This is a genomic window from Variovorax sp. GW822-FHT04A09 (assembly GCF_058801005.1).
The window spans coordinates 1-57671 of record NZ_JBXAMV010000005.1 but is presented as its reverse complement, the minus strand read 5'-3'; the positions used below and the strand labels follow the sequence as shown (position 1 = coordinate 57671).

46 protein-coding genes, 3 tRNA genes and 1 pseudogene (1 of these 50 running past the window's edge) are annotated in these 57671 nt (G+C 69.6%); 38 read left to right on the top strand and 12 right to left on the bottom strand.

The features are described from left to right. The 3 genes from AC1RLW_RS23690 to AC1RLW_RS23680 all read right to left on the bottom strand — a co-directional run. On the bottom strand, positions 1-489 hold the 5' portion of the coding sequence (locus AC1RLW_RS23690) for a hybrid sensor histidine kinase/response regulator (RefSeq protein ID WP_493195388.1). The gene continues 1500 nt to the left of window position 1, outside the view; 489 of the gene's 1989 nt are visible here — the first part of the coding sequence; its start codon is at positions 487-489; its stop codon lies beyond the left edge, outside the window. Next, complete coding sequence (locus AC1RLW_RS23685; protein ID WP_493195387.1) at positions 486-1499, bottom strand: ABC transporter substrate binding protein; 1014 nt, start codon at positions 1497-1499, stop codon at positions 486-488. Before AC1RLW_RS23685 ends, AC1RLW_RS23690 begins: the two co-directional genes overlap by 4 nt. Positions 1500-1725: 226 nt before the next feature. After that, the gene (locus AC1RLW_RS23680) at positions 1726-3633 is read right to left on the bottom strand and encodes an ATP-binding response regulator (RefSeq protein WP_493195386.1); all 1908 of its coding nucleotides are present in this window, start codon (positions 3631-3633) and stop codon (positions 1726-1728) included. Between the two features lie 164 nt (positions 3634-3797). Here AC1RLW_RS23680 and phnD (AC1RLW_RS23675) point away from each other — a divergent pair, with 164 nt between their 5' ends. From phnD (AC1RLW_RS23675) to AC1RLW_RS23560, 24 genes are all read left to right on the top strand, one after another. Then, a complete protein-coding gene (gene phnD, locus AC1RLW_RS23675; protein WP_159273669.1) occupies positions 3798-4847 on the top strand; it encodes a phosphate/phosphite/phosphonate ABC transporter substrate-binding protein in 1050 nt (349 codons plus the stop codon). After that, positions 4844-5881: a phosphate/phosphite/phosphonate ABC transporter substrate-binding protein gene (gene phnD / locus AC1RLW_RS23670; protein ID WP_493195385.1), complete on the top strand. Its 1038-nt coding sequence runs from the start codon at positions 4844-4846 to the stop codon at positions 5879-5881. Before phnD (AC1RLW_RS23675) ends, phnD (AC1RLW_RS23670) begins: the two co-directional genes overlap by 4 nt. 185 nt (positions 5882-6066) lie before the next feature. Next, entirely contained in the window at positions 6067-7398 is a 1332-nt protein-coding gene (tssK, locus tag AC1RLW_RS23665) for a type VI secretion system baseplate subunit TssK (RefSeq protein WP_095743395.1), read from the top strand. Positions 7399-7522: 124 nt separating this feature from the next. Then, a complete protein-coding gene (locus AC1RLW_RS23660) occupies positions 7523-8869 on the top strand; it encodes a DotU family type VI secretion system protein (RefSeq protein ID WP_492687355.1) in 1347 nt (448 codons plus the stop codon). Then, positions 8866-12471, top strand: a complete 3606-nt coding sequence (gene tssM / locus AC1RLW_RS23655; protein ID WP_493195384.1) for a type VI secretion system membrane subunit TssM — start codon at positions 8866-8868, stop codon at positions 12469-12471. Before AC1RLW_RS23660 ends, tssM begins: the two co-directional genes overlap by 4 nt. Next, complete coding sequence (gene tagF, locus AC1RLW_RS23650; protein WP_493195383.1) at positions 12468-13100, top strand: type VI secretion system-associated protein TagF; 633 nt, start codon at positions 12468-12470, stop codon at positions 13098-13100. The genes tssM and tagF overlap by 4 nt, the downstream gene beginning before the upstream one ends. A 793-nt stretch (positions 13101-13893) precedes the next feature. Further along, positions 13894-15822, top strand: coding sequence for a protein kinase domain-containing protein (locus tag AC1RLW_RS23645; RefSeq protein ID WP_493195382.1), 1929 nt, complete (start codon positions 13894-13896; stop codon positions 15820-15822). Between the two features lie 55 nt (positions 15823-15877). Continuing rightward, positions 15878-17461, top strand: a complete 1584-nt coding sequence (gene mltA, locus AC1RLW_RS23640) for a murein transglycosylase A (protein WP_493195381.1) — start codon at positions 15878-15880, stop codon at positions 17459-17461. A gap of 29 nt (positions 17462-17490) precedes the next feature. Next, positions 17491-18240, top strand: coding sequence for a hypothetical protein (locus tag AC1RLW_RS23635; protein WP_070063873.1), 750 nt, complete (start codon positions 17491-17493; stop codon positions 18238-18240). 27 nt (positions 18241-18267) lie between these two features. After that, a complete protein-coding gene (locus tag AC1RLW_RS23630; RefSeq protein WP_493195380.1) occupies positions 18268-19401 on the top strand; it encodes a hypothetical protein in 1134 nt (377 codons plus the stop codon). After that, positions 19398-21416, top strand: coding sequence for a caspase family protein (locus AC1RLW_RS23625; protein ID WP_493195379.1), 2019 nt, complete (start codon positions 19398-19400; stop codon positions 21414-21416). Before AC1RLW_RS23630 ends, AC1RLW_RS23625 begins: the two co-directional genes overlap by 4 nt. Before the next feature lie 54 nt (positions 21417-21470). After that, positions 21471-22028, top strand: a complete 558-nt coding sequence (locus AC1RLW_RS23620; protein WP_159278695.1) for a type VI secretion system tube protein Hcp — start codon at positions 21471-21473, stop codon at positions 22026-22028. A 28-nt stretch (positions 22029-22056) separates the two neighbouring features. Continuing rightward, positions 22057-22896 (top strand): type VI secretion system accessory protein TagJ, encoded by an 840-nt coding sequence (locus AC1RLW_RS23615; RefSeq protein ID WP_095950931.1) that lies wholly within the window; start codon positions 22057-22059, stop codon positions 22894-22896. Next, positions 22889-23404: a type VI secretion system baseplate subunit TssE gene (gene tssE / locus AC1RLW_RS23610; protein ID WP_062481207.1), complete on the top strand. Its 516-nt coding sequence runs from the start codon at positions 22889-22891 to the stop codon at positions 23402-23404. The genes AC1RLW_RS23615 and tssE overlap by 8 nt, the downstream gene beginning before the upstream one ends. 6 nt (positions 23405-23410) lie before the next feature. Beyond that, complete coding sequence (tssF, locus tag AC1RLW_RS23605; RefSeq protein WP_493195378.1) at positions 23411-25303, top strand: type VI secretion system baseplate subunit TssF; 1893 nt, start codon at positions 23411-23413, stop codon at positions 25301-25303. A 68-nt stretch (positions 25304-25371) separates the two neighbouring features. Further along, positions 25372-26355, top strand: a complete 984-nt coding sequence (gene tssG / locus AC1RLW_RS23600; RefSeq protein WP_493195377.1) for a type VI secretion system baseplate subunit TssG — start codon at positions 25372-25374, stop codon at positions 26353-26355. A gap of 39 nt (positions 26356-26394) precedes the next feature. Next, positions 26395-29088, top strand: coding sequence for a type VI secretion system ATPase TssH (tssH, locus tag AC1RLW_RS23595; RefSeq protein WP_062481204.1), 2694 nt, complete (start codon positions 26395-26397; stop codon positions 29086-29088). A 39-nt stretch (positions 29089-29127) separates the two neighbouring features. Then, entirely contained in the window at positions 29128-31941 is a 2814-nt protein-coding gene (locus AC1RLW_RS23590) for a type VI secretion system Vgr family protein (protein ID WP_493195375.1), read from the top strand. 29 nt (positions 31942-31970) lie between these two features. Further along, positions 31971-34568 carry a DUF2169 family type VI secretion system accessory protein gene (locus tag AC1RLW_RS23585; RefSeq protein ID WP_493195373.1) on the top strand — a complete coding sequence of 866 codons (2598 nt, stop codon included), beginning with the start codon at positions 31971-31973 and terminating at the stop codon, positions 34566-34568. A gap of 13 nt (positions 34569-34581) precedes the next feature. Next, positions 34582-35637 (top strand): pentapeptide repeat-containing protein, encoded by a 1056-nt coding sequence (locus AC1RLW_RS23580; RefSeq protein ID WP_493195371.1) that lies wholly within the window; start codon positions 34582-34584, stop codon positions 35635-35637. A gap of 44 nt (positions 35638-35681) precedes the next feature. Further along, complete coding sequence (locus AC1RLW_RS23575) at positions 35682-36371, top strand: DUF3540 domain-containing protein (protein WP_180838813.1); 690 nt, start codon at positions 35682-35684, stop codon at positions 36369-36371. A 9-nt stretch (positions 36372-36380) separates the two neighbouring features. Continuing rightward, positions 36381-36776: a DUF4150 domain-containing protein gene (locus tag AC1RLW_RS23570; RefSeq protein WP_056584565.1), complete on the top strand. Its 396-nt coding sequence runs from the start codon at positions 36381-36383 to the stop codon at positions 36774-36776. Positions 36777-36930: 154 nt separating this feature from the next. Then, positions 36931-38616: a type VI secretion system-associated FHA domain protein TagH gene (gene tagH / locus AC1RLW_RS23565; protein WP_493195367.1), complete on the top strand. Its 1686-nt coding sequence runs from the start codon at positions 36931-36933 to the stop codon at positions 38614-38616. Positions 38617-38663: 47 nt separating this feature from the next. Further along, positions 38664-39458 (top strand): PP2C family protein-serine/threonine phosphatase, encoded by a 795-nt coding sequence (locus AC1RLW_RS23560; RefSeq protein ID WP_056584571.1) that lies wholly within the window; start codon positions 38664-38666, stop codon positions 39456-39458. 71 nt (positions 39459-39529) lie between these two features. Here AC1RLW_RS23560 and AC1RLW_RS23555 read toward each other — a convergent pair whose 3' ends face one another. The 5 genes from AC1RLW_RS23555 to tssA all read right to left on the bottom strand — a co-directional run bounded on the left by AC1RLW_RS23555 (position 39530) and on the right by tssA (position 43890). Further along, positions 39530-40030, bottom strand: coding sequence for a peptidoglycan-binding domain-containing protein (locus AC1RLW_RS23555; protein WP_062482201.1), 501 nt, complete (start codon positions 40028-40030; stop codon positions 39530-39532). Between the two features lie 88 nt (positions 40031-40118). Further along, a complete protein-coding gene (locus AC1RLW_RS23550; RefSeq protein WP_095743412.1) occupies positions 40119-40598 on the bottom strand; it encodes an Hcp family type VI secretion system effector in 480 nt (159 codons plus the stop codon). Positions 40599-40750: 152 nt separating this feature from the next. Further along, positions 40751-42244, bottom strand: coding sequence for a type VI secretion system contractile sheath large subunit (gene tssC, locus AC1RLW_RS23545; protein WP_062482199.1), 1494 nt, complete (start codon positions 42242-42244; stop codon positions 40751-40753). Between the two features lie 52 nt (positions 42245-42296). Then, positions 42297-42809 (bottom strand): type VI secretion system contractile sheath small subunit, encoded by a 513-nt coding sequence (tssB, locus tag AC1RLW_RS23540; protein WP_062482197.1) that lies wholly within the window; start codon positions 42807-42809, stop codon positions 42297-42299. A 49-nt stretch (positions 42810-42858) separates the two neighbouring features. Beyond that, the gene (gene tssA / locus AC1RLW_RS23535; protein ID WP_369644883.1) at positions 42859-43890 is read right to left on the bottom strand and encodes a type VI secretion system protein TssA; all 1032 of its coding nucleotides are present in this window, start codon (positions 43888-43890) and stop codon (positions 42859-42861) included. 71 nt (positions 43891-43961) lie between these two features. Between tssA and tssJ the strand changes: the two genes are divergently transcribed. Next, on the top strand, positions 43962-44480 hold the full coding sequence (tssJ, locus tag AC1RLW_RS23530) for a type VI secretion system lipoprotein TssJ (protein WP_070063888.1): 519 nt from the start codon (positions 43962-43964) through the stop codon (positions 44478-44480). A 19-nt stretch (positions 44481-44499) separates the two neighbouring features. On the opposite strand, the gene AC1RLW_RS23525 is transcribed toward tssJ, so the two are convergent. Then, positions 44500-45615 carry a type VI secretion system protein gene (locus AC1RLW_RS23525; protein WP_493195363.1) on the bottom strand — a complete coding sequence of 372 codons (1116 nt, stop codon included), beginning with the start codon at positions 45613-45615 and terminating at the stop codon, positions 44500-44502. 17 nt (positions 45616-45632) lie between these two features. Further along, positions 45633-46958 carry a DotU family type IV/VI secretion system protein gene (locus tag AC1RLW_RS23520; protein ID WP_493195361.1) on the bottom strand — a complete coding sequence of 442 codons (1326 nt, stop codon included), beginning with the start codon at positions 46956-46958 and terminating at the stop codon, positions 45633-45635. A 253-nt stretch (positions 46959-47211) separates the two neighbouring features. On the opposite strand from AC1RLW_RS23520, the gene AC1RLW_RS23515 reads away from it, so the two are divergent. Continuing rightward, positions 47212-47916: a response regulator transcription factor gene (locus AC1RLW_RS23515; RefSeq protein WP_070063891.1), complete on the top strand. Its 705-nt coding sequence runs from the start codon at positions 47212-47214 to the stop codon at positions 47914-47916. Between the two features lie 9 nt (positions 47917-47925). Here the strand turns inward: AC1RLW_RS23515 and AC1RLW_RS23510 are convergent, their stop codons facing one another. Then, positions 47926-49158 carry an NUDIX hydrolase gene (locus AC1RLW_RS23510; RefSeq protein WP_493195359.1) on the bottom strand — a complete coding sequence of 411 codons (1233 nt, stop codon included), beginning with the start codon at positions 49156-49158 and terminating at the stop codon, positions 47926-47928. Between the two features lie 79 nt (positions 49159-49237). Here AC1RLW_RS23510 and AC1RLW_RS23505 point away from each other — a divergent pair, with 79 nt between their 5' ends. Beyond that, on the top strand, positions 49238-49915 hold the full coding sequence (locus tag AC1RLW_RS23505) for a phosphoglycolate phosphatase (RefSeq protein WP_493195357.1): 678 nt from the start codon (positions 49238-49240) through the stop codon (positions 49913-49915). A 16-nt stretch (positions 49916-49931) separates the two neighbouring features. On the opposite strand, the gene AC1RLW_RS23500 is transcribed toward AC1RLW_RS23505, so the two are convergent. Then, the gene (locus AC1RLW_RS23500) at positions 49932-50537 is read right to left on the bottom strand and encodes a chalcone isomerase family protein (RefSeq protein WP_095743420.1); all 606 of its coding nucleotides are present in this window, start codon (positions 50535-50537) and stop codon (positions 49932-49934) included. Positions 50538-50871: 334 nt separating this feature from the next. On the opposite strand from AC1RLW_RS23500, the gene trpE reads away from it, so the two are divergent. The 11 genes and pseudogenes from trpE to AC1RLW_RS23445 all read left to right on the top strand — a co-directional run. Then, positions 50872-52374 carry an anthranilate synthase component I gene (gene trpE, locus AC1RLW_RS23495; protein ID WP_056584602.1) on the top strand — a complete coding sequence of 501 codons (1503 nt, stop codon included), beginning with the start codon at positions 50872-50874 and terminating at the stop codon, positions 52372-52374. A gap of 61 nt (positions 52375-52435) precedes the next feature. Then, complete coding sequence (locus tag AC1RLW_RS23490) at positions 52436-52828, top strand: GxxExxY protein (RefSeq protein WP_390346915.1); 393 nt, start codon at positions 52436-52438, stop codon at positions 52826-52828. Next, positions 52825-53409 carry an aminodeoxychorismate/anthranilate synthase component II gene (locus AC1RLW_RS23485; RefSeq protein WP_070063896.1) on the top strand — a complete coding sequence of 195 codons (585 nt, stop codon included), beginning with the start codon at positions 52825-52827 and terminating at the stop codon, positions 53407-53409. Before AC1RLW_RS23490 ends, AC1RLW_RS23485 begins: the two co-directional genes overlap by 4 nt. Positions 53410-53415: 6 nt before the next feature. Then, positions 53416-54474: a low-specificity L-threonine aldolase gene (gene ltaE / locus AC1RLW_RS23480; protein ID WP_493195353.1), complete on the top strand. Its 1059-nt coding sequence runs from the start codon at positions 53416-53418 to the stop codon at positions 54472-54474. Between the two features lie 36 nt (positions 54475-54510). Then, positions 54511-55533, top strand: coding sequence for an anthranilate phosphoribosyltransferase (gene trpD, locus AC1RLW_RS23475; RefSeq protein ID WP_493195351.1), 1023 nt, complete (start codon positions 54511-54513; stop codon positions 55531-55533). Between the two features lie 37 nt (positions 55534-55570). Next, positions 55571-56371, top strand: a complete 801-nt coding sequence (gene trpC / locus AC1RLW_RS23470) for an indole-3-glycerol phosphate synthase TrpC (protein WP_070063899.1) — start codon at positions 55571-55573, stop codon at positions 56369-56371. Next, entirely contained in the window at positions 56368-57090 is a 723-nt protein-coding gene (locus tag AC1RLW_RS23465) for a uracil-DNA glycosylase (protein WP_139701542.1), read from the top strand. Before trpC ends, AC1RLW_RS23465 begins: the two co-directional genes overlap by 4 nt. Before the next feature lie 94 nt (positions 57091-57184). Next, positions 57185-57270 (top strand) — tRNA-Tyr (locus tag AC1RLW_RS23460). A gap of 65 nt (positions 57271-57335) precedes the next feature. Next, positions 57336-57409 (top strand) — tRNA-Gly (locus tag AC1RLW_RS23455). A 42-nt stretch (positions 57410-57451) separates the two neighbouring features. Beyond that, positions 57452-57526 (top strand) — tRNA-Thr (locus tag AC1RLW_RS23450). A 73-nt stretch (positions 57527-57599) separates the two neighbouring features. Further along, positions 57600-57671 (top strand): annotated as a pseudogene (locus AC1RLW_RS23445) (GTP-binding protein); the annotation flags it as partial.

The following is a 57671-nucleotide window of genomic DNA, read 5'->3' as shown; positions in this document are numbered from 1 at the left end:
CGGCGCGAAGGCGCTGGCGCGCGAGGCTTCGCGCAGCGTGACCGGCGCGCTGAACATGCGCAGCTGCGCGAGCGATTCATTCTTGGGCCCGGCCGTGACGTACACGCCCGCGCTGTTGCTGATCTCCACGCGCGTCACCTGTCCGCCGCGCAACGCCGCCGAGGCCACGTTCTGCAGGGCCGGCAGGTCGCCCGCGTACAGGCTCAGGTCGGACATCGCCGCCACCTGCTTGGCGACGGCCTGGCCTTCGGCGTCGAAGGCGGCTTCGAGCGTCTGCAGCCGGTTGTGCGTGAACCAGCCGGTGAGCGCCAGCGCCACCGCCGCGCAGGGCACGACGCCCAGGCGGAACAGGTCGCGCTGCAGGTTGCCGCGCACGACGAGCGAAGCGGCGGCCGGAGGAGGCGGGGGCGGTGGCGATTCGGTCGCCGTGGCCGCTCCCGCCGCCGTCGGGTGGGACAGCGGGCCTGGAGGGACCGGCGTGGTGCTCATCGCGGGGCTGCGAGTCGTTCGGTGAGCTCCCGTTCCTCCGGCGGACGCAGGCCGAGCCCGCGTGCCACGGTCGCGTTGATCCGCACGGTGGCCGGCGTGGCCGCCTCCACCAGCGGGCTGTTGCTGTTGCCGGTGCTGCCTGCGCTGGCCACTTTCTGTCCGAGCTGGCGCGCCTGTTGCGCGAGCTGGCCGGGCGTGGAGACCGCCGCTGCCAAGCCGCCCGAGCGCACCAGCCCTTCGCTGGCACCGAACACCGGCAGGCCCGCGCCGGCGCCCGCATGCAGCACCGAGAGCGTGGCCGCCTGGCTGTCGCCGATGAGGTCGGGCAGCACCATGAGGGCGTCGCTGCGCGGCACCAGCGCGCGCAGCGCGGTGGCCAGCGAGCGGGCGTCGGGCGCGATCTCGACCTGCAGGTCCCAGGCCGGGCTGGCGCCTTGCGCGGCGCGCTGCAGCTCGCGCACCAGCGGTTCGGATTCGGGCGTGGCGATGACGCCCAGGCGGCGCTTCTGCGGCAGCACGGCGTTCACCAGCGCGAGCTGGTCGGCCATGGCCGGGTCGCGCAGCAGCACGCCCACGCGCCGGTCGCCGCGCCGCAGGGCAGCGGGGCTGGCGGTCTTCAGGGTCTCGTAGTCGAGCCGGCTCAGCATCGCCAGCACCAGCGGCTCGGCGCCGGGGCGTTCGAGGGCGGCGCGCGCGGCGGCGGTGCCCACCGCCACGGTGAGGCCCGCGTCGCTCGCGGTGCGCAGGCTGCGCGTGCGCACGCCGGTGTTGGCGGCGGGCTCGGTGTCGGCGCTGGCCGGTTCCGCGGCCGTGGCGCCCGGTCCGATGCGCACGAGTTCGAACTTGCCGGAGGCCGGTTGGCCCGTGCGCAACTGCTGCACGAACTCGGCCGACGCGGCCTGGTCGTCGCCGACGAGCACCGTCAGCGTGGCCGCCGATGCCACGCGCGGCGCGGCGGCCAGGCACAGCACGAGGCCGAAGGCCAGCAGCGCGTGGACAGCACGGTGCACTCTTCCGGAGAAAAGCGGAATGGGAGGGTTCACAGCGACGGACATGGACTGCTTTGTGCAGCGAGAGGCAATGGTCCAATGTAAGGACGCGCCCTGTTTCCCGCGATAAGGCGGAGGGCTTATGCCCGCATGCGCGAGGGCCTGCGCGTGTGAGGAAGATCACACCGCGGCGGCTGCTTGGTCTATGTCCGACGGACTACCCGGCGCCTACCGGGAAGGTACCGTGTCAGAGGCCCGCCGCAATCACCAGCGCGGCCGCGCGCTGCGCCTGGATCGCCTGGCGCAGCACGCGCGGCGACACCGGCTTGTAGAGCACGGCGATGCCGGCGGCGGCCACTTCGCGCAGGCGGTCGGGCTTGGTCTCGCCGGTGACCAGCAGGCGCGCGGTGCCGGCGCCGATGCCGTTCGGGTGGCGCTCGAGCGCGGCGATCACATCGAGGCCGTTGTCGCCGCCCTGCAGCAGCAGGTCGCTCACCACCACGTCGGGCGGCGTGTCCCAGTGGTCGGCCAGCGCCAGCGCCTCGGCGCGCGTCTGCGCGGCCAGCACCGTGGCGCCCCAGTTGGACAGCACCACGCTCAGGCCTTCGAGGATCGTGCGCTCGTCGTCGATGACGAGGATGCGCAGGTCCGTCAGGCTGTCGCCGTTGCTCTCGTCGTCGGCGCTGGCCGCCGCGGGGGCCGGTGCCACCGGTGCCGGCAGCGCGGCGGGCGCGGCGCGCACCTGCACGCGCACGCAGGTGCCCTTGTTCAGGCGCGAGCTGAGCTCGACGCGCGTGTTCAGCAGCTCGGCCAGCCGCTGCACCGTGGCCAGCCCCAGGCCCATGCCGCGCGCGCCGCCGGGCGCGTTGCTGCGGCTGGCCGGCTCGACCTGGTAGAACTCCTCGAACACCCGCGCCTGGTGGTGCGCCGCAATGCCCACGCCGGTGTCGACCACGTCGATGCGCACGCCCTTGCCACGCGCGCGCGCGCCGATCAGCACGCCGCCCTCGACCGTGTGGCGCAGCGAGTTCGACACCAGGTTGTTGAGGATGCGCGAGAGCATCACGTAGTCGCAGCGCACCCACAGCTCGGTCTTGCGCACCACCAGCCGCAGGCCCTGCTGCTCGGCCACGGGGCGGAAGTTGCGGCTGATCTCGTCGAACAGCCGGTCGAGTGGAAAGTCGGCCCACTGCGGCTGCAGCACGCCGGCGTCGAGCTGCGACAGGTTCAGCAGCTCCGAGAACAGCCGGTCGAGCGAATCCACGCACTCGCGGATGTGGCCGATGCGCTGCAGCTTCACCGGGTCGGTCTCGCCGTTGGCCAGCCCGTCGGAGAACAGCGTGAGCGCATGCAGCGGCTGGCGCAGGTCGTGGCTGGCGGCGGCCAGCAGCCGCGTCTTGGCCTGGCTGGCCACCTCGAGCAACTGGTTCTTGCGCGCCAGCTCGGCCGTCGCCTCGTTGATGCGGCTTTGCAGCAGCCGGTGGCTTTCGGCGAGCGCGCGCGCCGCCTGGTTGAAGCCGTGCTGCAGATGGCGCACTTCGGACGTGCCTTCGATCGCCACGCTGGCGGCCTCGCCCGCGCCGAGCCGGTCGACCGCCTCGCCCAGCGCGCGGATCGGCTCGCTGATGCGACGCGCCGCCCACCAGCCCGCCAGCCCCACGCCCAGCAGGCTCATGGCCAGCACCAGCGCCACGTTGAGCCAGACCGAGCGGCGCGCGCTCTGCACCGCGTCCAGCCCGATCTCGACCATCACCTTGCCGTTGTGCCGGCCGTCGTCGCTGACGATCGGCACCACCACCTGCAGGCCCTCGCCGCGGCGGCGATCGACGGTTTCGGAGTTGGCGACGATCTCGCCGTCTTCCGTCCAGATCTGCACCTGCTGCACGTGCGGCTGGTAGGTGCCGGTCTGCGCGGTGCGCGCCAGCGCGCGGCGGTCCATGCGCGACAGCGGCGCCTGCGCCACCGTGGCCACCTGCAGCGCCACCGTCTGTGCGTTGGCGCGCATCAGTTCGGTGAGGTTGCCCAGGTGCTGGCGCGTGAGCACCGCGATGGCCACCAGCGTGGCCGCCGTGGCCGGCACCAGCGCCAGCAGGATCAGCTGCTGGGCGAAGGTGAGGCGGGCCAGCCCGCGCAGGAGGCGGAAGTTCCAGTTCATGAAGGCCTTGAACGCATGGGGCGCGAGCTTAGGGCCACGGCCCCGAACAGGGAAGACCGGAAAAACATCACGAGAAAGACTCGCATTTGGGATGTAATGGCGTCCGCGTCGCCCATGTTAGACCCCGCCGGCTCGCCGCGGGCCCCGTGTCTTCCGCTCCTTCCATGCACGCCTTCTTGCGTCGTTTCGGCAGTTTTCCCGGCACCGGCCGCCGTGCGGCCCTGGCGCTGGCCGTGGGGCTCTTGCTGCTGCCGCTGCTGGCGGCGGCGCAGGCTGCGGCGCCCGCCGCGGACGCGCCGGTGCGCTTCGGCATCCTGCCGCTGGGCGGTGCCTTCGAGTCGCGCAGCGACTGGGACCCGCTGCTGGCCGAACTCAGCCGCGCCATCCAGCGGCCGGTGAGCGTGCTCTCGGTCAATTCGTACGAGGCGCTGGAGCAGGCCATCCAGCGCGGCGAAGTCGACATGGCGTTCCTGTCGGGAAAGATGGCGCTCGACGCCGTGAGCCAGAAGCGCATGAAGGTCGTGGCCCAGGTCGTGCGGCACGACGGCCTGCCCGGCTACCGCGGGCTGCTGCTCACGCGCAAGGCGCCGCCCTTCAACACGCTGAAAAACCTCGTCGACCAGCCCGAGCGCTGGCGCCTGGCGCGCGGCGAGCGGCAGTCGGTGTCGGGCTTCATCGTGCCGCAGCTGCAGTTCTTTCTGCCGAACCACATCGTCATGGAGACGCGCTTCCTGAGCGAGGTGGTCGGCACGCACCAGGCCAACGCGCTGGCCGTGGCCAACAACGAGGCCGACGTGGCCACCAACAACTCGGCCGATTTCGAGCGCTTCAAGCTGCGCTTTCCGGCCGAGGCGCAGCGGCTGCAGGTGCTGTGGGAGTCGGAGCTGATCCCGCACGCGCAGATCGTCGTGCGCCGCGAATACCCGCCCGAGCTGCGCCTGCGCGTGCAGGCCTTCCTGGTCGCCTACGGCCGCGGCAAGGGACCGCGCGGCGACGCCGAGCGCGTGGTGCTCAAGTCGCTGCACGACCTGGCGGGCTTCGTGGCCGCCGACAACAGCTCGCTGCTGCCCGCCGCCAAGCTCGCCTACCAGCTCGCCATGCAGAACGCGAAGACCGCGCAGTGGGTCAACGACGCGGCGCGGCAGGCGCGGCTGCAGCGCCTGGAGAGCGGCTATGCCGAGCAGCTCGCCGTATTGAAGGACGTGAGCCCTTGAACCGCCGGACCCTGCTTGCGCTGGCCCTGTCGTCATCGCTGATGGCGCCATGGCCCGCGGGCGCGCAGCCCGCGCCGACGCCGGCCGCCAAGGGCACGCCGGTGATCAAGGAAGTGCGCTTCGGCGTGCTGCCGCTGGGCGGTACCGTCGAGTCGCGCGCCTTGTGGACGCCGCTCATGGCCGACATGAGCCGCGCGCTGGGCCTGCCCGTCAGCGCGTATTCGGTGCCGTCGTACGAAGAGCTCGACCGCGCCATCGGCCGCGACGAGATCGACATGGCCTTTCTCTCGGCCAAGATGGCGCTCGACGCCGTCATGCAGCGGCGCATGAAGGTGGTGGCGCAGATCGCGCGGCGCGACGGCATGCCCGAGCACCGCGCCGTGCTGCTGGCGCGCAAGACCGGGCCGCTCAACACGCTCGAAGGCCTGCTGGCCCAGCCCGAACGCTGGCGGCTCGCGCGCGGCGACAGCCGCTCGGTCACCGGTTTCATCGTGCCGCAGAGCCAGCTCTTCCTGCCGAACCAGATCGAGATGGAAACGCGCTTTCGCAGCGAGTTCGTCGGCACCCACCAGGCCACCGCGCTGGCCGTGGCCAACGGCGATGCTGACGTGGCCACCAACAACACCACCGACTTCGAGCGCTTCCGCCAGCAGTTCCCGGTCGAGGCCGCGCGGCTGCAGGTGATCTGGGAGTCCGAGCCGCCGCCCGGCGCACCGATGGTGGTGCGCCGCGACTACCCGCCCGAGTTCCAGGCGAAGCTGCAGGCCTTCCTGGTCGGCTACGGCAAGGGCAAGGGCCCGCGCGCCGACGCCGAGCGCGAGGTGCTGAAGAACCTGCGCGCGGCGTACGGCTACGTCGCGGCGGACGACAGCGCGCTGCTGCCGGAAGCGAAGCTCGAGTACCAGCTGGGCCGCCAGCGCGCGTTGTCGGCGGCGTGGGTCAACGATGCGGCGCGGGAGCAGCGGCTGCAGCGCATCGAGAAGGCGTATGCGGCGCAGGTGGAGGCGCTGCGCGGTTCTGCCGCACCTCGCTGAAGCCGCCGCGGCGCTGCTTCATTCCCCGGGCCGTGTCCTTCGACGCGCTCTCCCTGGCCATCTACTCCCTTTGCCGTACGCAAATCGCCACCGTCTAGGCCATTAGACGGATTTGCCCGCAGCCCCCCGCGCCGGAAACTTCGTGTTTCTTTCTTCCCGGCACCCTTGCCGTTGACGGAGTGCGGATGAGTTGGCGAACCAAAGTGGTCTGGAGCGAGGGGATGCTGTTGCAGCCTCAGCACCTGCAGCAGAGCGAGCGCCATGCCGATCATGCGCGGCATGTGCTGTTGCGCACCACCACGCCCTACGCCTGGGGTTTCGCCGAAGTCGAGATCGACGCGGCGGCGCTCACGTTGGGCAAGCTGGCGCTGGTGCGGGCGGTGGGCATCTTCGGCGACGGCACGGTGTTCGACATGCCGGCGGTCGATCCGCTGCCCGAGCCCATCGACATTCCTGCGTCCATGCGCGACGAAGCCGTGGTGCTGGCGTTGCCGCTGCGCCGCGCCGGGGCGCGCGAAGCCGACGCTGAAGAATACGAAGAGCTGGTGCGCCACCGCGTGCTGGAGTCGGACGTGCCCGACTCCAACACGGCCGGCGAGCGCACCGCGATGCTGCAGTTGGGCCAGCTCCACACGCGCCTGATGCGCGCCAGCGAAGCGACCGACGCGTGGGCGACCCTGGGCGTGGCCCGCGTGGTCGAGCGCCGGGTCGACAACCAGGTGCAGCTCGATCGCGCGATGCTGCCGCCGCTGCTCGACGTGGCCGGCCATGCGGTGATTCGCGCCTGGCTCGACGAGCTGCTGGGCCTGCTGCGCCAGCGCGGCGAGGCATTGGCCGGGCGCATGACCCAAGGCGGCACGGGCGGTGTGGCCGAGATTGCCGACTTCATGTTGCTGCAGGCGGTGAACCGCAACGAGGCGATCTTTGCGCACCTCGCCAAGAGTGCGATGCTGCACCCGCAGCATTTCTTCGAGCACGCGCTCGGGCTGGCCGGCGACCTTGCGAGCTTTCGCGACACGCGCCGCGTGACGCGCTTCGGGCCCTACATCCACGACGACCTGGCGCTGAGCTTCCGCCCGGTGATGGACGACCTGCGCCGCAGCCTGTCGATGGTGTTCGAGCAGTCGGCCATCCGCATCGAGCTGCACGACCGCAAGCACGGCGTGCGCGTGGCGATGGTCACCGACGTCGAGCTGCAACGCAAGGCGACCTTCGTGCTCGCGGTGAACGCGAACATGCCGAGCGAGGCGCTGCGCGCGCGCTTTCCCACGCAGGTGAAGATCGGCCCGGTCGAGCGCATCCGCGACCTCGTGAACCTCGCGCTGCCGGGCGTCACGCTGACGCCGATGCCGGTGGCGCCGCGCCAGATTCCGTTCCACACGGGCGCCAACTACTTCGAACTCGAAACGCGCAACAGCGACCTGTGGCGCCAGCTCGAGCAATCGGGCGGCATCGCGATGCACATCGCGGGCGATTTCCCCGGCTTGGACCTCGCGTTCTGGGCCATCAGATCATGACCACCCCCAGGCTTCGCGCACTTCGTGTCGCTTCGCCAACCCCCTCACCGGGGGCGACACCAGCGGCCCGGCAAAGCCGGTTCCGCGGTGTCTCCCGAAGGGACGTCACCCGCGTGGAGTTCTCATGAGCACCCCTCCCGACCCCTTTGCCGCCTTCGAGTCCGAGCGCACGGTCATCAAGCCCAAGCCGCGCACGCCGGGCGGCGCGCCGCCGGCCGCTGCACCCGCGCCGTTCTTCGGCGGCGCCGATCCGACGCCCGTGGCCGAGGTGGGCGAGATCGGCCTGCTCAATCCGCTGGTGTCGGCTGCCGGCAAGCTGCTGGTGCTGATCGGCAAGCTGCGCAACCTCGCGCAGCCGCCCAATGTGCCGGCGCTGCGCGCGTCCACCGCCGATGCGGTGAACCAGTTCGACGCCGCGGCGCGCCGCGCGGGCGTGGGCAACGAGTCGGTGCTGGCCGCGCGCTATGTGCTGTGCACCGCGCTCGACGAAGCCGTGGCCAACACGCCCTGGGGCGTGCAGGCCGGCTGGAACAAGCAGAGCCTGCTGGTGCAGTTCCACAACGAGACCTGGGGCGGCGAAAAGGTGTTCCAGCTGCTGGCCAAGCTCGCACAGGACGTGCCCACGCACCGCCAGTTGCTGGAGCTGATCTACAGCGTGCTCGCGCTCGGCTTCGAGGGCCGCTACCGCGTGGTCGACAACGGCCGCGCGCAGCTCGACTCGGTGCGCCAGCGCCTGGCCGACCTGATCGCGAAAGACCGTCCGCCCGTCGAGCCCGAGCTGTCGCCGCACTGGCGCGGGCAGGGCGCGGGCACGGTGCGGCTGCGCGAGTCGCTGCCGCTGTGGGTGTTCGCGGCCGGCTTCGCGCTGCTGCTGGCGCTCGCGTGGTTCGGCCTGCGGCTCACGCTCAACCACCGCTCGGACACGACCTACGCGGCCGTGTCGAGCCTGCGCGTGCCCAACATCCAGATCGCACCGCCCGCCGCGCCGGCCAAGTCGCCGCGGCTCGCGCGCTTCCTGGAGCCCGAGATCAAGCAGGGCCTGGTCACCGTGACCGACGAGGCCGACCGCAGCGTGGTGCGGCTGCGCGGCGATTCGTTCTTCGGCTCGGGCAGCGCCGAGCCCATGGCGGCCTCGCTGCCGGTGCTGCGCCGCATCGGCCAGGCGCTGGCCGAGGTGAAGGGCGAGGTGCTCATCACCGGCCACTCCGACAACCAGCCGATCCGCTCGCTGCGCTACCCGTCGAACTGGCACCTGTCGGCCGCGCGCGCCGACGCGGTGAAGGGCGCGCTCTCCACGCTGGTCGAGCCCGCGCGCATGCGCTCCGACGGCAAGGCCGACGCCGAGCCCGTGGTGGCGAACGACACGCCGGCCAACCGCGCGCGCAACCGCCGCGTCGACATCGTGCTGCTGACCGAACCCGAGCGCCTCGCTGCTGCACCGGCTGCTCCCGTTCCAGGAGCAACGAAATGATCAAGAAAATCTTCGGCTTCCTGTTCAGCCCGCTGCTGCTGACGCTGCTCGCGCTGATCGTCGTCGCGCTGCTGATCTGGTGGATCGGCCCGCTGGTGAAGATCGGTTCGCTCGCGCCGCTCGAAGGCGAGATGACGCGCGCCATCGTCATCGGCGTCATCGTGCTCATCGTCGTGCTGCGCGCGCTGTACCGCCGCTGGCGCGCGCGCCGTGCGAGCCAGCACCTGACCGACGGCCTCATGAAGGCGCCGGCCGCCGCCAAGAGCGGCGCGCCGGTCGACGGCGAACAGAAGATCCTCGACACGCGCTTCAGCGAAGCCGTCGCCACGCTCAAGCAGATGCGCCTGCATGCCGCAGGCAAGAAGCCGGGCTGGCGCGACTGGCTGTCGATCTCAGGCGGCAGCTACCTGTACGACCTGCCGTGGTACGTCTTCATCGGCGCACCGGGCGCAGGCAAGACCACGGCGCTCGTCAACTCGGGCCTCTCGTTCCCGCTCGCCGAGAAGTTCGGCCCCGGCGCGATCCGCGGCGTGGGCGGCACGCGCAACTGCGATTGGTGGTTCACCGACGAGGCCGTGCTCATCGACACGGCCGGGCGCTACACCACGCAGGACAGCCACCAGTCGGAAGACAAGAGCGCCTGGGAAGGCTTCCTGGGCCTGCTGAAGAAGGCGCGCCCGCGCCGCCCGCTCAACGGCGTGTTCCTCACCGTGAGCGTGGGCGACCTGCTGAGCCAGGGCCCCGAGGCGCGCACGCAGCTTGCGGCCTCGATCCGCGCGCGGCTGCTCGAGCTCGACAGCAAGCTCACCACGCGCCTGCCGGTGTACGTGCTCGTCACCAAGAGCGACCTGCTGTACGGCTTCACTGACTACTTCGACGACCTCGGCAAGGAGCAGCGCGCGCAGGTCTTCGGCTTCACGCTGCCGGCGGACGAGGACGTGCAGCTGGAAGAGAAGGGCCTGTCGGCCGCGTTCCACCGCGAGTTCGGCCTGCTGCACAACCGCATCAACGACGGCCTCATCGCGCGCATGCAGCGTGAGACCGACGGCACGCGCCGCGCGGCGATCTTCGGCTTTCCGGCGCAGTTCGGCTCGGTCGGCCCGCTGCTGTCCGACCTGCTCGAACAGGTGTTCACCGGCTCGCGCTTTGCGCAACCGCCATGGGTGCGCGGCGTGTACTTCACCAGCGGCACGCAAGAGGGTAGCCCGATCGACCGCGTGATGGGCAGCCTGGCGCGCAGCTTCGGCATCGAGCGCGCCATGCTCGCGCCGCAGAAGTCGAGCGGACGCAGTTACTTTCTCACCGCGCTGCTGCGCGAGGTGGTGTTCCCCGAGCAGCGCCTGGCCGGCGCCGACGTGAAGCTGGAGCGCCGCCGCAACACGCTGCGCCTGGCGGGCGTGGCCGCGATGACGCTGCTCACCGTCGGCCTGCTCGCGGCCTGGGGCTACAGCACCTGGCAGAACAACAACTACCTGAAGTCGGTCGAGGCCCGCGTCGAGCCCGCGCAGAAAACCCTGGCCGCGCTGCCCACGCGCGTGCAGAACCTGGTCGAGGTCGCGCCCGTGCTGCAGGGCTTGCGCGACATCTGGAAGACGCCCGACAACCGCCAGGGCGACGAACCGCTGTCGATGACGCTGGGCCTGTACCAGGGCGACAAGCTCGACGCCGCCGCCATGCTCACGCACCAGCGCGCGCTCAACGACGCCTTCCTGCCGCAGATCGCCAAGCGCATCGAGGACCAGCTGCGCACTGCGCAGAAGGACAACCTCGAGTTCACCTACGAAGCGCTCAAGAGCTACCTCATGCTCTACCAGCCCGAGCGCTTCGACCCCGAGGCGCTGAAGGCCTGGATCACGCTCGACTGGGCGCGCAACCTCGACCGCGGCATTCCCGAAGACCAGCGCAAGGCGCTCGAGGACCAGCTCGACGTGCTCATCGCCCAGGGCCCGCCGCGCTCGCCGCTCAAGATGGACGAGAACCTGGTGCGCAGCGTGCGCGCCGTGCTCGCGAGCTACCCGCTGGAGCAGCGCGTGTTCAGCCGCTTGAAGCGCCAGCGCGCCACCAAGGACATCCCGGGCTTCAGCGTGGCGCAGGCCACCGGCCCGTCGGGCCCGCTGGTGTTCGAGCGCATCAGCGGCAAGCCGCTGAGCGAGGGCGTGCCGGGCATGTTCACTTATGACGGGTACCACAAGCGCTTCCAGAACGAGGTCGTGGTGCTCACCGGCCTGCTGGCCGCCGAGGACCCGTGGGTGCTGGGGCAGGACCGCAACGCCAGCGAACGCCTGCGCGACGCCGCGGCGCTGGGTGCGCTCACCGACCGCGTGCGGCGCCTGTACCTCGAGGAGTACGTCAAGCAGTGGGAGGCGCTGCTGGCCGACGTGCGGCTGATCCGCGTCAGCGGCCTGGAGAAGAACATCGAGACCGCGCGCATTCTCTCGGGCGTCGATTCGCCGCTCGCGAACTTTCTGCGCGCGGTGGTCAAGCAGACCACGCTGATCCCCGCGGCCGATGCCAACAAGGACGTCGTGAGCAAGGCCACCGAGACCGTGCGCAACACGCGCAAGGGACTGGAAGACCTGTTCGGCAGCGACCCCGGCAAGCAGGTGGCGCCGGGCAAGCGCATCGAGAGCATCGTGGACGACCGCTTCGAGTCGCTGCGCCGCCTCGTCACCGCGGGCGGCCCGAACCAGCCCGCGCCGATCGACGATGCGCTCAAGCTCTTCAACGAGGTGTACGTGTACCTCAACGCCGTCGACACGGCCGTGAAGGGCCGCACCTCGCCGCCGCCCGGCGACGTGGCCGGCAAGCTCAAGTCGGACGCGGGCCGCCTGCCCGAGCCGGTGCGCAGCATGATCGAGAACCTGAGCCAGACCGGCGCCGCGCAGGCGCAGGTGGCCGAGCGCGGCAACCTGAGCCAGGACCTGCGCCCCGTGACCGAGTTCTGCAACCGCGCCATCGCGGGCCGCTACCCGTTCGTGCAAAGCAGCAAGCGCGATGTGCTGCCCGAAGACTTCGGCCAGATGTTCGGCGCCGGCGGCCTCATGGACGACTTCTTCCAGAAGCGTCTGGCTGCACTGGTCGACACCAGCACGCGGCCATGGCGCTACAAGCCCGTGGCCGAGCGCGGCGCGATCACCACGCAGGCGCTGGCGCAGTTCGAGCGTGCGGCGCGCATCAAGGACATCTTCTTCCGCGGCGGCGGTCGTGGGCCGTCGATGCGGCTGGACTTCAAGCCGGTGGAGATGGACGCGGGCATCACGCAGTTCATCCTCGACGTGGACGGGCAGCTGGTGAAGTACGCGCACGGGCCGGTGGTGCCGATGGCGGTGCAGTGGCCGGGGCCGAAGGGGAGCAACCAGGTGCGCGTTCAAGTCAGTCCGCCGTCGACGACCGGGAGTTCGGGTTCGGCGATGGATGGGCCTTGGGCTTTGTTCCGTACGTTGGATGACGGGCAACTCGAAGCGGGGGATGCGCCGGAGAAGTTCTTCATCACGTTCCAGGTGGGGGCGCGGAAGACGCGGTTCGAGGTGACGACGAACAGCGTGCAGCATCCGATTCGGTTGAAGGAATTGCGGGAGTTTTCTTGTCCGGAGGGGTTGTGAGTCTGGCCTCTTCTTCTTCTCTCTTCGTCTCCTCTGAGTTGCCGGGGTGGTTTGGCAAGCTGCCGGGGATGGGGGACTTTGCGCATCGGCGGTTGCCGGAGGCGTTTCGCTCGGTGTGGGATCCGTGGTTGCAACGCGGGTTGGCGCGGCTGCGGGATCGGCATGCGGATTGGACTTCGCATTACCTGGAGGCGCCCGTGTGGTGCTTTGCGCTGGGGGCGCAGGTGGTGGGGGAACGGGGGTGGATGGGGGTGTTGATGCCTTCGGTGGATGGGGTGGGGCGGTACTTTCCGTTCACTCTCGCCGTTGAATTGGATGAAGGCGTACCTGGTGCGCTGCATGGAGAGGCGCTTGTTGCTGCGCTTCGGTGGTGGGCGTTGGGGACGCAGGCAGTGCTTGAAGGGCTTGAGGGTGATTTGGATGCGCTGCGGTTTGATGCGGTGCTGAGTCGGTTGTTCGTGGGTGTTGCTGCTGAACCTTCCGCTGATGATCGGTCGCTTGAGTTGCCACTGGCTGGGGCCTCGCTTTGGATGGAGACGCCTGGGGTGGAGGGTGGGGTTCGGATGTTGGCTACGGGGTTGCCTCGGGATTTGCAGTTCGAGGCTTTGTTTCTTGGGGGTGGGGAATGAGTGCCCTGCTTTCTTTTGCTTCCCGAGGCCGGGAGTTCCGCCCGGCGGCGGACTTACTTTCTTTTGCTTCGCCAAAAGAAAGTAAGCAAAGAAAAGGCGACCCCACTGTCTGCGTCCCCTGCGCTTCGCTACGGGGCAACCTGCGGTGCTCGCGTTTCGCGGGGTCTCGCAGAACTCGCTTCGCTCAAACAGCTGCGAGCCCTGATCCGCGAAACGCTCCGCTCCTCGGCGCAGCCAGAGGGGAGGGGGAACTTCGGGCCTTTGCTTCGCTCGGCCCGGGAACTTCCAACAGCCTGATGCCACGGGTTTGCTCGCACTCGCACTCGCACTCGCACTCGCACTCGCACTCGCACTCGCACTCGCACTCGCACTCGCACTCGCACTCGCACTCGCACTCGTACTCGTACTCGTACATGTGTCTGCGCCTGCACCCTGCCCAGTGCAACGCCACGTCCTATGCGAGCTGCAGCAGGCGCGAAGCGCCTGCTGCAGCCTACTGGCCGAGCAAAGCGATGGCCCGTTGGTATCCAAACCCCTTCTGTATGCGCCGAGGAGCGGAGCGTTTCGCGGATCAGGGCTCGCAGCTGTTTGAGCGAAGCGAGTTCTGCGAGACCCCGCGAAACGTGAGCACCGCAGGTTGCCCGCAGCGAAGCGGAGGGACGCAGACAGCAGGGTCGCCTTTCTTTTGCCTACGTTTCTTTGGCGAAGCAAAGAAAAGTAGGTCGGCCGCCGGGCCGAGACCCGGCCCCGGAAAGCAATCCCAAAACGGCGTTCGCCCAGCAGGAGCAGGTCAATGACCGACAACGCCCTTCCCCCGGAAGACGACCGCACCCGAGTCGTCTCCCGCCCCGTGCCCCTCACAGAAAAAAGTGACGGCGCAAGCACAGACACAGGCGCCACCGTCATCACAGCCAGCGGCCTCACCACACCCTCAGGCACCCCCGTCACCAGCCCCGCCACAGGCACTCACGAAGCCGGCCTACTCCCCGTAGGCAGCCGCCTAGCCGAATTCGAAATCACCCGAGTCGTAGGCCAGGGCGGCTTCGGCGTCGTCTACGAAGCCTGGGACCACACCCTCGAACGCGTAGTAGCCATCAAGGAATACCTCCCCACCTCGCTGTCCACAAGACAGCAAGACGGCACCGTAGTCCCCTTGTCAGAAAGACACCGAGAAACCTTCGACCTGGGCATGCGCAGCTTCATCAACGAAGCCCGCCTCCTCGCCCAGTTCGACCACCCCTCGCTCCTCAAGGTCTACCGCTTCTGGCAAGAAAAGGGCACCACCTACATGGTCATGCCCTTCTACAAGGGCGACACCCTGCGAGAGGCACTCGTAGCCATCCCGGCAGGCGTCGACGAAGCCTGGCTCACCCGCATCATGGACGGCGTCACCCAAGCACTTGCGGTGATGCACAACGCCCACTGCTACCACCGCGACATCGCCCCCGACAACATCATCCTGCTCGAGGGTTCCGGCCGCCCCGTGGTGCTCGACTTCGGCGCCGCGCGCCGCGTGATCACCGACAAGACGCAGGCGATCACCGTCATCCTCAAGCCCGGCTACGCCCCCATCGAGCAGTACGCCGAGATGCCCGACATGTCGCAGGGCGCGTGGACCGACGTCTACGCGCTCGCCGCCGTGATGCACGTCGCCGTGTGCGGCCGCGCGCCGCCGCCCTCGGTGGCGCGGCTGCTGTCCGACAGCTACGTGCCGCTGGCCGGCAACGACATCCTGCGCCAGCGCTACAGCGACCGGCTGCTCGCGGCGATCGACGCGGGCCTGGGCGTTCGGCCCGAAGCGCGGCCGCAGTCGATGGCGGAGCTGCGTGCGGCGCTGGGTTTGGAGGTCGGCCACAGCATCGCGCCCACGCCGCGCACCGTGCCGCCGTCGGGCGCACGAAGCAGTCAGTCGGGCGCCGATGCACCGACCGTGATCGGCACGGCCCACATGCCGAAGCCGATCGCCGCCAAGGCACCTGTTGCGAACAACAACAAGGGCGGTGGCAGCAACAAGGCCGTCCTCGGCGCAGTCGCCGCCGCCGTGCTGGTCGTCGCAGCGGGCGGCGGATGGTGGTTCCTCGGCCGCTCGGGCAGCGAAGGCGATGCCGGCAAGACGGCGCAAACCGCCACACCCACCCCCCCACCCGACACCCCCACCCAGGTCGCCGAGGCCCCACCACCGCCGCCACCTCCGCCCCCTCCGAAGCCGCGCACGCCTGCCGAATCCCTGCAATCGCTCGCCGCCGGCGCCGCGCCGGGCTTCGAAGTCACGGCCACACCGAAGAAGGCCGAGGTCGCCATCGGCAAGGACAAGCTGGCCTTCGAGGTGCGCAGCAAGCGCGACGGTTTCGTCTACGTGTTCCTGCTGTCCAGCGGCGGCGAGATGTTCCTGCTGTTCCCGAACCTGCTGGACAAGTACAACAAGATCACCGCCAACGCCGCGCTGGCGCTGCCGCGCGCCTCCTGGCCGATGGACGCCGGCGGGCCGGCCGGCACCAACCAGTTCGCGGTGCTCGTGAGCGAGCACGAGCGCGACTTCGGCGCCTCGGGCGTGCAGAACGAAGGCGTGTTCCCGCAGTTCCCGCTGCCGGTGCTCGCGGCACTCGAAGCCACGCGCGGCACGGGGCCGTCACCGCTGTTGGGCAAACCGGTCTGCGCGCCGGGCGCCCCGCCGTGCAACGACGTCTATGGCGTCGCGAATTTCAAAATCGTCGAGAAGTAATCGTCTGTAGAGCGTCGGCCGCTTTCGGCCCCCTTTCCACGACCAGGAGACTTTCATGCACACGTCACCGTCGCCGCACTTCGCGCTTCCCCTTTGCCGAACGGCCGCCGTGGTCGCACTGGTGCTGTTGGCCGCCTGCGCCAACACGCCGCCGACCGCCACGGGCACGGCCACCACCGCGCCCACCACGGCCGACCCCGCGACCGCACCGGCGCGCCCCACTGGCGGCAGCGTTGCCGGGCAGGCGCGCACCTTCTCGACCCAGCTCGCCACCTACACCTCGGTCGGCTTCGACGCCGTGCCGGGCTGGGCGCGCGACGACTTCTCGGAAAGCTGGCCGGCCTTCCTGGGCAGCTGCAAGGTGCTCAACGGTCGCGGCGCCGAATGGAAAGAGGTGTGCGAGCGCGCGCTGAAGGTCGACGGCAAGAGCACGCAGGCCATTCGCGGCTTCTTCGAGAGCGAGTTCTCGGCCTACCAGATCCGCGACGACGACCGCAAGCCCGACGGCGTGGTCACCGGCTACTTCGAGCCCGAGATCGCGGGCAGCCGCACCTACGTCGCGCCGTTCATCTACCCGGTCTACGGCCAGCCCGAGGACATGCTGTTCGTCGATGCGCGCAAGCTCCCGGCCGGCAGCGGCACGGTGGCCGCGAAGGTCGAAGGCCGCAACGTGGTCGTGCAAAGCGGCCTGAGCACGCGCGACATGGGCGCACCGGGCCTGTACGCGCTCGACCTGTCGGCCATCACCCGCGACACGCTCGACCGCAAGGTGCGCCTGCGCATCGACGGCAAGCGCCTGCTGCCGTACTACACGCGCGAAGAGATCGAGACCAAGGGCGCGCCCAACGCCAAGGTGCTGGCCTTCGTGAGCAGCGCCACCGCGCTGTACGAGATGCAGATCCAGGGTTCGGGCCGCATCAAGCTGCCCAGCGGCGAGGTCGTGCGCGTGGCGTATGCCGAGCAGAACGGCCAGCCTTTCCGCCCGACCATCGCGCAGGCCGCCAACGGCAAGCCGCGCAGCGCGGTCAAGGTGCGCGGCGGCTCGCTCGAGCTGACGCTGGACGACGGCGACGACGAAGACACGGGCGCGATCGACAACAGCGTGATCCGCACGCGCGGCTTCACGCTGGCGCGGCCCACGGCCAGCGGCGCGGTGGTGGTGCCGGGCCGGCGCACGGCCGGCGCGGTGACCGGCTCCGGCATCAAGGACCCGAGCTACGTGTTCTTCAAGGAATCGACCTCGCCCGCGGGCGGCCCGGTGGGCGCCTTCGGCGTGCCGCTGTCGGCCGGCCGCTCGATCGCGGTCGATCCGCGCAGCACGCCGCTGGGCTACCCGGTGTTCGTGTCGACGCGCACGCCTGGCAGCGGCGCGCCCATGCAGCGCCTGACCATCGCGCAGGACACCGGCGGCGCCATCCGCGGCGCGGTGCGGGCCGACTATTTCTTCGGCAACGGCCAGCAGGCCGCGACCAACGCACGTCGCATGAAGGAGCGCGGGCAGCTGTGGATTCTCCTGCCGCGCGGCCTGGCCGTCGCGCAGGCGGCGGTGTCGGGTGCGATCCGCACGCGCGGTGGCCCGGCCGGCGCGAATCTTCCGCAGTGCCTCGTGCCCACGGAAGGCGTCTGCGTCGACGACTGATCCCGCTTCTTTCGACCCCTTGGCCCTTCATGCAGGAAACCCTCTCGTCCGCGGAAAGCTCTGAACTCGTCCGCCTCTGGCGGCGCCGGCAGACGCTGTCCTCGGACGACATGGGCACCATGTACCGCATCGTGGGCGAGGCGCTCGTGGCCTGCAACCCGCCCGAGCTGCAGGTGCTGGGCGAGGGGCGGCAGGAGCTGGTGGCGCAGTTCATCTACGTGAAGGTGCTGCGGCTCGACGCCGACCCCGACGAGTCGGAAGAGCGCGCCGGCCACAGCGCGCCTTCCACCGCCTTCGCGTTGTGCGCGTACTTCCGTCGCTACCTCATCGACTGCACGCGCGCCAGTTCGTTTCGCCGCAAGGTGTCCATCGGCGACCAGATCACCGAGGCCCAGCTCGAAGACGAACTCGGCCCCGGCGAAGACCTCGACGGCTGCCTGGCCGAGCACGGCCTCAGCGCGCAGGCCGTGCAGCTGGCGGCGCGCGCCTTCATCGCCGGGCTGCCCGAGCCCGAGCGCATCCTGCTGTGCGAGGGCTTCGGGCAGGAGGCCGAGGGCGGGTTGTCGGGCGTGGCCTCGCGCCACGCCATCGCCTCGTACCACTACCGCGCCGGCCGGCTGGGCCTCGTGCACAAGCGCGAAGGGCTGGGTGCGGGCTATGCGCAGACCCGCATCGGCAGCTGGATCGGCCAGACCCTGGGCATCGCGATCGAGGCCGACAACATGGCGGCGATCCTGCAGGTTTTCAAAATCCTCGGGGCTGAAGCGTCTTATGTCTGAAGACATAGTCATTCAGGAACAGACGCCATGACCACCGACCTCTGGCCCCCGCTCAGCGTGATCCGCCATGCGTTCGAAACCGGCGCGCCGCCCGGCGATGCCGCGCCGGACGCCGCACCCGTCGCGATGCCGCACGGCAGCGCGGGCGCGGGCACGCCCGTGGCGTCGGACCTGCTGCTCCCTTTGACCGAATTGGCCCGGCGCCGCGAGGCTGTCGCCCGGCGCGCCTTCACCGCGCGCTGGGCGCCGGGCCGCCTCGTGAGCGTGGTGCACGACGGGCGCCTGCTCGGCGTGCTGCTCGACCGCTGCATCCACGGCGACCTCTGGCAGGGCTGGATGGCCGCCGGCGAGCCCGACTGGGCCGGCCCCTTCGACGTGCTGCTGGAGCCCGACGACGAGCCCTTCGAGCCGATGTTCGGCGTGGTCCAGGCCTGGAACGTGCTCACGCTCGAACCCAGCCCGCAGCTGGCCGCGCGCGTGCTCGGCGAGGTGTCGGCCACGCGGCTCGCGGCGATCCGCGCGGTGCACGACGAATGGGCCGCGCACGCGGCGCCCGACATCGCGCCCGAGCCCGGGCGCATCGCGCTGCGCGGCGTGGCCGGCGCGTTCTCGGTGCTCTCGGGCACGCCGCTGGGCCCGCAGGACCCGCGCACCGACTACCAGGCGCTGTACCGCGATGCCGGCCTGCAACTCGGCCGTGCGCTGGCGCAGCCGCAGGACGAGGCGCCGGCGGCCGCGCCGCCGCCATCGCCCGCCCGGCCGCTGCCGCGGCCCGAGGACGGCTGGTGGGGCAGCATCCGCCGCTGGTTCGGCGCTGAAGGCTGGGCGCGCCCGGCGTTTGCGGCCGTGGCGCTGTTCGCGGTGATCCAGAACGTGGGGCTCATCGGCGGGCGCGGCAGCGCGGAAGACGACGACGTGCGTTTCCGCTCGGTGCCCACGGCGCCGGTCGCGGCGCAGGCCAACCTGGTCGTGCGCTGGAACGAGGGCGTGCGCATCGACGAGGCCGATCGTCTGCTGCGCACGATGTCGGCCGAAGTGGTCGGCGGGCCGGGGCCGAACGGCGTGTGGCGTCTGCGCGTGGCCGATCCGGTCGGTGCTTTGTCGGTGCTCGCGACGTCGCCGTTGGTGGCGTCGGCCGGACCGGCTTCGGAGCCGCCATGAACCTGCGCGCGTGCAGCCTGCGGTTCCTGCTCGCGCTGGTGGTGTGGGGCGCGGGCGGTGTCGCCGCGCAGGCCGCGCAGCGCGCGCTGCTCGTCGGCGTCTCCGAACTCGTCAACCAGCCGCAGGCCCTGTGGCTGCAGGCGCCGCGCAACGACGTGATGCTCATGCGCGATGCCTTGCTGAAGCAGGGCTTCACCGCGCCCGACATCGCCGTGCTCGCCGACGGCGTGCCGGGCGCTGCGCTGCCCGAATCGCAGGCCATCCACGAGGCGCTGGCGCGGCTGCTCGCGCAGTCGGCCAGCGGCGACTTCGTGCTGCTGTATTTCTCCGGCCATGGCACGCGCCTGCGCGACGTCGCCAAGCGCTACCAGGAGCCCGACGGCCTGTCCGAGAACTTTCTCGCGCGCGACGTGCGCGGCACGCTCGGCGCCGATGCCGCGCTCAGCGGCGACCTGCGCGACGTCGACTTCGACGCCTGGATCCAGGCCTTCCTCGCGAAGAACGTGTTCGTCGCCTCGGTGTTCGACACCTGCTCCGCCAACTCCATGACGCGCGGCACGGGCGATGCGCCCGCGACCGCCGAGGGCCCGGCCGACGACGAGGTGCGCTGGCGCGGCCTGCGCACGACGCAGCTTGCGGGCGGTGCATCGCCCGCGCGGTCCTTGTCCCCGCCAGCGACCGGCGACGCCGTGCCGCGCGCCCGCTACGTGGCGCTGTTCGCGTCCGAAAGCCACCAGATCACGCCCGAGCTGCGCCTGCCGCGCAAGGCGCGCAGCGCCCGGCCGCAGGGCCTCTTGACCTGGGCCGTGGTCGAGTCGCTGGCGCGCAAGCCCGCCACCTGGCGCGACCTGTTCGACGGCGTGCTCGCGCTGTACCCGCCGGTCATCGACGAGCTCGCGCAGCGCTTTCCCACGCGCGAGCTGCCGTCGCCCGTGGCCGAGGGCAACCTCGATGCGCCGTTGTTCGCCAACAGCGGCGCGCCCGCGTCCACGCGCCCGGTGTGGGGCGCGCAGCGCAGCGGCGACAGCCTGGCCGTCAAGGCCGGCCTGCTCGACGGCCTGGCGCCGCAGCAGGAGGTGCGCGTGCTCGCCACGCTCGACGACGGCACCGTGCGCCGTGCACCGGCCGCCATCGCGCAGATCAAGCTCGGCGGCGCCTGGCTCGCCGTGCCCGCGGCGCTGAAAGACCTGCCGGGCAGCGCGTTCTGGAGCGTCACGCCCATTGCCGAGCCGGCCGCGACGGCCCTGCGCGTGCGCGCCGACAAGCCGCTGCCCGCCGGCCTGAGCCTCGATTACCCGGCGGCGATCCGCCTGGCCGACGACCCCGCGAACGCCGACGTGCGCTGGACCGACCTCGGCCCCGCCGGCCATCGCCTCGAAGCGCTCGCGCCCGTGTTCGGCACCGCCGCCTCCGCCGTCGTGGTGCCCGACGTGGCCGCGCTGCGCCGCCGCCTGCAGGCGCTGGCGCAGCTCAAGTGGCTGGCCCAGCTGCAGGCCCATGCCAAGGGTGGCCAGCTCGACGGTTTCGATGCGGCGCTCGAAGTCTGGAGCGCCGACCGGCTGCTGCGCAGCGTGCCCGTCGCCGAGGCCGCGAGCGTGCTGCCCGCATTGCGTGCAGGGGAGCGCGTGCGCCTGAACGTGCGCAACACCAGCGGCCGTTCGCTCGACCTCGTCATCACCGGCATCGACGCGCGCGGCGCACTGCAGGCGGTGTACCCCGACGGGGCCGGCGAAACCAACCGCTTCAAGCGCGGCACGCCCGAGCAGCCGGCGGTCAAGCGCTTCGACCTGCCCTGGCTCGACGCGGCCGGCGAGGCGCGGCTGCTCGTCATGGCCGTGCCGGCCGCGCCCCACAGCGCGCCGCGCCTGTTCGGCGTGGCCACCGCGGCGCAGGCCGACGTGTCGGAGGTGCGCGTGCGCGGCGGCCAGCCACCGGCCGCCGGCGGCGAGCGCCAGGTGTTCGCGGCCTTGCTGCGCAGGAGCGCTGGCACGGCAGACGGTGGTGCGCGGCCATGAGGCAGGTGCGCGTGGTCCCGGTCCAGTTTTCTTTGTCCGAATCCGGAGGTTGACATGGCATTTCTCGAAGACGGCTCCTGGAGCCCCGAAGACGCACGGCAGTTCTATGAACTGATCGGCACCGGCTCGGCCGAGACCGACCTGGTCATGATGATCGAGAGCAAGGGCTCGCCCGTCGAGGGCGAACTCGAACGCGTCTTCGACGACGGCAAGGCGCGCCTGAACATCGGCGGTTACTACTGGTCGGTGCAGGTGCCCGAATCGTCCGCGCAGAACCAGGTCGTTCCCAACAACCTGGTCGTCGCGCGCCGCAGCGACGCGGCCACGGCCACGCTCGCCAGCCTGCTGCGCGCGCAGGAAAAAGACCTGAAGGTCGTCATCAGCGCCTACAAGGCCGGCGGCGATCCGCAGTCGCCCGAGGCGCAGGCGACCTTCGAGATCTCGCTGGAGAACGCGCGCATCTGCCGGCTGGTGCTCAACTCCGGCGGCCACTGGGGCGTGCCCTCGGAGCTGGTCTCCATCAGCTACCGCACGGTGAAGATCAAGTCGGCCCCGCAGAAGACCAGCGGCGCGCGCGGCGCGGTGCGCGAATGCCAGTTCACCCGGACCTGATTCCGAACGCCCCCAGGAGCACCCCACCATGACGACGACCGCCGCAGACTTCCTCAAGGCCGCCGACCCGGTGGCCGCCCTCAAGGCCCTGAGCGACGACGTGCGCGCCAAGCCCTCCGACCCGAAGCACCGCGTCTTCATGGCGCAGCTCTTGTGCGTGCTCGGGCAGTGGGAGCGCGCACTCAACCAGCTCACCGTCGCGGCCGAGCTCGACGCGCTCGCCGTGCCCATGAAGCAGGTGTACGGCGAGGCCGTGCGCTGCGAAGGCCTGCGCGCCGACGTGTTCGCCGGCACGCGCACGCCGATGATCTTCGGCCAGCCCGATGAATGGCTGGCACTGCTCATCGAATCGCTGCTGCGGCAAGGCCGCGGCGAGAGCGGGCTGGCCGAAGACCTGCGCCAGCGCGCCTTCGACGGCGCGCCCGCCATCGCCGGCACCATCGACGGCGCGCCCTTCGAATGGCTGGCCGACGCCGACATGCGCCTGGGCCCGGTGCTCGAGGCCTTCGTCAACGGCAAGTATTACTGGATTCCGTACGCGCGCCTGGCGCACATCAAGATCGAGCCGCCCGAAGACCTGCGCGACTGCGTCTGGATGCCCGCGCACCTGCAGTTCGAGAACGGCGGCGAAACGCTGGCCCTCATTCCCACGCGCTACGAAGGCACCGAGGCACAGGAGGACGGCGAGCTGCGCCTGGCGCGCAAGACCGAGTGGCGTGAGCTGCGCCCCGAGGTCTGGGCCGGCTACGGCCAGCGCGTGCTCGGCAGCGACGCCGGCGAGTACGCGCTGATGGACGTGCGCGAGATCCTCTTCACGCCCGCCGCCGTTGATGCGGCCGAGGGCGGCGAAAGCAGCGGCGGTGGCTGAGCTCACCGCGCAGGAGCGGCTGCAGCCCTCGCTGCTGGACCGCCTCGTCGACCACGCGCCCGACGAGAAGCGAGAGGGCGACGACAAGCGCACGCTCACCAAGCAGGCGCTGCGCCAGGCCGTGCTGCGCGACCTCGGCTGGCTCTTCAATGCCACGGGGCACGGCCTCTCGATGGACGACAAGCAGCACCCGAATGCCGCGCGCTCCGTCATCAACTACGGATTGCCTATGCTGTCTGGCCAGTTCACCTCGTCGGTGCAGCGTGTCAGCATGGAACAGGCTTTGAAGAACGCAATCCTGCAGTTCGAGCCGCGCATTTTGTCCCGCACACTCGAAGTCGAACTCGTCATGGAAGGCCCGGCCCTGGAGTCCCACAACAGCATCGGCCTGCAGATCCGCGGCATGCTGTGGGCGCAGCCCGTACCGCTCGAGTTCCTCATGCGAAGCCGCGTCGATCTGGAAGAGGGCCGCATAGAGATCGTGGACATGGCGCAAAACCCAAGGTAAGTCCACATGGACCCTCGGCTGCTGAGCCTGTACGAGCAGGAGCTGCGCTACTTCCGCGAAAGCGCCTCGGAGTTCGCCCGTGCGTTCCCGAAGATCGCGCACCGGCTGGGCATCGAGGGCCAGGAAGTCGCCGACCCGTACGTGGAGCGGCTGATCGAGGCCACGGCTTTCCTTTCGGCGCGCGTGGGCCTGAAGCTCGACGCCGAGTACCCGCGCTTCACGGGCCACCTGCTCGACATCGTCTACCCGCACTTCCTGGCGCCCACGCCGGCCATGACGGTGGTGTCGTTCGTGCCCGACCCGGAAGACGCCAACCTCGCGGCCGGCCCCACGTTGCCGCGCGGCGCCGGCCTGCGCGCGCGCCAGGCCGTGGGGCAGAACACGCACTGCGAGTTCCGCACCGCCGCCGCGCTGCGCATCTGGCCGATCGAGGTGCAGCGCGCCCAGTACTTCACCTACGCGCCCGACCTGCCGCTGAACACCCACCCGCAGTCGCGCGCCATCCGCGGCGGCCTGCGCATCGCGCTGCGCGCCACGGCGGGGCTGGACTTCAGCCAGATCGCGCTCGACGACCTGGTGCTGCACTTCGGCGGCGCGGAAGACGTGGCCTGGCAGCTGCACGAATGCGCGCTGGGCCAGCCCATCGGCGTGTGGGTGCGACCGCTCACGGCCGGCGGCGCCTTGCAGGGCGCGGTGCGCAGCCTGCCGGGCAGCGCCATCGGCGCGGTCGGCTTCGGGGACGACGAGGCGCTGCTGCCCGTCACGGCCACGGGCTTCTCGGGCTTTCGGCTGCTGCAGGAGTACTTCGCGTTCCCGCAGCGCTTCCAGTTCGTGCGCATCGGCGGGTTGCAGGCGCTGCTCGCGACGATGCCGGTGACCGAGCTGGAGATCGTGCTGCTGTTCTCGCGCGGCGACGCGGCGCTCGAGAAGCTGGTGAGCGCCGACAACGTGCAGCTGCACTGCGTGCCCGCCGTCAACCTGTTCACCAAGCGGCTCGACCGCGTGCCCGTGACCGAGGGCGTGAGCCAGTTCCACCTCGTGCCCGACCGCACGCGCCCGCAGGACTTCGAAGTGCACACCGTCACCGAGGTCATCGGCCACGGCGCGCCGGGGGCCGACGCCGCGGTGGCCGAGCAGCCGTTCCGGCCGTTCTACTCGGCCTTCCACGGCAGCCGCAACAGCCACCCGGCCTACTTCACGACCACGCGCGAGCCGCGCATGCTCTCGGTGCGCCAGCGCACCGAAGGCCACCGCAGCAGCCACATCGGCTCCGAGGTCTACATGCAGATCGTCGACCCGCAGCAGGCGCCCTATGCCGCCACGCTGCGCCAGCTCGCCGTGACCGCGCTGTGCACCAACCGCGACCTGCCGCTTCTGATGCCGCTGGGGCGCGACAACGACTTCGACTGCGTCGATTCCTTTCCCGTGCAGCGCGTGCGCATGGTGCGCGGGCCGTCGCGGCCGGTGTCGCCGGTGGTGAGCCAGGGGCTGGGCTGGCGCGTCATCGACCACCTGGCGCTCAATTACCTGTCGCTGTCCGACAGCACGCCGGAGCAGGGCGCCGCCGCGCTGCGCGAGACGCTCATGCTCTACGCCGTGCATGCCGACGAGATGCGCCAGGGCCAGGTGCGCGGGCTGCTGTCGGTCAAGAGCAAGCCCGTGGCGAGGCGCCTGCCGCTCGCGGGCCCGATCGCCTTCGGGCGCGGGCTCGAGGTGACGCTGGAGGTCGACAAGGACGCCTTCCACGGCCACAGCGCCTTCCTGTTCGGCGCCGTGCTGGCGCAGTTTCTGGCGCGCCATGTCGAGGTGAACCACTTCGTCGAGACCGTGCTGCGCATCGCGGGCAAGGGCGAAGCCATGCGCTGGAGGCCGCTGTGCGGGACACGACAGATTCTGTAAGCACGCGGGTAGACAACGCGCTGCGAGGGTGGTCTGCGCAGCCGTGGGACTTCGACTACTTCGCCGTGATGCGGCGCATCGAGTCCGTCGCGAAGACCACGCCGCGCTGGGGCCGCGCCTTGCTGCCCAGTGCCGAGCCGGTGCGCGTGGGGCAGGAGCCCTCGCTGTCGTTCGCGCCCGCCAGCTTCAGCCGCTTCGAGCCGGCCACCGCGCATTCGCCACCGCGCCTGCGCCAGCACTTCTTCGGCTACATCGGCCCCAACGGCCCGCTGCCGGTGCACCTGAGCGACTTCATCCGCGAGCGCAGCCTGAACCACGGCGACCCGACCTGGCTGGCTTTTCTCGACACCTTCTCGCACCGCTTCTCGCTGCACTTCTACCGCGCCTGGGCGCAGTCGCGCCCGGCCGTGGCGCTCGACCGGCCCGGCGAAGACCGCTTCCGCCTGCAGGTCGGCGCGCTGGTCGGCATCGGCACGCCGGGGCGCATCGACCGCGACGAGATCCATGACGACGCGCGCCTGCATTTCTCGGGCTGGCTCGCGCGCCGCGTGCACAACGCGGAAAGCGTGGAGTCGGTGCTGTGCAGCTACTTCGGCGTGCCGGTGAAGCTGGAGCGCTGGGTCGGCCACTGGATGCGCGTGCCCACGGACGAGGTCACGCGGCTGGGGCAGGGCGAGAGTTCGCGCGCGATGGGCATGGGCGCGATGCTCGGCACGCGCGCGTGGGACCGCCAGCACCGCGTGCGCCTGCACCTGGGGCCGCTCACGATCGACCAGTACCGCATGTTCCTGCCCACCGGCGACGCGCAGCCCGTGCTGCAACGCTGGATGCAGCAGCTGCTCGGCGACACCCTCGAATGGGACGCCCAGCTGGTGCTCGAGAAAGTACAGGTGCCGCCCACGCGCCTGGGCCAGGCCCGGGGCAACGGCCCGCGCCTGGGCTGGGTCTCGTGGCTCGGCGAACGCCCGCGCACGCGCGATGCGGCCGACGTGCGCATTGCCAGCCAGCCGTCGAGGGCGCGCCTGCCGCAGCAGCCCGCCTCTTTTCAATAAACCCATCTTCATTCGTTCAGAAGAGATACGGAGTCCTCCATGAGTGAAATCAGCCGCACCGCCCTCTTCGGCAAACTCAACTCGCTGGCCTACAAGGCCATCGAGGGCGCCACCGTCTTCTGCAAGATGCGGGGCAATCCGTACGTGGAGCTGGAGCACTGGTTCGCCCAGCTGCTGCAGGCGCAGGACTCCGACCTGCACCGCGTGATCCAGCACTACGGCCTCGATGTGTCGGTGATCGCCAAGGACATGACGGCCGCGCTCGACCGCCTGCCACGCGGCGCCACCGCCATCAGCGACTTTTCGCCGCACATCGAGAACGCCATCGAACGCGCCTGGACCTACGCCACGCTGCAGTTCGGCGAGGCGCAGGTGCGCACCGGCTACATCCTGGTGGGCATGCTCAAGACGCAGAGCCTGCGCAACCCGCTGTTCGGCTTGTCGAAGCAGTTCGAGAAGATCAAGGTCGAAGACCTGGCCGACAACTTTCCGAAGATTTGCGACGCCTCGCCCGAAGCGCAGATGCGCGCCCAGGACGGCACCGGCATGGGCAGCGGTGCACCCGGCGAAGACTCGGGCGCCATGGCGCCGGCCGCCATGGGCAAGGGCGATGCCCTCAAGAAATTTGCTGTCGACCTCACGGAGAAAGCCAAGAAGGGAGAGATGGATCCGGTGACCGGGCGGGACGAGGAAATCCGCCAGATCGTCGACATCCTCATGCGCCGCCGCCAGAACAACCCGCTGCTGACGGGTGAGGCGGGTGTGGGCAAGACCGCGGTGGTGGAAGGCTTCGCGCAGCGCCTGGCGCGCGGCGACGTGCCGCCGCAGCTGAAGGACGTGAAGCTGCTCACGCTCGACATCGGCCTGTTGCAGGCGGGCGCGAGCATGAAGGGCGAGTTCGAGCAGCGCCTGCGCCAGGTGATCGACGAGGTGCAGAGCTCGCCCACGCCGATCATTCTGTTCATCGACGAGATCCACACGCTGGTCGGTGCGGGCGGCGCGGCCGGCACCGGCGATGCGGCCAACCTGCTCAAGCCGGCGCTCGCGCGCGGCAACCTGCGCACCATCGGCGCCACCACCTGGGCCGAGTACAAGAAGTACATCGAGAAAGACCCGGCGCTCACGCGGCGCTTCCAGGTCGTGCAGGTGCCCGAGCCCGACGAGACCAAGGCCATCCTGATGCTGCGCGGCGTGGCCAGCGTGCTCGAGAAGCACCACCGCGTGCAGCTGCTCGACGAGGCGATCGAGGCGGCGGTGAAGCTGTCGCACCGCTACATTCCCGCGCGCCAGCTGCCCGACAAGGCCGTGAGCCTGCTCGACACCGCCTGCGCGCGCGTGGCCGTGTCGCAGCACGCGACGCCGCCCGAGGTCGAAGACTGCATGCGCCGCATCGAAGGCCTCACGGTCGAGCAGGAGATCATCGGCCGCGAAGAAGCCATCGGCATCGACGTGACCAAGCGCGCTGCGCTCGTGGCCACGCTGCTGGCCGAATCGAAGGTGCAGCTCGAAGCGCTGAATGCGCGCTGGCAGGAAGAGAAGGGGCTGGTCGATCGCCTGCTCGAGTTGCGCAGCAAGCTGCGCGCGGGCAACAAGCCGGTCGACGAACCGGCGGCCGGTGAGCCCGCCGCCGAGGCCGGCCCCGACCGCGCCACGCTGCTGGCCGAGCTGCACGAACTGCAGACGAAGATCCACGCGGTGCAGGGCGAGTCGCCGCTGATCCTGCCCTCGGTCGACGAGCAGGCCGTGGCCTCGGTGGTCGCCGACTGGACCGGAATTCCCGTCGGCCGCATGGTCAAGAACGAAGTGGAGGCGGTGCTCAAGCTCGCCGACACGCTCAACCAGCGCGTCATCGGCCAGAAGCACGGCCTGGAGATGATCGCGCGCCGCATCCAGACCTCGCGCGCACGGCTGGACAACCCGCAAAAGCCCATCGGCGTCTTCATGCTCTGCGGCACCTCGGGCGTGGGCAAGACCGAGACCGCGCTGGCGCTGGCCGAGGCGCTGTACGGCGGCGAGCAGAACATCATCACCATCAACATGAGCGAGTTCCAGGAGGCGCACACCGTCTCCACGCTCAAGGGTGCGCCTCCGGGCTACGTGGGCTACGGCGAGGGCGGCATCCTGACCGAGGCCGTGCGCCGCCGTCCCTACAGCGTGGTGCTGCTCGACGAAGTGGAAAAGGCCCACCCCGACGTGCACGAGATCTTCTTCCAGGTCTTCGACAAGGGCTGGATGGAAGACGGGGAGGGCCGCATGATCGATTTCAAGAACACGATCATCCTGCTGACCACCAACGCCGGCAGCGAGCTCGTGATGAGCATGTGCCGCGACCCTGAGCTGCTGCCTGATTCGAATGCGCTGGCCGATGCGCTGAAGGCGCCGCTCATGAAGGTGTTCCCGCCCGCGCTCTTGGGCCGCATCGTCACCATTCCCTACTACCCGCTGTCGCCCGAGATGATGAAGAAGATCGTGCGGCTGCAGCTGGGCCGCATCAAGAAGCGCGTGGAAACCAACCACGGCGTGCCCTTCGAATACACCGAGGCGGTGATCGAGCAGGTGGTCGCGCGCTGCCAGGACCCGGAGTCGGGCGGGCGCGTGATCGACGCGATCCTCACCAACACCGTGCTGCCCACCATTTCGGTCGAGTACCTGCAACGCCTGGCCTCGGGCGGCGAGATCCGCCGCGTGGCGCTCGACGTGAAGGACGCCGACTTCACTTACGCGTTCGACTGACCCCCCGCAGCGCGACGCCCCACTTCCGAGAGACCCAAGATGGCCGACCACGAGTTCCGCATCGAGAGCGATTCGCCCGCCAAGGACGACCTGATGTTCTGGCGCATCGTCGGGCACGAGGCGCTGGCGCGCCCCGCGGCCTACGAGCTCACCGTGCTGTCCAAGAACAAGGACCTCGCCGCCAAGGACATCCTGGGCCACGCCTTCGACGTGGTCATCGAGTTCAAGGACGCCGACGGCGGTGCGCACGAGCGGCATTGCCAGGGCCATGCGGTGCGCTTCGTGCGCGCGGGCCACATCGGGCGGCACTACGAGTACCGCATCGCGCTGCGCTCGTGGTTCTGGCTGCTCACCAAGCGCGCCAACTCGCGCATCCACCAGGAAAAGAAGGTGCTCGAGGTGCTCGACGCGGTGTTCGAGGACAGCCCGATCAAGCGCTTCAAGAAGACCAAGGCCACCAACGTCATCGGCACGCACAACCCGCGCCGCTACTGCGTGCAGCACCAGGAGAGCGACTACCAGTTCCTGTCGCGCCTGCTGGAGGATGAGGGCATCTACTACTGGTTCGACGCGCACGACGCACCCGGCACCATGCACCTGTCGGACGCCAGCGACATGGCGCACGACAAGCTGCCCGCGACCGACACGCTGCGCCACATGGCGGTCCACGCGGCCGAGCCGCGCTTCAACGAGATCTCGCGCTGGGTCAGCGCGCGGCAGTTCGACACCGGCAAGCATTCGTCGCGCGACAGCGACTTCAAGGCCATCAAGAAGAAGCTGGGCGCCGACATCGACAGCTCCGACCAGCACGAGCTCGCCGAGTTCGAGATGTTCGAGTTTCCCGGCGGCTACTTCAGTGGCGACGACGCCGAGACGCGCGCCAAGCTGCGCGGTGACGAACTCAACGCGCGCCGCGACCGCCACTGGGCGCTCACGCCGTGGCCCGACGTCGCGGCCGGGCGCAGCTTCAAGTTCGAGGACGACCCCGACGGAACGCGCAACGGCGACTACGTGATCGCCGCCTGCACCTTCATCGCCAGCCACCGCGGCTACGAGGGCGTGAGCGCCAGCGCGCCGGCCCAGCCCGTGCAGCGCGCGCTGGCCGAGGTGCTGCGCGACGACGCCGTGAACGCCGACACCCTGCCGGTGCTGGAAGAGCTGATCGCCGCCACGCCCGCGCTGGCCGCCGCGCAGACCGGCAGCAGCCTCTTCCTGCTCACCGTGATGCCGGTCGACCGGCCGTTCCGCGCGCCGCGCCTCACGCCGCGCGTGACCATGCCCGGCCCGCAGACGGCGATCGTGGTCGGCCCCAAGGGCGACGAGCTGCACGTGGACGACCACGGCCGCGTGAAGGTGCACTTTCACTGGGACCGCTACGACGAGAGCAACGAGAAGTCGACCTGCTGGGTGCGCGTGTCGCAACCCTGGGGCGGCAAGGGCTGGGGCGGCTACTTCGCGCCGCGCATCGGCCAGGAGGTGATCGTCGACTTCCTCAACGGCGACCCCGACCGCCCGGTGATCGTGGGCCGGGTCTACAACGACGACCAGCCCATTCCGTACAAGTCGCCCACGCAGAGCGGTTTCCGGACCCGGTCCACGCCGGGCGGCGGCGTGAACAACTACAACGAGATCATGTTCGAGGACAAGAAGGGCGAGGAGAACATCAACATCCACGCCGAGAAGAACATGAGCCGCAGCGTGGAGCTGGACGACTCCACCACGGTGGACCGCGACCAGACCGTGACCGTGAAGCGCGACCAGACCTCCACGGTCGTGCGGGACCGCAAGACGACGGTAGAGAACAACGACACCACGATCATCCAGAAGTTCCAGAAGCTCACGGTCGGCAAGAACCAGGACAACCACGTGGTGGGCTACCAGACCACGAATGTCGACATCGACCATGCGTTGCTGGTGAAAGGCCATCACAAGATCCAGTCCGACGGCAACCGCACCGACATCACGGGCGGCAACGAGACGCGGACGGTCACGGGCACGCAGACCATCACGGTGAAGGGCGGGGTGAAGTACAAGGCCCCGATCATGCTTTTCGAGGCAGGGCACATGGAGTTCAAGGTGACCGGCGGCAATTCGATGAAGATCGACGCCAATGCCGCACCGTATGCCGCGGCGTTCCAGAAGTACACGCTGGTGAGCAACACCGAGCTCAACATGGTGGCCATCGGCAACATCAACACCGTGTCGGTGGGGTCCAACACCACGGTGCTCGGCCCCAACACGAGCGGCTACATCGGCAACAACACCGACTTCAATCTCGGCGTCGCCCGCTCGACCTTCATGGGGCTGAGCATGGACAACGCGCTGGGCATCGCAATGTCGAACTTCCTCGGCTTGAAGATCGACAACACGCTGGCCATCAGCATGGAATCGGTGGCCGGACTCAAGATCCAGCGCGACGGCACTTCGGTGCGGCAGGCCCCTCTGCATTCGATCATGCCGGGCGCCGGGGCCGGGGCGGGAACCGCCGCAACGGGCCCCATGGCAACCGCCGGTACGGCGGGGGCGCTCGCGGGCCTCGGGTACGGCGCCGTCTCGATGATCAGCGGTGCGGCGTCCCTGGGCTCGCAGTACGGCGACGCGAGGAAGATGCTGAACGAAATTCTCTCTAGCAGCGACATCGACAACATCCCCGGCATGCGCGGACGGCTGGAGCGCATGCGCAACCTGGTGAGCACCAATGTCGCCGACGGCGCCGCCACGATCCTGACGGCGGGCGCCGGCGGCGCGGTGCTGGCACTGCTGGGCATGATCCCCCGCGTCGACGCCGTGGGCAGCGAGCGCGGCGCCAACGCGCTGCTCAGCCGCGACGACGCCGGCAATCCCAACGGCTGATCGGGAAGAAAGCCAGCGCGCAAACCACCATGCAAGTCGTCAAACCGCAGGCCGTCTGCCTGAGCACCCGGCCGATCGAGTACCGCAAGCGCTTCGGCCTGTGCGTGACGGCCATGCTGCACGTGCCTTTCGAGCAGGCCGAGGGCGGCACGTTGTGGGGAGAGCAGTCGGCCTGGAACTTCATCGGACGCGAGATGGCGGTGCCGCTGGTCGATGAGGGCGTGGCCAAGCTCACGTCCGAGTTCCTGGTGCACGGCCAGGCCTTTCCTCCCGCTGAAAGCCCGAGCGCCTGCGCGGTGCGCGCACGGCTGGGCAGCCGCAGCAAGACCCTGCTCGTCTTCGGCGATCGCCACTGGGAGGGCACGAAGGCCAGTGCGCCGCTGCCGTTCGACGCGATGCCCATCGACGCCACGCATGCCTACGGGGGCGCCGCGGTGCCGGCCAACCCCGAGGGCATCGGCGCGGCGCCCGAAGGCGGGTTCCATCGGCTGCCCAACATCGAGCGGCCCGACCAGCCCCTGCGCGATCCGGCACAGCCCGTGGCGCCCGCCGGCTTCGGCCTGCGGGGGCCGATGCATCCGGAGCGCGCGCGTTTTCGCGGCACCTACGACGCGGACTACCTCAAGGCGCATGCGCCGGGCTTCGCGCCCGACCTGGACTGGCGCTATTTCAATCTCGCCCCCGAGGACCAGTGGTTCGACGCCCCGTTGCGCGGCGACGAGCCTTTCCAGTTCGATCACATGCATCCGCAGAAGCCGCGGCTCGAAGGCCGGCTGCCCGGCCTGCGTGCGCGTGTGTTCGCCGACTACCGCGCCGTCGGCGCCGCCGAGCCGCGCCTGCGCGAAGTGCCGCTGCGCCTGACGACGGTCTGGTTCTTTCCGCACGCCGAGCGGGCGCTGCTGCTGTTCCAGGGGCTGGCCGAGGTGGCCACCGACGACGGCTCCGACGTGCACGGGCTGCTCGGCGCCGTCGAGCGCGTCGATGCGTCGCGGCCCGACACCCACTACCTCGATGCGCTGGCGCGACGCGCCGACCCGCGATGGGGCGGGGTCGAATGCCTGGACGACAGCGACCTGCTGCCCGAGGGGCTGGACGCGGTGGACCCCGAGGCCGAGCGGGCCGCCGAGGCCTTCGCGAGCCAGGGCCTGCAGGCGCAGGCGCAGTACCGCCGCGCCGAGATCGACGTGGCCCTCGCGCGGGAAGAGGTGCGCGCCAGCGGCCGTGACCCGGATGCCATGGGCATCGTCATGCCGCCGCGCGAAGCGCCCCCAGCGCCGGCGCAGCGCGTGGCCCACCTGAAGCAGAAGCTGCAGGAGGCCGAAGCGCAGAAGCTGGCGGCTGTCGACGATGCGCTCGATGCCCTCGAGCAGGCGGTGGCGGCGCGCAAGGCGAACCCGGCCATGAAGCCCATCGAGCATCGGGGGCCGCCGCTCTTCAATGCAGACGTGGCGCTGGCGCAGCTCCAGGGCGCGAACGCCGGCGCGACCGGTGCGTTCGACCTCGCGGGCGTGCATGGCCAGTTGCTGCAGCAGGAAGCGATGGAGCGGCTTGGCTATCTGCAGGGCGCACACGCGCAGCAGCCCGCACCCGCGATGCAGGCGGCGCAGGCCCAGACACTGAAGGACGGCATGAAGCAGGCACTGGCCGGCGGACTGCGGTTCTTCGGCGGCATGGACTTCACCGGCGCCGACTTCTCGGGGCTGGACCTGCGCTATGTCAACTTCGCCGGCGCGTGGCTCGAGAGCGTGGACTTCGGAAAAGCCAACGTGTCGGGCGCGAACTTCACGGCGGCGGTTCTGGCGCATGCGAACCTCGACGGCGCGATCGGCATCCGGGCCATCCTTCAGGGCGCCAACCTGGGTTGCACGCGCTGGCAAGGCGCGGTGTTCGACGAGGCCGATTTCAGCGCGACGCAGCTGTCGCATGCCGACCTGGGGGGCCTCTCGCTGCGACGCGCCAAGATGAAGGGCGCCATGCTGATCGGCACGCGCTGGGACGGCACCGATGCGCACGGGCTGCAGGCGCCCGAGCAGCTTTTCTACCGGCTGTCGCTGCCGGGTCTCTCGCTCGCCGAGGCCGATCTCGTGGGCTGCCAGTTCGTCGAATGCGACCTCACGGAGGTCGACTTCCGCGAAGCCCACCTGGCCCAGGCCAACCTGATCACCTGCAAGCTGACGGGGGCCCGCTTCGGCGGTGCACGCGGCATGGGCATGGTGTTCGCCCAGCACTGCGACCTGGTCGACGCGGATTTTTCCGGGGCGCGGATGCAGGGTGCCAACTTCGGCGCTGCGGACATGTCGCGCGCGCGGATGCTCGGCAGCGTGCTCGACGGCGCCAACCTGTGCGAGGCCCGGCTGCCCGACAGCGACTGGCGGCTGGCTTCGGCCAAGGGCGCGTTGCTGCGCCGGACCGTGCTGCGGGGCGCCAGGCTGGCGGGCGTGAACTTCAGCGAGGCGATCCTGCAGCACGCCGACCTGCGCGGCTGCGACTTGCGCAATAGCAACCTGTTCGCTGCCGACCTGTCGCGCGCCCGGCTCGACGGCGACGTGCGCTTCGATGGGGCCCTGCTGCAGCGCGCGCGCACATGGCCGCGGCTCACGCCCGAGCAGCAGGCCACAGGCGCATGAGGAGGACGGCGCCATGATGAACACCACCACGCTGACCCTGGCCGTGCTGCTCGGCGAGTCGATTGCCGGGCTCGACCTGTCGGGCGGTCATTTCTCGAATGCACAGCTGGCGGGGGGGCTGTTCGACCGGGTGAACTTCGCCAAGGCCGATCTGCGCGGGGCCGATCTGCGCGAGGTCGTGTTCAACCAGTGCGACCTGCGCGGCGCGCTGCTGGACGGGGCGCGGCTGCAGCGCGCCGTGTTCAACCAGTGCCTGATGGACCACGTCGACCTGCACGGAGCCGGCCTGCACGCGGCCGTGTTCAGCGAATGCCAGGCGCCGCATGCGAACCTGTCGGATGCCGACCTGAGCATGCTCGCCTGCACCAAGACCCGCCTCGATCACGCGATGTTGCGCGGTGCGCTGCTGGACGCCTGCGTGCTGACCGAGAGCAGCCTGATCGACCTGGGGGCCGAATCGACGCGCTGGACGCACGTGACCGTGGCCGGCTGCGATCTGCGCCATGTGGCGTGGCGCGGCGCCCACCTGCTGCGCGTGGCGTTCTCCACCACGCAGCTGGCCGGCGTGTCTTTCGACGGCGTCGCGCTCGAGAGCTGCCAGTTCGCGAACGCCGACCTGCGCGGTGCCCAGTTCAGCGGGGCGCCGCTGCGCCAGTGCAACTTCCAGGGCGCCACGCTCGACGAGGCGCGCTTCGACCGCATCGACGCGCCCCTGGCCCTTTTCTGCGAAGCCCAAGGAGCCGGCGTCGATTTCTCCAGTGCCGTGCTGGCGCAGGCACTGTTCACCGGCGCCAAGCTGCCGCAGGCGAACTTCAGCGGCGCGCGCCTGCACCAGGCGCATTTTGCCGGCGCCGTGCTGGACCGGGCGCGCTTCAACGGCGCGGACCTCACGTACGCCGACCTGCGCCACGCGCACCTGCACCAGGCCGACCTGCGCGGTGCGACCCTCGCGCGCACCTGCCTGCACCGGGCCCTGACCGACGAGGCGCAGATCGAGGACCGCTCCCGCGCGATCGAAACCGATCCCGAGTTGGCCCAGGCCGAAGACTGGCGCCCCCTGTCGGCCTGAGGCGCCACCGGCCGATGCCCCTTCTTTCCATTGGAAGCCCTGCCATGAAAACCACCGCCCACCACCCCGTCCGCCGCGCCACCGCCGCGCCGCGCAGCGCCAGGCCGATCGACGCCGACCCGGCGCCGCCCGCGGGACCCCCCGAGCGTTGCTGGACCGCGCTGCTGGAGGCGGGACGCAACGGCACGCTGTGTGTCCGGCAGGGCGCGCAGGTCGCGGCCGTGCGAACGGCCGCGGGCTGCCTGCTGGTGCCGGCGGCCGGCGACACCGTGCTGTGCTTCGGCACGGCACCGGGCGACATCTGGGTGCTCTCGGTGCTGGAGCGCTGCGCCGGCACGCAGGAGCGCGTGCTCCGGTGCAGCGGCGACACGCGGCTCGTGGTGGAGGGCGGACAGCTCGCGCTCGAGGCCGATCAACTGCACCTGGCGTCGCACCGCCTGGGCGTGCGCGCCGCCACCGCCACCGTGTCGCTCGATTCGACCGAGTTCATCGGCGAACGGGTGCGCATGATCGCCGGCACGGTCAAGCTCGTGGGCAGCCTGCTGAGCACGGTGGTGGACCGCGTCAACCACTTCAGCCAGCACTACCTGCGCACGACCAAGGGGCTGGACCGCGTGAATGCGGCCCACATCGAATGCGATGCAACCGAGCTGCTGCACCTGCGCGGCGAGCATGCGCTGATCAACGGCGCTAAGCTGGTGAAGACGCGCGGCGCGCAAATCCACTTTGGCTGAGGCAGCACCATGTTCGCCAACTGCCAGATGATGGGAACGGACATGGGGTTTCCCGATGTCTGCATCACGCCCGCCGCGCCCTCGCCGATCCCGGTGCCCTATCCGAACATCGCGATGGGGCCGATGGCCATTCCGAACTGCCCAACGATCCTGTTCATGTGCACGCCGGCCCACAACCTCGGCACGGTCATTCCCATGACCAACGGCGACAACCCGGGCGTGTTGCTGGGGGTGGCGTCCGGCACGGTCATGGGGCCCAGCCGCCATCTGACAGGCGCCTTCACGGTGCTGCTGAACAGCATGCCCGCCACGCGCCTGACCAGCACCTCGCTGCAGAACAGCACCAACTGCCCCGGCGTGCGCACGGTGCCGAGCCAGACGCTGGTGCTCCTGCTGGCGCCCTGAGGTGCATGCCGTGCGCACCTTGGCATCACCGCGCCGCTACGGCATACCTCTTCCGGCGAGATTGCCAACCCGCCCCCCGGAATGAATACTCCTTTGGACTTCGCCCGCGCACGCGCGGGCCGTGTTCGGGCGTAACCGCCCCGGGGGCCGACTCATGATCCATATCGCTGTCATCACACGGCAAGGCGCCCCGGCAGGGCCGGCCATTGCCGCCGATTTCGGTCCCAGCGGGGGCACGATCGGGCGTGCCGACACCAACACGCTGGTGCTCGACGACCCCGACCGCACCGTCTCGCGCGTGCATGCGCAGGTGCTGTGCCGCGACGGGCAGTACTTCATCGTCGACCGCGGCAGCAACGCGATGCAATGCAATGGCGTGTCGCTGGGCGCGGGCAAGGAAGCGGCGCTGACCGACGGCGCGCGGCTCGTCATCGGGAGCTTCGAACTCTCGGTGCGTGTGATGGCCGCTGCGGCGGCGCCACGTGCACCGGTCATCCCCAACACCGTGATGTCGGCGCCGGCCGCCGCGCCTGCCGCCAGCAGCGACGATCCGTTCGCCGACCTGCTCGCGGGACTGGGATCGCCGCCCGCTCCCGCCCCGGCGCCTGCTGCAGCCCGCGCCGCTGCCGCGCCCGCCGAGTCGCTGCTCTTTCTCGACCCGATGGCCAGCGGCTCGCGCAATGCGCAGGCCGACCAGGTCGACCCGTTCGCGAACCTGCTGGGCCCCACGCCGTCGGCCACACCCTCTGCGGGGCTCGGCGCGCTCGACGATTTTTCCGACCTGGGCGCGCCGCCCGCGCACGGCAAGGCCGCGAGCATCGACGACCTCTTCGGCGGTTCGCCGGGCGCCGGCGGCATCGGCGGCGATCCGCTCGCGCTGTCGCCGCTGGCCGATCCGCTGCTGCAGCCCAACACCGCGTCGGACGCCGACCCGCTGGCCGCACTGCAACGCGCCGCGCCCGCCACGCCGGTGCCGCGTTCCGATCATCTGCCGATCGACCAGTTCGGCTTCGAGCCGCCGAAGGCCATCACGCCACCACCGCCGCCGCCGCCCCCTGCGCCTGCGCCTGCGCCCGTGGCCCCGCTTGCGAAGTTCGACGACGTGACCGGGCAGCCGATTCGCATCAGCGGGCCCGAGAACGCCGGCCGCGTCGCCGAGCCGCCGCCCCCTCCGCCACCGCCGCCGCCCGTGCACGTCGCGCCGCCGCCGCCGGCGCCCGCGGCAGCCTCGCCCACGCGTACTGCCTCCGACGACGAACTGCTCGCCGCCTTCCTGCGCGGCCTGGCCAGCACGCATCAGCCGCCCGAGATGCTCACGCCCGGCCTCATGGAGCGCATCGGCTCGATGCTGCGCACCGCCACCGAGGGCACGCTGCAGCTGCTGCTCACGCGCCAGGAGTTCAAGCGCGAGGTGCGCGCCGAGGTCACGATGATCGCGTCGCAGGCCAACAACCCGCTGAAGTTCTCGCCCACGGTCGAGGTCGCGCTGGCGCATTTGCTGGGCCCCGGCGTGCGCGGCTTCATGCCGCCCGAGGCCGCGATGCGCGACGCCTTCGACGACCTGCGCGCGCACCAGTTCGGCGTGATGGTGGGCATGCGCGCGGCGCTGGCCCATGTCATCGGGCGCTTCGAGCCGGCCGAGCTCGAGAAGAAGATCAGCGCGAAGACCGCGCTCGACGCGCTCTTTGCCGCCAACCGCAAGGCCAAGCTCTGGGACCAGTTCGTGGCGCTGTACGGCGGCATCGCGAGCGAGGCCGAGGACGACTTCCACAGCCTCTTCGGCAAGGCCTTCCTCGCGGCCTACGAAGAGCAGATGGCGCGCCTGAAGTCCGACGCCTGAACCAGAAGAAAACCAGAACAACCCCCAGCACTCGCGAGGCACCCCGCTTGGAAATCGAAATCGTCACGCTCTCCCGGCAGGGCGGGCGCACCTACAACGAGGACGTGCACGGCCACTGGCACGACGAGCGCTACGTCGCCTGCCTGGTGGCCGACGGCGCGGGCGGCCACGGCGGCGGCGACGTGGCGGCGGCCACGGTGCGCGCCAGCGTGCTCGGCGGCTTCTCGGGGGCGCCCTCGCTGGACGAGGCCGCGCTGCGCGCGCTGATCGAGCGTGCCAACCTGGACGTGGTGGCGCGCCAGGCCGAAGGCGGCAAGCTCGCCGGCATGCGCTCCACGGTGGTGTTCGCGGTGATCGACCTGGAGCGCGAGGTGTTGGCCTGGGTGCACAGCGGCGACAGCCGCGCCTACCTGTTCCGCGGCGGCGCCATCGTGGCGCGCACCACCGACCACAGCCTGGTGCAGCAGATGGTCGCGGGCGGCATGCTCGACGAGGAGGGCGCGCGCCTGCATCCGCAGCGCAACATGCTGCTGTCGGCACTGGGCTCGATCGAGGAGGCGCCCGACATCGCGGTGTCCGACCGCATGCGCCTGCTGCCAGGCGACGTGCTGCTCCTGTGCAGCGACGGCGTGTGGGAGCCGCTGGGCGACGAGTGCCTGGTCGACACGCTGCACGCATCGCGCACGCCCAGCCAGTGGACCGAGCTGCTCGACGCGCAGATCAAGGCCAACGCCAAGCCGGGCCACGACAACTACACGGCGCTCACGCTGTGGGTGATCGAGGACGCCGACGACGACATGACGCGGCTGCTGCCCGAGAACGTCGCGTCGACAGACCCCTGAGCGTGGCGCCATCCTTCAAGCAAAACGCCCATCCGATGGATGGGCGTTTTGCCTGGGGCCGCTGAGGCTGTTCAGCTGTACTTGCTGGCCTTCTTCTTGACTTTCTTCAGCGCGCTGCGCAGCAACGCGGGCATGTCTTCCCGGTTCGGCAGGTTGCTGTAGTTGTCGATGTTCTGCTCTTCGCAGCTGTTGGCACAGCCGTTGTTCAGCAGGTCGAGCGCGTAGCGCGTCTTGCTGATCGTGCTGGACGCACCGGGCTCGCGGAACGGATCGAAGATGCCGTCCGGCAGGACCTTGCGCCCGCGCGCGATCGCCTGTTCCTGGAAGTGCGTGATGTGCTTCTGCGTGACCGGCCCGTAGTAGCCGTCCACCACGATCACCTCGGTCGCACCGGGGGGCGGGTCGAAGTCGTGGTTGAAGCCGAGCAGCTCGTAGTAGAAGATCTTGAACAGGGCCTGCACCAGCATCACGTCTTCACGCGTGTTGGAGCCGATCCGTCCGACCGACCAATCGGAGTTGTAGGTCGTGTGCAGCTTGCCGCTGGTACCGATGAGTGTGGTGCTGAATGCCATGGCATTGCTCCGGTGAGGACACGGGCAGGGACCGGCCCCGGCACCGTGGGGTGCCAGGGGCGGACGGGGCTGACGAGTCCGTCGCCCGTCAGCGGGTTTCGGTGGTGGCCACGTTCCAGCCGAACTTCACCTCGCCGCCGCCGGCGCCCTTGTCGTCCTGGCCCTTGTAGGCGAACTCGATGTCCTTGAAGCTGCAGGACACCTGCTCGTGCACGTCGCCGCCCTGTGCGCCGCCGGGGCCCACGCTGGAGATGAAGACTTCCTTGAGCGTGACCTTCAGGTACTCCTGCTGACCTTCGCCCGACTTGCGGCAGGTCATGACCATGTCCTTGAAGTGCTTGCCGCTCACGCAGTTCTTGGCGAGCACGGGCGATGCCTTGTCGTAGACGTGCGTGAAGTTGAATTCACCCGGCGAGGCCTTGCCCTTGCCCGAACCGCCACCCGATCCCGCGCCCGATGCGTTGCTCACGTTCCAGGACCACGACGAAATCTCGATCTCGTCCTTGTGGTCCTTGTGAGAAGACTCGCCCTTGACGCCGTCGAGCTTGATGTGAAAGTCAGATGACATGTTCCTACTCCTTGGAACCCGATTGCATTCGGGCGGTTGATGATCGAAACGAAAAAAATGGCTGCCGGCGGTGGGAGAAAAGTTCCGATGCCCGGCAGCTACTCATAGAACGAAACGGAACCCGGAATTCAAGAAGAATCCGCAGATTTTTTTCAACCGGCGCCCTTGGCCGTCGGCAGCTTGGACACCAGCCGCAGCGAGACCGTGAGGCCTTCGAGCTGGTAGTGCGGGCGCAGGAAGAACTTGGACGTGTAGTAGCCCGGGTTGCCCTCGACTTCTTCCACGATCACCTCGGCGGCGGCCAGCGGCTTCTGGGCCTTGGTGGTTTCCGACGAGTTGGCGGGGTCGCCGTCCACGTAGTTCATGATCCATTTGTTGAGCCAGCGCTGCATGTCCTCGCGCTCCTTGAAGCTGCCGACCTTGTCGCGCACGATGCACTTCAGGTAGTGCGCAAAGCGGTTGCAGGCAAAGAGGTAAGGCAGGCGCGCCGCCAGGTTGGCGTTGGCCGTGGCGTCGGGGTCGTCGTACTCGGCCGGCTTGTTCAGCGACTGGGCGCCGATGAACGCGGCGAAGTCGGAGTTCTTGCGGTGGATCATCGACAGCAGGCCGGCCTTCGAGAGTTCGGCTTCGCGCCGGTCGCTGATGGCGATCTCGGTGGGGCACTTCTGGTCCACGCCGCCGTCGTCGCTGGGGAAGGTGTGCAGCGGCAGGTTTTCCACCGCGCCGCCCGACTCGATGCCGCGGATGCGCGAACCCCAGCCGTACAGCTTGTACGAGCGGTTGATGTTGGTCGCCATCGCATAGGCGGCATTGGCCCAGGCGTACTTGCTGTGGTCGGCGCCGGCGGTGTCTTCCTCGAAGTCGAACTCTTCCACCGGGTTGGTGTTGGCGCCGTAGGGCGTGCGCGCCAGAAAGCGCGGCATGCACATGCCCAGGTACTTGGAGTCGTCCGACTCGCGCAGCGAGCGCCAGCCGGCGTACTCGGGCGTGGAGAAGATCTTGGTCAGGTCGCGCGGGTTGGCCAGCTCCTGCCACGACTCCATCTGCATGAGGTTGGGGCTCGCGCCGGTGATGAAGGGCGCGTGGGCCGAGGCGGCGATCTTGGCCATCTCGCCGAGCATCTCGACGTCGGGCGGGCTCTGGTCGAAGTGGTAGTCGCCCACCAGCGCGCCGAAGGGCTCGCCGCCGAACTGGCCGTACTCTTCCTCGTAGATCTTCTTGAACATCGGGCTCTGGTCCCAGGCCGCGCCCTTGAACTTCTTGAGGTTCTTGGCCAGCTCCTGCTTGGAGATGTCCATCACCCGGATCTTCAGGTTCTCGTCGGTCTCGGTGTTGTTCACCATGTAGTGCAGGCCGCGCCACGCACTCTCGAGCTTCTGGTAGTCGGGGTGGTGGATGATCTTGTTCACCTGGTCGGTGAGCTTGGCGTCGATCGCGGCGATCATGGCCTGGATCGACTTGGTCACGTCCTTGCCGATGACGGTGCTGTTGCTCAGCGCCTGCTGCGCCAGCGTGAGCACGGCGGCTTCGACGGCGCTCTTGGCTTCGTCGCTGCGCGGCTTGAATTCTTTCTGCAGCAGCGACGAAAAGTCGCTTCCCGCGTACGCAACGTCTTTCAGTGCGCTCTGCTCGAGTGCGTCGGCCATGATGGTTTCTCCTCGTGTACCGGTGTGTGTCTGTCAGGAATCGGGGTCGGGCTCAGGCGGCGGCTTCGCCGTCCCCGGGCTTCTTGCTGGCGGCCAGCGTCTGCAGCAGGGCCGGGTCTTCGAGCACCTTGGCCAGCAGGTCTTCGGCGCCGCCCTTGCCGTCCATGTAGGTCACGAGGTTCGACAGCTGCGTGCGCGCTTCGAGCAGCTTGTTGAGCGCGCCCACCTTGCGGGCCACGGCGGCGGGCGAGAAGTCGTCCATGCTGTCGAAGGTGAGCTCGACCTTCAGGTCGCCCTCGCCGGTGAGCGAGTTCTCCACCGCGAAGGCGGCGCGCGGCTTCATGGCCTTCATGCGGGCGTCGAAGTTGTCGACGTCGAACTCGAGGAACTTGCGATCGACCACGGGCGCGAGCGGGTCGGCGGGCTTGCCCGACAGGTCCGCCAGCACGCCCATCACGAAGGGCAACTGGATCTTTTTCTCGGCGCCGTAGAGCTCCACGTCGTATTCGATCTGGACCCGGGGCGCGCGGTTGCGTGCGATGAATTTCTGACTGCTCTTGGCCATGGCGATGCTCCTTGCGGGAATGAAAGGGGACGGGTGGAAACGGCGGCGGTCATTCGGACTGGCGTTTGCCCGTCACGGTCTCGATGGTGTCCATCGCGTTGGGCGCGAGGTTGGCCATGATGTCCAGGAAGCTCACGCCGATGAGCTTCTTGGCGCGTTCGATCAGGAGCGGCGCGGGGTTGCCGGGCTCGGCCTGTTCGAGGTAGCGGATGACGCGGTCGAGCATCTGCACCGCGTCCTGGCGGTTCTGGATCTCGCCGCGTGGCGCGGCCGGTCGGGCTGCGTTGCCGGCCGGGGCGTCGCCGCCTTCGGCTGCACCCTCGTCGGCCGATGCTTCCGGTGCGCCGGCCGCCGCCGTGCAGGCCTTGGCGACCGCGCGCGACACGGTGCGCAGCGTGCCCAGGTCCACCGCATCGGTGCGGCCGGTGCGCTCGCCCAGCAGCTTCTGCAGGCGATCGAGCAGCGCGGGAAGGCCGATGGCGGCCTGCAGTTGTTCGGGGTGTGCGGCGTGCAGGGCCTCGAGCCCGCCATGCACCTGCGCGGGCGAATACGAGGCCTCGCCGCCGACGGCGTTGAGCACGCCGTGCGCAATGGCGATGTCGCGCACGCGGATCGGACCCACGCCGGGCGCGTTGCCCACCGAGGCGTCGTACAGGTCGCGCGGCACCATGCTGTCGTCGCTCAGCGGCGCGAGCGCGTTCAGGCGCATCGTGGGGTCGTTGTCGTCGTCCGCATCCAGCTTTGGATGTATGCCGTCCCAGAAGGTGTCGAGCAGTGAGGTGAGCAATTGCAGGCCCGCCGTGAAGCCGGCCACGCCCTGCAGGCGCGTCGCGGCGCGCAGCAGCAGCACGGCGGCGCGCACGTCCTTGCTGCGGCGCAGCTGCGCATCGGCGCGTTCGGCCACGTCGCGCCAGTCGGGTTCGACGGCGGGGATCACGGTGTCGCCGAACTGCTGCTCGGCCTTGCCTTGCGCCGCAGTCGTGAGGGCCATGAAGTCCGCGTCGTACTCCAGGTCGTCCCCGCAAGGCGAGGCCTCGCCGATGGGCGTGAGCAGTGCGTCGACGAGTTGGGGAGTCAGCATGTTGCCTGTTCGAGTTCGCTGGTGATAATCAAAGATGCGTCAGGACCGGTCAATGCAACGAAGGGAATAGCATGCGCACGCTGGGTACACACCATTCGTCCTATGAGGGCCTCCTTGCTGTCGCATCGCGACGCCGTATCGCAGCCCTTGGCCTTGCTGCAGCGGGTCTTCTGATGGCGGGCTGCGCGAGCAAACCGGTGGTCACGCCGGTGTCGATCACGCTCACGGCCGGCGCCGATGCCAACCCCGACGCGCGCGGCCGCGCCTCGCCGCTCACGGTGCGCGTCTATGCGCTCAAGACACCGGGGCCCTTCGAAGGCGCCGACTTCTTCTCGCTGTTCGAGAAAGACCAGGCCACGCTCGGCGCCGAACTGGTGCAGCGCGAAGAAATGCTGCTGCGCCCCGGCGAAAGCAAGAAGCTCGACCTCACCCTGCCGGCCGATGCCAAGGCGATCGGCGTGATGGCCGCGTTCCGCGACCTCGACCGCGCGCGCTGGCGCGAGGTGCGCGCGGTCACCCCGGGCCAGGCGCAGGTGCTCAACGTGACCTTCGGCGCGCGCCAGATCCGCGTGGACGCCGCGGCCAAGTAGCGCCAGCTGCACGGCGGCCTCAGCGCAGTTCCGCCGGCACCGTGGGCGCGAAGCGCCCCGGCCGCACCAGTGGCTGGTCCGCCGGCAGGAAGCGGCCGAACAGGTCGCTCACGAACGCGGCGCCCGTGCCGTTCTCCGACGCCGTCGCCGTGAGGTACAGCCCGCGCCAGCGCGGCGCGCGCACCCCTTTGCCGTGCCCCTCGAACAGCCCTTGCGCCACCTGCCGCAAGGCGGGCTGCAAGGTGCGCACGCTCTCCACGAAGCCATGCAGCGCGAGCCGCCCCGCGGGACCCGGCTGCTCGCGCAGCAGGGCCATGCGCAGGCCGTGCAGCTGCGCCACGAGCGGATCGAACAGCGCATCGAGCCGGTCGGCGGCGCGCGCTGCGTGCGCCGCGAACGGGTGCTCCACGCGGTGGCCGAGCGCCTGTGCGAGCACCTCGGGCGGCAGTGCGGCGCGCAGCGTGGCGTAGCCCTTCAGGCCTTCGAGGCCCGTCACGACGAGGTAGACCGGTAGCTGCAGGCGCAGCGTGTCGCTGGCTTCGTCGAGCAGGCGGCGCATGTTCGTGGTGGCGCGCTTGCGCAGGGCCGGGTCGCCGTACAGCAGGTCGCCGGCCGCCACGCACACCACCACGCCGTGCAGCGGCAGGCGTTCGCGCCGCTCGGCAAGCGCCAGCAGCGACTGCAGCCAGAGCCCGCGCGCGGGCGCCGTGCCGGCCTGGTCGCCGATGGCGTCGGGATGCAGCTCGATGGCCGTCAGCGCGCCGGTGGTCCACCAGCGCCACCAGGGCGTGCCGGGTGCCTCGTGCGGCGGCGGCGCCACGCACTCGGCACGGGCGGCCGAGAGCAGCCCCGGCAGCCCGGTGGCCGGACCGCCGATGAAGAGGAACCACGGCGCCGTCGCGCGCGTGCGCGGCGCCTGCCGCAGCGAGGTGCGCGCCTGCGCCATGGCCTCCTTCAGCGCGTCGACGGCGGCGTGGTCGGCGGGCGCACCGAGGGCATCGACGCGCCGCAGCAGGCCGCGTCGCCGCGCGCCGCGGCCGGCGTCGCGCACGGCGGCGTACAGCAGCGCCAGGCCGGCGAGGCAGACCGCGAGCAGCGGCCAGAAGAGGTGCACGGGTGACAGCGTGTCGAACATGGTGGGGAAGGGCGAGGTCAGCGCGCCACGGTTTCGAGGGAGATGAAGTCGGCGATCAGCCGCTCGCTGTTCCTGCTGGCCGCCAGCGCCTCGCGCAGGCGCAGCAGGTAGGCCGAGGCCATCTCGTACGGCGGGCGGTCGGAGGTTTCGCTGAACGGCATCGGCGCCGACAGCACGGTGATCAGCACGTTGCCGAAGGGGGGGCTCACAAGCCAGCTCGAGGGAATGTCGGACCCGAGTTCCAGCGACTCGCCCGCGCGCAGCCGCGTCGGGGCCGGCCCGGTGTTCAGGTGCATCACGGAGCCATCGGCGGTGTAGTAGTCGACCCAGATGTAGCTCTCGTGGCGCGGCGCGACCACCTGCACGCGCACCGCGTCGCCCTCGCGCAGCCGGCCGTCGCGCGCGGACGGCGCGCTCACGCTCAGCCCGTGGTTCTTCTGGCGGTTGCGCGCCTGCGAGGGCTTGAGGATGGCGAACACCTCGCAGTGCGGCCACACGCGCAGCCCGACGTCGAACTGCGGCGCGCGCACGCCGGGAATGGCCGCGACGTCTTCCGCCACCTTGAGCAGGTCGTCGCGCTGCGAGACGAAGCCGGTCACGCGCGGGCGGCCGTCGGGGTCGATCGAGGCTTCGAGGTCCGCGCAGGCGTAGCTGGCGAGTTGCCGGTCGATGCGCTGCGTGAGCGCCGTGCCGGCGGCCGGCGGCCCCGCCAGCCAGTGCCACAGCAGGAAGAGCGCGGGCACGAGCACGGCCAGCGCGGCGCCGGTGCGCAGCACGGTGCGGTCGCGCCGGCGCATGTCGGCCGGGCCGCGCGGGTCGGGCACGCCGTAGGGCTGGGGCGTGATGTGGTCCTGCGCGAGGCTGCCGAGTTCGAGCGGCGGCGGTTGCAGCTGCCGGCCGTGCAGGTCCTTCAGCTTGCCGAGCTCGCCTTCGTCGCCCGACTCGAAGTAGTACTGGCCCTTGAAGCCGTGTGCCAGCGCATGCCAGTAGACCTCGCGCACCGCGTGGTCCTGCGCGCCGAGGGCCGAGAGGTGGTGAAAGAACTCGCTGTGCGCGTTGTTGGAGTTGAACAGCTGCACCTGCAGCGGCGCGGCGCCGTCCACGGCGTCGGGGTGGCGCGCCAGGATCTCGTCGAGCCACGCGACCATGGCGAAGGCGGCCGATTCGATCTGGGTGGCGGTGGCGCCGGCCACGTCGGCGTCGGCGCGTGCGATGTCCAGCAGGCGCAGGGCCTCGCGCTGGGCGTCGCCGTGGGTGAGGGTGGGGTGGCCGGCCGCGATCGATGCGTCCAGGCCGAGACCGAAGGCAATGAAGGGCGAGAAGCAGTCGAGCAGGCGGGCCATGAGGGATGCCCGCTTCTCAAGCGTGCATTGCGAAGCATGCCTTGCACCGGCGTCTGCAGCGATCGCACATGCCCATGTCCCCGGTCGTTGGAGTGGGCGTTCATTTTTTCAACGGGCCCACGGGGCCGCCATACCGCTTGGGGTCTATGCCGTTGGTGGGGCGCGGCGGCCTTGCTGGACGGAGCAATCGCCGTTATCTTCGCAGTCGCAGAAGAATCCAATGCACATTGACGTTGGGACACTGGGGTATGCCATGAAAATTCTGATCGCCGACGACCACCGGCTCGTCATCGAGGCGGTCAAAGCCAAGTTGTCGGAGCTGGGAGCTGGCATCGAGTTCGTCCTGGCGCTGAGCGTCGACGAACTGCTTGCCGGCGCGACCGACGATCTCGACCTGGCCCTGATCGACCTCAACATGCCCGGCGCGGACGGGCAGGCCCACATCGACGAGATCCGGCGACGACACCCGGCCGTGCCCGTGATCGTGCTGTCGGGCTACGAAGACCCGTCTATCATGCGCAGCGCGCTCGAACGCGGCGTGCTCGGTTTCATTCCCAAGGCCTACTCGCCCGACGTCATGCTGTCGGCCGTGCGCCTGGTGCTGGCGGGCGGCGTGTACGTGCCGCCGATGATGCTCACGGCGCTGCCGCCGGGCATCGTGGCCGGCGTGTCGCCGTCGTCGGCCGCGGCGGGCGAGCCCTTTGCGCGCGGTGGCGGCAACGGCGGTGGCGGCACCCAGACCCTCGAACACCTGCGCAGCGTGCTCACCGAGCGGCAGGTCGAGGTGCTGCAGCTGCTGTCGCAAGGCAAGCCGAACAAGCTGATCGGGCGCAGCCTGGGCATCAGCGAAGGCACGGTGAAGATCCACCTCGCGGCCATCTTCCGCGCGCTCAACGTGCGCAACCGCACCGAGGCGGTGGTGGCGGCGCAGGCGCTGACGGAAGCGCAGCAGGCCTGAAGACGCGGCTCAGTCGGCGAGCGCCGACGCCGGGCGGCGCATGAAGCCGCGCGCGGGCACGATCCATTCGACGAGGTGATCCGTATCGGACACGGGCGCCGTCGCGTCGTGCGTGAACAGCATGCGCTCCTCTGCCAGCAGGAAACCCTGCGCGCCCAGCACATGGAGCGTGGCGCCGCCGAGGTCCAGGGATTGCGGCGCAGCGTCCGCCGACAGCACCCATCGCACCGGTCCAGGCGCCGCCGCCCGCAGCGCAGCCTCGTGCGCCGCATCGCCGGGCACGCGGTTGACCAGCGCCCAGCCTTCGGTGCCGCCGATGAGAAAACTGTTGAGGCCGCTGTCGTGCACGACGCGCAGCACGCGTGCGGACAGCGGCGTGACCAGACCCGCTTCGAGCGCATAGCGGCCGCCGCCCTGGCCGTCGGGATCGAGGTGTCCGATCTCGTCGTAGGCGGGCTCTTCCATGTTCACCGGCCGTCGGCCCTTGGGACCGTCGGCCAGGCGCGGCATGGTCAGCGGAATGCGGCGCAGCGCGCGCGCGTGGGCCATGAAGTCGTCGACGCGGGCGAAGGTGGCCAGGTGCTCGAGCACGCGCCGCGTCACGTTCAGCAGCTTGAGGTCGCGTTCGGGGCTGACCGCGTCGGCGGGCTTCAGCCACAGGTGCTCGACGGTCTCGCGGCCGTCGGGGCGCACGTCCTGGCCGGCGGGCATCGCGGCCGCGAAGAAGCGCGTGTCGAAGCGGCGCGGCATGCCGGGCGGGGTCAGCCAGTGGCTGAAGTACGCGATGCGGTCGACGGCAAGGCACCAGCCGCGCTCGGCGCACAGGGCGAGCAGGGCGTCGGTGCTGCGTTCGGCGGCGGCGCGCATGGCGTCGAGTTCGCCCGACGTGAGCGCGAGCAGCTCGACCGGCCGGCCCTGCGCATCGTTCGCGAGCAGCAGCCCGGCTTCTTCGAAGCATTCGCGGATCGCCGCAGCGTGGAAGTCGAGCCCGCCTTCGGGCAGGCCCAGCCGCGCGCTCGCGGCGGCGTCGTCCAGGCCCGCGCACAGCGGGTGCAGCAGGCGGTCGTGCGCATCGACCATGCCACCGGGGAAGACGCTGGCGCCGCTGTTCTGGTCGTTGGCCTTCTCGGCCCGCCGCAGCATCAGCACCTCGAGGCCTTCGGGACCGTCGCGCAGCACGACGAGCGTGGCGGCGGTGCGGATGGGGCGAGGGGCGGAGGGCGGGGGCGTCGTGGGGGTCATGGGCGCCTATTTTGCGGCCGGGGGACAATGCGTGCCTCGCGCATCCACCACCCACTTCGCTCCCCGGGAGCCGCCTGTTTTGGACACTCTTCGCACCGATCTCTCCCGCTTCGACGCCGCCATCGTCGACCTCGACGGCACCATGGTCGACACGCTCGGCGACTTTGCCGAGGCCCTGAACCGCATGCTGCGCGACCTCGAGCTGCCGCCGGTGGCACCCGCCGCCATCGGGCGCATGGTGGGCAAGGGGTCGGAGCACCTGATCCTGTCGGCGCTGGCGCACGTGGGTGCACCGGCCCCGGCGGCGCTGTTCGATCGCGCGTGGGAGCGCTACCAGCACCACTACCTGGAGATCAACGGCCGGTATTCGGCCGCCTACCCTGGCGTGGTCGAGGGCCTGAAGGCGCTGCGCGCGCGCGGGCTGCGGCTGGCCTGCCTCACGAACAAGCCGACCTCCTTCGCCAAGCCGCTGCTGGCGGCGAAGGGGCTCGACGGCTTCTTCGAGCAGGTGTTCGGCGGCGATGCCTTCGAGCGCAAGAAGCCCGATCCGCTGCCGCTGCTGAAGACCTGCGAGGCGCTGGGCACGGTGCCCGCGCGCACGCTGATGGTGGGCGATTCGAGCAACGACGCGCGTGCCGCGCGCGCCGCCGGCTGTCCCGTGGTGCTCGTGACCTACGGCTACAACCACGGCGAGCCGGTGCGCGGCGTGGATGCGGACGGCTTCGTGGATTCGCTGGCCGACCTCGCGACGGCCTGACCGGCCGCCCGGCTAGTTACTGCTTTCCGAGCAGCGCGTCCTTCAGCTTCCAGTCGGCCGGGTTGGGGCCGAGCCAGATGCGCATCAGCGCATTGAAGAACGCCACTTCCTTCACCGGGTCGGGCTGCGGCACGCCGCGCACCGTGATCAGCGTGCCCGTGCCGGGCACCCAGTCGATGGTGAAGGTGTCGCCGGCCTTGAGCTGCTTCTGGTCCGCGAACATCTGGCCCATGCGCAGCAGGCCGGGGATCAGGTTGACCATTTCGCTCTTGGGCGAGTTGTCTTCCACGCCCTTCACGAAGAGCTTGCCGAGCTCGTTGGCGTCGATGTCGCGCAGCATGGTGATCGCCACGCGCTTGGGGCCCGGCACGGCCAGCGCTTCTTCGGTGGTCGAGGCCTTCTTGCCCAGGTACAGGCCGGCCGTGTAGACCTTGATGATGGTCTTGTAGCGGATGCCCGCGCCGTTGAGCACCAGCGGGGCGCCGCGCAGGTCCATCTGGTCGTCGAGCTTGACGCCCGCCACCTCGACCTGCGCCGCGAAGGCACTGCCGCAGAGCGCGGCCGAGAGGACAGCGAGCGCCGCGAGGCGGGAGAACACGGCCGGGAGCAGGGGTGCGAGCAAGTGAGTCTCCTTGAATTTGCGAACGGTCGTGCGAATGTATCTTTTCGTTTTATCCCGCAGGCTCCGGGGGAACCCTGAAGCCAGCGGTTGCACAAGGCCAGGTTTTCGTGGGCTAAACTCGGCGCTCCATGTTCGTTCATCACATCATTCAAACAGGTGAAGGCAGCCGGGGAGCCTGGCCCTGGCGTCGCCATACATCGCTGACTGTTTGATTGCGCGGCGCACGCCGTGCGCCCGCGGTTCCGAGCCGGCACGCATGCCGGCACCGGGCCACTCTCGTGAATGACCTTGCCACCGGCCAAAGGAGCGTCGGCAGGCAACTGGAGAACGATCCGTGATCACCGAACTTGAATTCAAGAGCCTCAGCGCCCAGGGCTACAACCGCATCCCGCTGATGGCCGAGGCCTTTGCCGACCTCGAAACGCCTCTTTCCCTCTATCTGAAACTCGCCCATTCGCAGGGCGGCGGCAAGCACAGCTTCCTGCTCGAATCGGTGGTGGGCGGTGAGCGCTTCGGGCGCTACAGCTTCATCGGCCTGCCGGCGCGCACATTGCTGCGTGCCAGCGGCTTTGGCGACGAGGCCGTCACCGAAGTCGTGACCGACGGCCAGGTCGTCGAGACCGCCAAGGGCAACCCGCTGGACTTCGTGGCCGACTACCAGAAGCGCTTCAAGGTCGCGCTGCGGCCCGGCCTGCCGCGCTTCTGTGGCGGCCTGGCCGGCTACTTCGGCTACGACACTGTGCGCCACATCGAGCGCAAGCTCGAAAAAAGCTGCCCGCCCGACGCGCTGGGCTGCCCCGACATCCTGCTGCTGCAGTGCGAAGAACTCGCGGTCATCGACAACCTGTCGGGCAAGCTCTACCTCATCGTCTACGCCGACCCGAAGCAGCCCGAGGCCTACGCCGTGGGCAAGCGTCGCCTGCGCGAGCTCAAGGACAAGCTCAAGTACTCGGTGAGTGCGCCCGTCGTGAAGCCCACGCAGGCGCACCCGCCCGAGCGCAGCTTCGCCAAGGCCGACTACCTTGCGGCCGTGGAGCGTGCCAAGGAGATGATCGCCGCCGGCGACTTCATGCAGGTGCAGGTGGGCCAGCGCATCAGCAAGCGCTACACCGAATCGCCGCTGTCGCTGTACCGCGCGCTGCGTTCGCTGAACCCCTCGCCCTACATGTACTACTACAACCTGGGCGACTTCCACGTGGTGGGCGCCTCGCCCGAGATCCTGGTGCGCCAGGAGAACACGGGCGACGGCGAGCAGAAGATCACCATCCGCCCGCTGGCCGGCACGCGTCCGCGCGGCGCGTCGATCGAGCTCGACAAGGCGGCCGAGGTGGAACTCATCAACGACCCGAAGGAGCGCGCCGAGCACGTGATGCTGATCGACCTGGCGCGCAACGACATCGGCCGCATCGCCAAGACCGGCACCGTGAAGGTGACCGAGGCCTTCGCGGTGGAGCGCTACAGCCACGTGATGCACATCGTGAGCAACGTCGAAGGCACGCTGAAGGACGGCATGACCGCCATCGACGTGCTCAAGGCCACGTTCCCCGCCGGCACGCTGACCGGCGCGCCCAAGGTGCATGCGATGGAACTCATCGACCAACTGGAGCCCACCAAGCGCGGCCTGTACGGCGGCGCCTGCGGCTACATCAGCTACGCGGGCGACATGGACGTGGCCATCGCGATCCGCACCGGCATCGTGAAGGACCAGATGCTGCACGTGCAGGCCGCGGCCGGCGTGGTGGCCGACTCGGTGCCCGAGCTGGAGTGGAAGGAAACAGAAGCCAAGGCGCGCGCACTCCTGCGCGCCGCCGAACTGGTCGAGGAAGGCCTGGAATGAGCGCAGCGCCGGGCCGCCCCAAGCAAGCTCGCACCGCAGTGCGCAGCACGGAGGTAATACGATGAATTCCGCACCGGACATCCAGAACGACTTCTCGCACGAGATCATCGGCGCCGCCGTCGAGGTGCAGCGCGTGCTCGGCACGGGGCTCGACGAGGGCGCCTACGCTGCAGCACTGGCCATCGAACTCGCCGAACGCGAGATCGGCTTCGCGCGCGACGTGGCGCTGTCGGCCAGCTACAAGGGCCGGTCGCTGGGCGAGGTGTACCGCGCGGGCTTCGTGATCGAGCAGTCGGTCATCGTCGAGCTGCGCGCCGTCGACGTGCTGACCGACCTGCACCGCGCGCAGGTGCTCGCCGCACTGCGCCTGTCGGGCCTCAAGCTGGGCCTGCTGATCAACTTCAACGTGTTCCCCGTCGTCAAGGGCGTGCACCGGATTGTGAGCAAGCCATGAAACTGCTGATGATCGACAACTACGATTCGTTCACCTACAACATCGTCCAGTACTTCGGCGAGCTGGGGGCGGACGTGCAGGTGCACCGCAACGACGAGATCACCGTCGAGCAGATCGGCGCGCTGATCGCCTCGGGCGTGACGCGGCTGGTGGTGTCGCCGGGTCCGTGTTCGCCGGCCGAGGCGGGCGTGTCGGTGGCGGCCATCGAGGCCTTCGCGGGCAAGCTGCCCATCCTGGGCGTGTGCCTGGGCCACCAGGCCATCGGCGCGGCCTTCGGCGGCAAGATCGTGCGCGCGCAGCAGCTCATGCACGGCAAGACCAGCGAGATCACGACCACGCAAGAGGGCGTTTTCGCGGGGCTGCCGCAGAAGTTCATCGTCAACCGGTATCACTCGCTCTCGATCGAGCGCGAGAGCTGCCCGAAGGAACTGGCTGTCACCGCCTGGACCGACGACGGCGAGATCATGGGCGTGCGACACACCGGCTTTGCGCACGACGTGCGCATCGAAGGCGTGCAGTTCCATCCCGAATCGATCCTCACCGAGCACGGCCACGCCATGCTCAAGAACTTCCTGGACTGACCCACCATGACCGAACGCACTCCCATCGTCGACCTGCGCAGCGACACCGTCACGCAGCCCACGCCCGCGATGCGCGAGGCCATGGCGGCTGCGCCGCTGGGCGACGACGTCTTCGGCACCGACCCGAGCGTCAATGCGCTGCAGGAGAAGATCGCCGCGCTGCTGGGCTTCGAGGCGGCGCTGTTCGTGCCCACCGGCACGCAGAGCAACCTGTGCGCGATCCTGTCGCACTGCGGCCGCGGCGATGAGTACATCGTCGGCCAGCAGGCGCATGCCTACCGTTGGGAAGGCGGTGGCGCCGCGGTGTTCGGCAGCGTGCAGCCGCAGCCGCTGGACCACGCGCCCGACGGCACGCTGCCGCTGGCGCAGATCGAGGCCGCCATCAAGCCCGATGACGCGCACTTCGCGCGCACGAAGCTGCTGGCGCTGGAGAACACGCTGGGCGGCAAGTTGCTGCCCTTCGAGTACGTGCAGGCCGCGACCGACCTGGCGAAAAGCAAGGGGCTGCAGCGGCACCTCGATGGCGCGCGGCTCTTCAATGCCGCCACCGCACAGGCCGCGCTGAACAAGCGCAGCGACATCCGCGCCGAGGCCCGCCGCATCGCGCAGTGCTTCGATAGCGTGTCGGTGTGCTTCAGCAAGGGCCTGGGCGCACCCATCGGCTCGACGCTGGTCGGTTCGCGCGAGTTCATCGCGCGCGCCCACCGCATCCGCAAGATGGCGGGCGGCGGCATGCGGCAGGCCGGCCTGCTGGCGGCCGCGGCCTCGCATGCGCTCGACCACCACATCGACCGCCTGGCCGACGACCATGCGTTGGCGCAGCGCCTCGCACAGGGGCTCGAGGGCATCGACGGCCTGAAGGTCGAGGCGCCGCACACGAACATCGTGTTCGTCGATCTCACGGGGGCGGCGCAGGCGCGTTCCGCGGAACTGCTCGCCAGCCTCAACCAGCAGGGCATCCTCGCGACCGGGCTGTACCGCCTGCGCTTCGTGACGCACCTGGATGTCGATGCCGCGGGCGTCGACCGCGCCGTCGCGGCGATCCGCGGCTTCTTCAAGGCCTGACGCCTGGCTACACGCACACACCGAGGAGACATTCCCATGATCACCCCCCAGGAAGCGCTGCAGCGCACCATCGAGCACCGCGAAGTCTTCCACGACGAGATGCTGCACATCGTGCGGCTCATCATGAGCGGCGAGTGTTCGCCTGTGATGATGGCCGCGCTGATCACCGGCCTGCGTGTGAAGAAGGAAACCATCGGCGAGATCACCGCCGCCGCGCAGGTGATGCGCGAGGTGTCGACCAAGGTGCCCGTGGCCGACACCACGAACCTTGTCGACATTGTCGGCACCGGCGGCGACGGCTCGCACACCTTCAACATCTCGACCTGCTCGATGTTCGTGGCGGCCGCGGCCGGCGCCAAGGTGAGCAAGCATGGCGGGCGCAGCGTGTCGAGCAAGTCGGGCAGTGCCGACGTGCTGGAGTCGCTGGGCGTCAACATCAACCTCAAGCCCGAACAGATCGCGCAGTGCATCGCGCAGGTCGGCATCGGCTTCATGTTCGCGCCGAACCACCATCCCGCGATGAAGAACGTCGCGCCGGTGCGCAAGGAACTCGGCATCAAGACGATCTTCAACATCCTCGGCCCGCTGACCAATCCGGCCGGCGCGCCGAACATCCTGATGGGCGTGTTCCACCCCGACCTCGTGGGCATCCAGGTGCGTGCGCTGCAACGCCTCGGCGCCGAGCATGCGCTGGTGGTCTACGGCCGCGACGGCATGGACGAGATCTCGTTGGGCGCTGCCACCATGATCGGCGAGCTCAAGGACGGCGAAATCCGCGAGTACGAGCTGCACCCCGAGGACTTCGGTTTCCAGATGGCGAGCAACCGTTCGCTGCGCGTCGAGACGCCCGAGCAGTCGAAGGCGATGCTGATCGGCGTGCTGGACAACCAGGCCGGCCCGGCGCTGGACATCGTGCTGCTCAACGCGGGTGCGGCGCTGTACGCGGCCAACGTGGTCGACTCGGTGCCGGCGGGCGTGGAACGTGCGCGCCAGGCCATCGCATCCGGTGCGGCGAAGGCCAAGCTCGACGAGCTGGTCAAGGCCTCCACCTCCTTCTGAGAATCAGGCCGTCGTGCCACCGAAAGCAGAGCAAGCCATGTCAGACATTCTCGACAAGATCGTCGCCGTCAAACGCCAGGAAGTCGCCGCCGCGCTGAAGCGCGCCCCGCTCGAGGCCGTGCGCTTCGACGCCGAAAGCCGCGTGCTCACGCGCGACTTCGAAGCCGCCTTGCGCGCCAAGATTGCGGCCGGCCAGGCGGCGGTGATCGCCGAGGTCAAGAAGGCCAGCCCGAGCAAGGGCGTGCTGCGCGAAGACTTCATTCCGGCCGACATCGCACAAAGCTATGCCGAGGGCGACGGCGTGGTCAGCGCGGCCTGCCTCTCGGTGCTGACCGACAAGCAGTTCTTCCAGGGCGGCGTCGACTACCTCAAGCAGGCGCGCGCCTCGTGCGACCTGCCCGTGCTGCGCAAGGATTTCATCGTCGACGCCTACCAGGTGTACGAGTCGCGCGCGATGGGCGCCGACGCGATCCTGCTGATCGCCGCCTGCCTCGACGACGCGCAGATGAAGGACTACGAAGCCATCGCGCGCGGGTTGGGCATGGCGGTGCTGGTCGAGGTGCACGACGCGGCCGAGCTCGATCGCGCGCTGAAGCTCAAGACACCGCTCATCGGCGTCAACAACCGCAACCTGCGCAACTTCGAGGTGTCGATCCAGGCCACCATCGATCTGCTGCCCAGGCTGCCGGCGGATCGCCTGCCGGTGACCGAATCGGGCATCGCCACGCGCGAGGACGTCGCCACGCTGCGCGCCGCGGGCGTCAATGCCTTCCTGGTCGGCGAAGCCTTCATGCGCGCCAAGGAACCCGGCGAGGCGCTCGCCGCATTGTTCAAATGACGCGGCCGGACCAGCTGTCGAGCAGCGATCCTGCCGACTGGCCGGTGGCGCCGGGCTGGCAGCCGCTGGTCGACGATTTCTTCGCCAGCGCGGTCGGACAGAAGCTGCAGGGTTTCCTGCGCGAGCGCCTCGACGCCGGGGCGGTGATCTTTCCGCCGCAGCCGCTGCGGGCGCTGGAACTCACGCCGCCGGAAGACGTGCGCGTGGTGATCCTGGGCCAGGACCCGTACCACGGGCGCGGGCAGGCCGAGGGCCTGGCCTTCTCGGTGGCGTCGGGCGTGGCGCTGCCGCCATCGCTGCGCAACATCTTCAAGGAGCTCCAGCGCGACCTGGGCACGCCGCCGCCGGCATTTCCGAACCCGGGCGGCAGTCTCGTGAAATGGGCGACGCACGGCGTGCTGCTGCTCAACACCTGCCTCACGGTCGAGGAAGCCCAGCCGGCCAGCCATGCGGGCCGCGGCTGGGAGGTGCTGACCGATGCCGTGATTCGCCATGTGGCGCAGGGCGAACGACCTGTTGTTTTTATGCTATGGGGCTCGCACGCGCAAAGTAAGCGTGCGTTGATCGACGTTGAGCGCCATAAGGTGCTGATGTCGAATCATCCCTCGCCGCTGTCTGCGCTCCGGCCGCCGGTTCCGTTCATCGGCTGCGGTCATTTTGGCCAAGCCCGTGCGTGGCGTGAGGCGCAGCAGTCGGGAGGCTCCGAACTTCGCTCATAATCAGAGGCTTCACACCTCGAGCAGGTTTCCACGCTTCATCTTTTGCTGGGAATCCTGTGTAGTCACAAAATCGTGCTATATTTCGAGGTTCGCCGGAGAGGTGGCCGAGTGGTTAATGGCAGCAGACTGTAAATCTGCCCTCTTACGAGTACGCTGGTTCGAATCCAGCCCTCTCCACCAGCGATGAATTTGGTTTCTAAGAGCGATTGGATCTAGCGCTTTGGGTGCCTTGAAGTGCCCCCGATGCGGGAGTAGTTCAATGGTAGAACCCCAGCCTTCCAAGCTGATGACGCGGGTTCGATTCCCGTCTCCCGCTCCAGAGACCCGGTTCGGCGCCGGAAGCGATTTGGTTAGAACAAAAGCCCTTTTGGCTCAGTGGTAGAGCACTCCCTTGGTAAGGGAGAGGTCGCGGGTCCGATTCCCGCAAAGGGCACCAGTTTTCTGGGGTTGCAACGACAGGCTTGCGACCCATCTGCATGCGTTGAAATCGTTTTTTTCGGAGTCGAAAAATGGCAAAAGGTAAATTCACCCGCACCAAGCCGCACGTGAACGTGGGCACGATCGGTCACGTTGACCACGGC

Bases quoted from the DNA above. Each gene is read 5' to 3' on its own strand.
- AC1RLW_RS23680 (WP_493195386.1), bottom strand. From the start codon at position 3,633: ATGAACTGGAACTTCCGCCTCCTGCGCGGGCTGGCCCGCCTCACCTTC.
- phnD (WP_159273669.1), top strand. From the start codon at position 3,798: ATGCACGCCTTCTTGCGTCGTTTCGGCAGTTTTCCCGGCACCGGCCGC.
- tssK (WP_095743395.1), top strand. From the start codon at position 6,067: ATGAGTTGGCGAACCAAAGTGGTCTGGAGCGAGGGGATGCTGTTGCAG.
- AC1RLW_RS23660 (WP_492687355.1), top strand. From the start codon at position 7,523: ATGAGCACCCCTCCCGACCCCTTTGCCGCCTTCGAGTCCGAGCGCACG.
- tssM (WP_493195384.1), top strand. From the start codon at position 8,866: ATGATCAAGAAAATCTTCGGCTTCCTGTTCAGCCCGCTGCTGCTGACG.
- AC1RLW_RS23645 (WP_493195382.1), top strand. From the start codon at position 13,894: ATGACCGACAACGCCCTTCCCCCGGAAGACGACCGCACCCGAGTCGTC.
- mltA (WP_493195381.1), top strand. From the start codon at position 15,878: ATGCACACGTCACCGTCGCCGCACTTCGCGCTTCCCCTTTGCCGAACG.
- AC1RLW_RS23635 (WP_070063873.1), top strand. From the start codon at position 17,491: ATGCAGGAAACCCTCTCGTCCGCGGAAAGCTCTGAACTCGTCCGCCTC.
- AC1RLW_RS23630 (WP_493195380.1), top strand. From the start codon at position 18,268: ATGACCACCGACCTCTGGCCCCCGCTCAGCGTGATCCGCCATGCGTTC.
- AC1RLW_RS23625 (WP_493195379.1), top strand. From the start codon at position 19,398: ATGAACCTGCGCGCGTGCAGCCTGCGGTTCCTGCTCGCGCTGGTGGTG.
- AC1RLW_RS23620 (WP_159278695.1), top strand. From the start codon at position 21,471: ATGGCATTTCTCGAAGACGGCTCCTGGAGCCCCGAAGACGCACGGCAG.
- AC1RLW_RS23615 (WP_095950931.1), top strand. From the start codon at position 22,057: ATGACGACGACCGCCGCAGACTTCCTCAAGGCCGCCGACCCGGTGGCC.
- tssF (WP_493195378.1), top strand. From the start codon at position 23,411: ATGGACCCTCGGCTGCTGAGCCTGTACGAGCAGGAGCTGCGCTACTTC.
- tssG (WP_493195377.1), top strand. From the start codon at position 25,372: ATGCGGCGCATCGAGTCCGTCGCGAAGACCACGCCGCGCTGGGGCCGC.
- tssH (WP_062481204.1), top strand. From the start codon at position 26,395: ATGAGTGAAATCAGCCGCACCGCCCTCTTCGGCAAACTCAACTCGCTG.
- AC1RLW_RS23590 (WP_493195375.1), top strand. From the start codon at position 29,128: ATGGCCGACCACGAGTTCCGCATCGAGAGCGATTCGCCCGCCAAGGAC.
- AC1RLW_RS23585 (WP_493195373.1), top strand. From the start codon at position 31,971: ATGCAAGTCGTCAAACCGCAGGCCGTCTGCCTGAGCACCCGGCCGATC.
- AC1RLW_RS23580 (WP_493195371.1), top strand. From the start codon at position 34,582: ATGATGAACACCACCACGCTGACCCTGGCCGTGCTGCTCGGCGAGTCG.
- AC1RLW_RS23575 (WP_180838813.1), top strand. From the start codon at position 35,682: ATGAAAACCACCGCCCACCACCCCGTCCGCCGCGCCACCGCCGCGCCG.
- AC1RLW_RS23570 (WP_056584565.1), top strand. From the start codon at position 36,381: ATGTTCGCCAACTGCCAGATGATGGGAACGGACATGGGGTTTCCCGAT.
- tagH (WP_493195367.1), top strand. From the start codon at position 36,931: ATGATCCATATCGCTGTCATCACACGGCAAGGCGCCCCGGCAGGGCCG.
- AC1RLW_RS23555 (WP_062482201.1), bottom strand. From the start codon at position 40,030: ATGGCATTCAGCACCACACTCATCGGTACCAGCGGCAAGCTGCACACG.
- AC1RLW_RS23550 (WP_095743412.1), bottom strand. From the start codon at position 40,598: ATGTCATCTGACTTTCACATCAAGCTCGACGGCGTCAAGGGCGAGTCT.
- tssC (WP_062482199.1), bottom strand. From the start codon at position 42,244: ATGGCCGACGCACTCGAGCAGAGCGCACTGAAAGACGTTGCGTACGCG.
- tssB (WP_062482197.1), bottom strand. From the start codon at position 42,809: ATGGCCAAGAGCAGTCAGAAATTCATCGCACGCAACCGCGCGCCCCGG.
- tssA (WP_369644883.1), bottom strand. From the start codon at position 43,890: ATGCTGACTCCCCAACTCGTCGACGCACTGCTCACGCCCATCGGCGAG.
- tssJ (WP_070063888.1), top strand. From the start codon at position 43,962: ATGCGCACGCTGGGTACACACCATTCGTCCTATGAGGGCCTCCTTGCT.
- AC1RLW_RS23525 (WP_493195363.1), bottom strand. From the start codon at position 45,615: ATGTTCGACACGCTGTCACCCGTGCACCTCTTCTGGCCGCTGCTCGCG.
- AC1RLW_RS23520 (WP_493195361.1), bottom strand. From the start codon at position 46,958: ATGGCCCGCCTGCTCGACTGCTTCTCGCCCTTCATTGCCTTCGGTCTC.
- AC1RLW_RS23515 (WP_070063891.1), top strand. From the start codon at position 47,212: ATGAAAATTCTGATCGCCGACGACCACCGGCTCGTCATCGAGGCGGTC.
- AC1RLW_RS23510 (WP_493195359.1), bottom strand. From the start codon at position 49,158: ATGACCCCCACGACGCCCCCGCCCTCCGCCCCTCGCCCCATCCGCACC.
- AC1RLW_RS23490 (WP_390346915.1), top strand. From the start codon at position 52,436: ATGAATTCCGCACCGGACATCCAGAACGACTTCTCGCACGAGATCATC.
- AC1RLW_RS23485 (WP_070063896.1), top strand. From the start codon at position 52,825: ATGAAACTGCTGATGATCGACAACTACGATTCGTTCACCTACAACATC.
- ltaE (WP_493195353.1), top strand. From the start codon at position 53,416: ATGACCGAACGCACTCCCATCGTCGACCTGCGCAGCGACACCGTCACG.
- trpD (WP_493195351.1), top strand. From the start codon at position 54,511: ATGATCACCCCCCAGGAAGCGCTGCAGCGCACCATCGAGCACCGCGAA.
- trpC (WP_070063899.1), top strand. From the start codon at position 55,571: ATGTCAGACATTCTCGACAAGATCGTCGCCGTCAAACGCCAGGAAGTC.
- AC1RLW_RS23465 (WP_139701542.1), top strand. From the start codon at position 56,368: ATGACGCGGCCGGACCAGCTGTCGAGCAGCGATCCTGCCGACTGGCCG.